50 protein-coding genes and 2 pseudogenes (1 of these 52 running past the window's edge) are annotated in these 55286 nt (G+C 69.0%); 23 read left to right on the plus strand and 29 right to left on the minus strand.

Features of this window, described 5'->3' with window-relative positions:
* The 6 genes and pseudogenes from BLP62_RS01720 to BLP62_RS01745 all read left to right on the plus strand — a co-directional run.
* Window positions 1-329, plus strand: a pseudogene (locus BLP62_RS01720) (IS982 family transposase); the annotation flags it as partial.
* Window positions 330-367: 38 nt separating this feature from the next.
* Window positions 368-1117 carry a response regulator gene (locus BLP62_RS01725; protein WP_093005244.1) on the plus strand — a complete coding sequence of 250 codons (750 nt, stop codon included), beginning with the start codon at window positions 368-370 and terminating at the stop codon, window positions 1115-1117.
* 3 nt (window positions 1118-1120) lie between these two features.
* Entirely contained in the window at window positions 1121-2143 is a 1023-nt protein-coding gene (locus BLP62_RS01730; protein ID WP_093005246.1) for a lipid II:glycine glycyltransferase FemX, read from the plus strand.
* Window positions 2144-2208: 65 nt separating this feature from the next.
* Window positions 2209-2760: a hypothetical protein gene (locus BLP62_RS01735; RefSeq protein ID WP_093005248.1), complete on the plus strand. Its 552-nt coding sequence runs from the start codon at window positions 2209-2211 to the stop codon at window positions 2758-2760.
* A complete protein-coding gene (locus BLP62_RS01740) occupies window positions 2757-3614 on the plus strand; it encodes an LptA/OstA family protein (RefSeq protein ID WP_093005250.1) in 858 nt (285 codons plus the stop codon). Before BLP62_RS01735 ends, BLP62_RS01740 begins: the two co-directional genes overlap by 4 nt.
* A complete protein-coding gene (locus tag BLP62_RS01745) occupies window positions 3615-4544 on the plus strand; it encodes a hypothetical protein (protein WP_093005252.1) in 930 nt (309 codons plus the stop codon).
* 24 nt (window positions 4545-4568) lie between these two features.
* Here the strand turns inward: BLP62_RS01745 and BLP62_RS01750 are convergent, their stop codons facing one another.
* Together BLP62_RS01750 and BLP62_RS01755 are read right to left on the minus strand one after the other, a co-directional pair.
* Entirely contained in the window at window positions 4569-6059 is a 1491-nt protein-coding gene (locus BLP62_RS01750) for an ABC transporter ATP-binding protein (RefSeq protein ID WP_093005254.1), read from the minus strand.
* A gap of 58 nt (window positions 6060-6117) precedes the next feature.
* A complete protein-coding gene (locus BLP62_RS01755; RefSeq protein WP_093005256.1) occupies window positions 6118-7242 on the minus strand; it encodes a BMP family lipoprotein in 1125 nt (374 codons plus the stop codon).
* 60 nt (window positions 7243-7302) lie between these two features.
* On the opposite strand from BLP62_RS01755, the gene ligA reads away from it, so the two are divergent.
* Complete coding sequence (gene ligA / locus BLP62_RS01760) at window positions 7303-9333, plus strand: NAD-dependent DNA ligase LigA (protein ID WP_093005258.1); 2031 nt, start codon at window positions 7303-7305, stop codon at window positions 9331-9333.
* On the opposite strand, the gene thyX is transcribed toward ligA, so the two are convergent.
* Window positions 9330-10139, minus strand: a complete 810-nt coding sequence (gene thyX / locus BLP62_RS01765) for an FAD-dependent thymidylate synthase (protein ID WP_093005260.1) — start codon at window positions 10137-10139, stop codon at window positions 9330-9332. The genes ligA and thyX overlap by 4 nt on opposite strands.
* A gap of 187 nt (window positions 10140-10326) precedes the next feature.
* Here thyX and trpB point away from each other — a divergent pair, with 187 nt between their 5' ends.
* A complete protein-coding gene (trpB, locus tag BLP62_RS01770) occupies window positions 10327-11544 on the plus strand; it encodes a tryptophan synthase subunit beta (protein WP_093005262.1) in 1218 nt (405 codons plus the stop codon).
* Entirely contained in the window at window positions 11541-12338 is a 798-nt protein-coding gene (gene trpA, locus BLP62_RS01775; protein ID WP_093005264.1) for a tryptophan synthase subunit alpha, read from the plus strand. The genes trpB and trpA overlap by 4 nt, the downstream gene beginning before the upstream one ends.
* Before the next feature lie 61 nt (window positions 12339-12399).
* On the opposite strand, the gene mqnC is transcribed toward trpA, so the two are convergent.
* On the minus strand, window positions 12400-13533 hold the full coding sequence (gene mqnC / locus BLP62_RS01780; protein WP_176758118.1) for a cyclic dehypoxanthinyl futalosine synthase: 1134 nt from the start codon (window positions 13531-13533) through the stop codon (window positions 12400-12402).
* Between the two features lie 57 nt (window positions 13534-13590).
* Here mqnC and BLP62_RS01785 point away from each other — a divergent pair, with 57 nt between their 5' ends.
* The 5 genes from BLP62_RS01785 (at window position 13591) to BLP62_RS01805 (ending at window position 18161) form a co-directional block, all read left to right on the plus strand.
* Entirely contained in the window at window positions 13591-14076 is a 486-nt protein-coding gene (locus tag BLP62_RS01785) for an adenosine diphosphatase (protein WP_093005266.1), read from the plus strand.
* A 21-nt stretch (window positions 14077-14097) separates the two neighbouring features.
* On the plus strand, window positions 14098-14562 hold the full coding sequence (gene bcp / locus BLP62_RS01790) for a thioredoxin-dependent thiol peroxidase (RefSeq protein ID WP_176758119.1): 465 nt from the start codon (window positions 14098-14100) through the stop codon (window positions 14560-14562).
* On the plus strand, window positions 14562-15245 hold the full coding sequence (rpiA, locus tag BLP62_RS01795; RefSeq protein WP_008632746.1) for a ribose-5-phosphate isomerase RpiA: 684 nt from the start codon (window positions 14562-14564) through the stop codon (window positions 15243-15245). Before bcp ends, rpiA begins: the two co-directional genes overlap by 1 nt.
* A gap of 90 nt (window positions 15246-15335) precedes the next feature.
* The gene (gene metG / locus BLP62_RS01800) at window positions 15336-17192 is read left to right on the plus strand and encodes a methionine--tRNA ligase (RefSeq protein ID WP_093005270.1); all 1857 of its coding nucleotides are present in this window, start codon (window positions 15336-15338) and stop codon (window positions 17190-17192) included.
* 195 nt (window positions 17193-17387) lie between these two features.
* Window positions 17388-18161, plus strand: a complete 774-nt coding sequence (locus BLP62_RS01805; RefSeq protein ID WP_241374118.1) for a hypothetical protein — start codon at window positions 17388-17390, stop codon at window positions 18159-18161.
* Window positions 18162-18214: 53 nt separating this feature from the next.
* On the opposite strand, the gene BLP62_RS01810 is transcribed toward BLP62_RS01805, so the two are convergent.
* Window positions 18215-19531: a S41 family peptidase gene (locus BLP62_RS01810; protein ID WP_093005460.1), complete on the minus strand. Its 1317-nt coding sequence runs from the start codon at window positions 19529-19531 to the stop codon at window positions 18215-18217.
* 76 nt (window positions 19532-19607) lie between these two features.
* Between BLP62_RS01810 and ftsE the strand changes: the two genes are divergently transcribed.
* The gene (ftsE, locus tag BLP62_RS01815) at window positions 19608-20336 is read left to right on the plus strand and encodes a cell division ATP-binding protein FtsE (RefSeq protein WP_093005274.1); all 729 of its coding nucleotides are present in this window, start codon (window positions 19608-19610) and stop codon (window positions 20334-20336) included.
* Window positions 20333-20893: a ribosome hibernation-promoting factor, HPF/YfiA family gene (gene hpf, locus BLP62_RS01820; RefSeq protein WP_093005276.1), complete on the plus strand. Its 561-nt coding sequence runs from the start codon at window positions 20333-20335 to the stop codon at window positions 20891-20893. The genes ftsE and hpf overlap by 4 nt, the downstream gene beginning before the upstream one ends.
* Before the next feature lie 51 nt (window positions 20894-20944).
* Here hpf and BLP62_RS01825 read toward each other — a convergent pair whose 3' ends face one another.
* From BLP62_RS01825 to BLP62_RS01835, 3 genes are read right to left on the minus strand one after another with little or no spacing between them, the layout of a single operon-like run.
* Entirely contained in the window at window positions 20945-22189 is a 1245-nt protein-coding gene (locus BLP62_RS01825) for a murein hydrolase activator EnvC family protein (RefSeq protein ID WP_093005278.1), read from the minus strand.
* Window positions 22190-22191: 2 nt separating this feature from the next.
* Entirely contained in the window at window positions 22192-23046 is an 855-nt protein-coding gene (locus BLP62_RS01830) for a cell division protein FtsX (protein WP_093005280.1), read from the minus strand.
* Between the two features lie 40 nt (window positions 23047-23086).
* Complete coding sequence (locus tag BLP62_RS01835; RefSeq protein ID WP_093005282.1) at window positions 23087-23575, minus strand: peroxiredoxin; 489 nt, start codon at window positions 23573-23575, stop codon at window positions 23087-23089.
* 201 nt (window positions 23576-23776) lie between these two features.
* On the opposite strand from BLP62_RS01835, the gene BLP62_RS01840 reads away from it, so the two are divergent.
* Complete coding sequence (locus BLP62_RS01840; RefSeq protein ID WP_093005284.1) at window positions 23777-24037, plus strand: hypothetical protein; 261 nt, start codon at window positions 23777-23779, stop codon at window positions 24035-24037.
* Here BLP62_RS01840 and BLP62_RS01845 read toward each other — a convergent pair.
* The 6 genes from BLP62_RS01845 to BLP62_RS01870 are packed head-to-tail and all read right to left on the minus strand — an operon-like array spanning window position 24034 to window position 29923.
* Window positions 24034-24957, minus strand: coding sequence for a vWA domain-containing protein (locus BLP62_RS01845; protein WP_241374124.1), 924 nt, complete (start codon window positions 24955-24957; stop codon window positions 24034-24036). The two genes, BLP62_RS01840 and BLP62_RS01845, sit on opposite strands and share 4 nt — an antisense overlap.
* A 5-nt stretch (window positions 24958-24962) precedes the next feature.
* Complete coding sequence (locus BLP62_RS01850) at window positions 24963-25883, minus strand: vWA domain-containing protein (protein ID WP_093005286.1); 921 nt, start codon at window positions 25881-25883, stop codon at window positions 24963-24965.
* Complete coding sequence (locus BLP62_RS01855) at window positions 25850-26716, minus strand: DUF58 domain-containing protein (protein ID WP_093005288.1); 867 nt, start codon at window positions 26714-26716, stop codon at window positions 25850-25852. The genes BLP62_RS01850 and BLP62_RS01855 overlap by 34 nt, the downstream gene beginning before the upstream one ends.
* The gene (locus BLP62_RS01860) at window positions 26676-27713 is read right to left on the minus strand and encodes an AAA family ATPase (RefSeq protein WP_093005290.1); all 1038 of its coding nucleotides are present in this window, start codon (window positions 27711-27713) and stop codon (window positions 26676-26678) included. The genes BLP62_RS01855 and BLP62_RS01860 overlap by 41 nt, the downstream gene beginning before the upstream one ends.
* 57 nt (window positions 27714-27770) lie before the next feature.
* On the minus strand, window positions 27771-28865 hold the full coding sequence (locus BLP62_RS01865) for a zinc-dependent alcohol dehydrogenase (protein WP_093005292.1): 1095 nt from the start codon (window positions 28863-28865) through the stop codon (window positions 27771-27773).
* Complete coding sequence (locus BLP62_RS01870) at window positions 28862-29923, minus strand: class II aldolase/adducin family protein (RefSeq protein WP_093005294.1); 1062 nt, start codon at window positions 29921-29923, stop codon at window positions 28862-28864. The genes BLP62_RS01865 and BLP62_RS01870 overlap by 4 nt, the downstream gene beginning before the upstream one ends.
* Window positions 29924-29967: 44 nt before the next feature.
* Between BLP62_RS01870 and BLP62_RS01875 the strand changes: the two genes are divergently transcribed.
* Window positions 29968-30954 carry a P1 family peptidase gene (locus BLP62_RS01875; RefSeq protein WP_093005296.1) on the plus strand — a complete coding sequence of 329 codons (987 nt, stop codon included), beginning with the start codon at window positions 29968-29970 and terminating at the stop codon, window positions 30952-30954.
* A gap of 72 nt (window positions 30955-31026) precedes the next feature.
* Complete coding sequence (locus BLP62_RS01880) at window positions 31027-32568, plus strand: S8 family peptidase (RefSeq protein WP_093005298.1); 1542 nt, start codon at window positions 31027-31029, stop codon at window positions 32566-32568.
* Window positions 32569-32617: 49 nt separating this feature from the next.
* Here the strand turns inward: BLP62_RS01880 and BLP62_RS01885 are convergent, their stop codons facing one another.
* From BLP62_RS01885 to hemE, 10 genes and pseudogenes are all read right to left on the minus strand, one after another.
* Complete coding sequence (locus BLP62_RS01885) at window positions 32618-33622, minus strand: S1C family serine protease (RefSeq protein ID WP_093005300.1); 1005 nt, start codon at window positions 33620-33622, stop codon at window positions 32618-32620.
* Window positions 33623-33672: 50 nt separating this feature from the next.
* Complete coding sequence (locus BLP62_RS01890; protein WP_241374117.1) at window positions 33673-33891, minus strand: LexA family transcriptional regulator; 219 nt, start codon at window positions 33889-33891, stop codon at window positions 33673-33675.
* The gene (feoB, locus tag BLP62_RS01895; RefSeq protein WP_093005302.1) at window positions 33888-35954 is read right to left on the minus strand and encodes a ferrous iron transport protein B; all 2067 of its coding nucleotides are present in this window, start codon (window positions 35952-35954) and stop codon (window positions 33888-33890) included. The genes BLP62_RS01890 and feoB overlap by 4 nt, the downstream gene beginning before the upstream one ends.
* Entirely contained in the window at window positions 35951-36178 is a 228-nt protein-coding gene (locus BLP62_RS01900; RefSeq protein ID WP_093005304.1) for a FeoA family protein, read from the minus strand. The genes feoB and BLP62_RS01900 overlap by 4 nt, the downstream gene beginning before the upstream one ends.
* A 112-nt stretch (window positions 36179-36290) precedes the next feature.
* A pseudogene (locus tag BLP62_RS14490) lies at window positions 36291-39245 on the minus strand (HD domain-containing phosphohydrolase).
* Window positions 39246-39259: 14 nt separating this feature from the next.
* Complete coding sequence (locus BLP62_RS01910) at window positions 39260-41815, minus strand: bifunctional diguanylate cyclase/phosphodiesterase (protein WP_093005306.1); 2556 nt, start codon at window positions 41813-41815, stop codon at window positions 39260-39262.
* 34 nt (window positions 41816-41849) lie between these two features.
* Window positions 41850-44048 (minus strand): diguanylate cyclase domain-containing protein, encoded by a 2199-nt coding sequence (locus BLP62_RS01915; protein ID WP_241374121.1) that lies wholly within the window; start codon window positions 44046-44048, stop codon window positions 41850-41852.
* A 229-nt stretch (window positions 44049-44277) separates the two neighbouring features.
* Window positions 44278-45633, minus strand: a complete 1356-nt coding sequence (gene hemG, locus BLP62_RS01920; RefSeq protein ID WP_093005310.1) for a protoporphyrinogen oxidase — start codon at window positions 45631-45633, stop codon at window positions 44278-44280.
* The gene (hemH, locus tag BLP62_RS01925) at window positions 45621-46574 is read right to left on the minus strand and encodes a ferrochelatase (RefSeq protein WP_093005312.1); all 954 of its coding nucleotides are present in this window, start codon (window positions 46572-46574) and stop codon (window positions 45621-45623) included. The genes hemG and hemH overlap by 13 nt, the downstream gene beginning before the upstream one ends.
* Entirely contained in the window at window positions 46571-47596 is a 1026-nt protein-coding gene (hemE, locus tag BLP62_RS01930; protein WP_093005314.1) for a uroporphyrinogen decarboxylase, read from the minus strand. Before hemE ends, hemH begins: the two co-directional genes overlap by 4 nt.
* A gap of 13 nt (window positions 47597-47609) precedes the next feature.
* Between hemE and BLP62_RS01935 the strand changes: the two genes are divergently transcribed.
* Window positions 47610-48527: a peptidylprolyl isomerase gene (locus tag BLP62_RS01935; protein WP_093005316.1), complete on the plus strand. Its 918-nt coding sequence runs from the start codon at window positions 47610-47612 to the stop codon at window positions 48525-48527.
* Here the strand turns inward: BLP62_RS01935 and BLP62_RS01940 are convergent.
* From BLP62_RS01940 to BLP62_RS01955, 4 genes are read right to left on the minus strand one after another with little or no spacing between them, the layout of a single operon-like run.
* Window positions 48522-49346, minus strand: a complete 825-nt coding sequence (locus BLP62_RS01940) for a nitrilase-related carbon-nitrogen hydrolase (protein WP_093005318.1) — start codon at window positions 49344-49346, stop codon at window positions 48522-48524. The genes BLP62_RS01935 and BLP62_RS01940 overlap by 6 nt on opposite strands.
* Window positions 49347-49355: 9 nt before the next feature.
* Window positions 49356-50102, minus strand: a complete 747-nt coding sequence (locus tag BLP62_RS01945; protein WP_093005320.1) for a sulfite exporter TauE/SafE family protein — start codon at window positions 50100-50102, stop codon at window positions 49356-49358.
* Window positions 50099-50758, minus strand: coding sequence for a rhodanese-like domain-containing protein (locus BLP62_RS01950; protein WP_093005322.1), 660 nt, complete (start codon window positions 50756-50758; stop codon window positions 50099-50101). The genes BLP62_RS01945 and BLP62_RS01950 overlap by 4 nt, the downstream gene beginning before the upstream one ends.
* Window positions 50759-50776: 18 nt before the next feature.
* The gene (locus tag BLP62_RS01955) at window positions 50777-52213 is read right to left on the minus strand and encodes an MBL fold metallo-hydrolase (RefSeq protein WP_093005324.1); all 1437 of its coding nucleotides are present in this window, start codon (window positions 52211-52213) and stop codon (window positions 50777-50779) included.
* Between the two features lie 166 nt (window positions 52214-52379).
* Between BLP62_RS01955 and pdo the strand changes: the two genes are divergently transcribed.
* From pdo to BLP62_RS01970, 3 genes are read left to right on the plus strand one after another with little or no spacing between them, the layout of a single operon-like run.
* Window positions 52380-53069 (plus strand): protein disulfide oxidoreductase, encoded by a 690-nt coding sequence (pdo, locus tag BLP62_RS01960; RefSeq protein WP_093005326.1) that lies wholly within the window; start codon window positions 52380-52382, stop codon window positions 53067-53069.
* 1 nt (window position 53070) lies between these two features.
* Window positions 53071-53448, plus strand: coding sequence for a rhodanese-like domain-containing protein (locus BLP62_RS01965; RefSeq protein WP_093005328.1), 378 nt, complete (start codon window positions 53071-53073; stop codon window positions 53446-53448).
* On the plus strand, window positions 53448-54239 hold the full coding sequence (locus BLP62_RS01970) for a TlpA family protein disulfide reductase (protein ID WP_093005330.1): 792 nt from the start codon (window positions 53448-53450) through the stop codon (window positions 54237-54239). The genes BLP62_RS01965 and BLP62_RS01970 overlap by 1 nt, the downstream gene beginning before the upstream one ends.
* Here the strand turns inward: BLP62_RS01970 and BLP62_RS01975 are convergent.
* A protein-coding gene (locus tag BLP62_RS01975) for a SpoVR family protein (protein WP_093005332.1) crosses the window boundary here: on the minus strand, window positions 54236-55286 show its 3' portion. 320 nt of this gene lie beyond the right edge of the window; 1051 of the gene's 1371 nt are visible here — the last part of the coding sequence; the start codon falls outside the window, past its right edge; it ends in the stop codon at window positions 54236-54238. The two genes, BLP62_RS01970 and BLP62_RS01975, sit on opposite strands and share 4 nt — an antisense overlap.

Below are 55286 nucleotides of genomic sequence, written 5' to 3' on the forward strand. Positions count from 1 at the left end.
CGCTTCTCCTCCTTCCCCTGGACCTTCCCGAGGGGGCGGAGCTCTACCTGGACCGGGGGTACGAGAGCCATCTGTACGAGGACCTCCTCCGGGAGGCCCAGGAGGTTGTTCCCATGGTCATCCGCAGGAGGAACAGCCGGCGGTATCTCCCTTGGATGCAGTACCTGGCCATCGTGGGGCGGAGGGTGGTGGAGACGGTGGGGAGCATGCTCCATCACCTCTTCCCCAGGCGCATCCACGCCGTGACCCAGGAGGGTTTCGTCATCAAAGTTCTCACCTTCGTCCTGGCCCATAACATCAGTCTCCTGACCCAGAAGATGGCTGGGTAGCAACTTGGGTTACCTTAGGCCTTGGCCCTTGCCGTAGCATGGGTTTCGTGGCGCGCCTTTTGGTGGTGGACGACGACCCCCAAATCCGCTACCTCCTGGAGGTGCTCCTTTCCGGCTCGGGCCACGAGGTGACCGTGGCGGACTCGGCCAGGGCCGCCCTGGAGCACCTGCGCAAGGAGACCCCTGACCTCATCCTTTTGGACATCATGATGCCCGATATGGACGGCCTCTCCCTCCTGGGGCGCATCCGCGCCGTTCGCCGCCTGAGCAAGGTCCCCGTCATCCTCTTCACCGGGGGAGGACGGGAGCTGGAAGGGGTGGGGAAGGCCTTGGGGGCGGACCTCTTCCTGGAAAAACCCGTGTCCGGGCGGCGGTTGAAGCAGGCGGTGGAAAGCCTTCTGGGCCGGGAGGGGTACCTTCTGCCCGGGGGGGAGCGGGTGGCCACCCTTCAGGAGGTGCGCTCCCGCCTCGCCCAGGCCCTCCCCAAGGAGGAGCGCTTCCGGGAGCTTTGGCGGAAGACGGCAGGCCGCCGGGCCCTTCTGCAAAACCTGGTGGCCAAGGGCTGGACCGAGGCGCTTTTGCGCCGCATCCTCCCCGGGCCGTACGACCTCTACGACCTTTTGGGCCACCTGGCCTACGGCTGGCCCCTGGTGCCCATCGCCGAGCGGGCGGCCCGGGCGAAGGACCCCCGCTTCGCCGGGTTCCTCGAGGCCTACCTGGAGCGCCAGGGCCTTCCCCTAGAAGGGGACGGCCTCCTGGAAGACCTCGCCCGGGCCCTGTACCCTTGAGGGGTGTGGGAGCTTCTGGAAGTCCACGAGTCCGAGGCCTGGAATGCCCTCGTGGCGGCCTTTCCCATCGCCAGCGCCCTGCAGTCCTGGGGCTGGGGAGAGGTGAAGCGCCTTTCCGGCTGGGTGCCCAAGCGCCTGGCCGTCTACCGGGAGGGCGAGCTCTTGGGGGCAGCCCAGGTTCTTCTCCGCCCCCTCCCCGGGGGGCTTGCCCTGGCCTACGCCCCTAGGGGGCCCGCCCTCCGCCACCTCCAAGACCTCCCCGCCGTGGCCCGGGCCCTGGCCCGGGGGCTAAAGGGCACCCACCTCCTTCTGGAACCCGAGGCAGGCCTTCCCGCCGAGCTGCCCCCTCCCACCTTCCCCGGCCTCTTTCCCGAAGAGCCGGTGCAGCCGGGCTTTTCCCTCTGGCTGGACCTCACCCAGGGGGAGGAGGCCCTCCTCAAGGGGATGAAGGAGATGCACCGCCGGAACGCCCGGCTCGCCCTCAAGCGGGTGGAGCTTTCCGTGGAGGGGGAGGAGGCTTTTCCCGAGTTCTTCCGCTTGTTTGAGGAGACCAACCGGCGGGCCAAGCTTCTGCAGCACTCCGAGGCCTACTACCGGGCGGTCCTCCGGGAGATGAACCAGCCCTTGGGGGAGGCCTTCCTCGCCCTGGCGCGGAAGGACGGGGAGGCCCTGGCGGCGGGCCTCTTCGTGGCCTTCGCCGGCAAGGTGGATTACCTCTACGGGGGAAGCAGCCGCAAGCACCCCGAGGCCAAGGCCCCCATGGGGATGCACCTGGCGGCCATCCGCCATGGCCTGGCCCGGGGGTACCGGGTCTATGACCTCTGGGGGGTGCCCCAGAACCCCGAGGGAAGCCACGCCGAGGGCATCTGGCGCTTTAAAGAGGGGTTTGGGGGGAGGAGGGTGCGTTTTCCCGCCTATGCCCTGCCCCTTTCGCCCCTTTACCGGCCCCTGAAGGCCCTCCTCCGGCTCAGGAAGACCTGGGTGAACCTGCGGGTGCGGGGAAACCCCAGGGACGTTCTGGGATGAGCGCTCGGGGGAAGGAGCTTAGGGGGGCATCATCTTTCTCAAGGCGGCTCGGATAAGGTGGGAACGTGGGGCGCTGGCTGATCTTCCTCCTCCTGGCCGTGGCCTTGGCCCTTTCCCTCCTCCGCCCTCCGGAAGCCCCCAGGCAAGAGGCCGGGGTGCGGCTTCAGGGGGTGTCCTTCGCCCTTTTCCCTGAGGAGGAGGGGGTGGAGTGGCGCTTCCTCGCGGAGGAGATGGTGGAGGAAGGGGGGGTCTTCCGCATCCGGGGGGGAATCTCCGGGGCCCGGTACGTGGGGGGCCGGCTGGACCTGCGCCTTTTCGCCCCGGAGGTGGTGGTGGAGCCCGGGGACAACCTCCGCCTCCCCTACGCCCGGGTGGAGATCCTCCAGGGCTGCTACCGCCTGGAGCTTTCCGCCCCGGGGAAGGGGGAGGTCCTCATCCGCCAGAAGGAGGGGTTCCAGGCCCCCTGGGTGCGGATAGAGGCTCCTAACCTTCGGGGGGAGGCCTTGGCCTTCCGCTCGGACTTCGCCCTGGAGAGGATGGAGGCGGAACAGCCCCGCTTTTCCTTCCCCGCTGGGGGAAGCTTTGGACCTTGCACCGTGGAAGGAGGACGCTCATGAGACGATGGGGATGGCTTGCGCTTTTAGGGCTGGCCTTGGCGGCGACCAACGTGCGGGTGATCCAGGTGGAGGGGGGGCGGCTTTCGGGGGATCTCCGCTACGGCCCCTGGACCTTTGAAGGGGGGGTCAAGGGCCGGGTCAAGGACCTCACCATTGAGGCCCCCCGGGCCACCCTCACCGCCCCCAAGGGCAAGACCATGCAGGAGGCGGAAGGGGAACGGGAGGCCCGGTTTGAGGGGGGCGTGGCGGTGCGGAGGGGTCGGGTGGAGGCCCGAGGGCCCACCCTGGTCTACCGGGAGAAAACGGGGGAGGGGGAGCTTTTGGGCCCCGCCCGCATGCGCCAGGAGCCCAAGCCCGGGGAGGACCCCGTGGAGGTGGAAGGGAGCCGCATGACCTTCCAGGTGGACACGGACACCTCCACCACGGAAAACGCCCTCCTCAAGAGCGGCAACCAGGAGGGGCGGGCGGGGTTCGTGTACTACGAGGAGGAGCGGGGCCTCGCCGTCTTCGCCGACCCCAAGGGGGTGGTCCTCACCCGGAAGCGCAAGGACGGGGACCTGAGGATCCTGGCCCCGGAGGTGCGGAGCCTCACCGGCCCCAAGAAGCTCATCGCCACCGGAGGGGTGCGCTTGGTGGACGGGGACCTGGTGACCACCGGGGAGAGCCTCTACTATGACGACACCACCGGGGAGGCCATCGTCTTGGGGAAGCCCGCGGTGAGCGAGAACAAGAAGGAGGGCTTCCGCCTTTCCGGGGCCACCCTCCTCCACAACGTGAACCGCCACCAGGTCCGGGTCTACGGAAAGGCCTTCCGCCTCCCCGTGGAGGACTTTAAGAAGCTCGGGGAGAAGTAGGTGCCCTGGCCTAGGCTCCCCCTCCTTTTCCTCCTCGGCCTGGCCCTCGCCCTGGCCCAGGAGGTCTACCGCCCGGAGGTGGAGCTCGTCCGCAAGGACAAGAAGGTGGTGGCCTGGGTCTCGGGGGAGGAGGGGAGCCTCTTCTACGCGGACTACGGGGACCTCCACGTGGGGGAGCTCGTGGCCCTCACCGGGGACCGGGCGGTGGTGGGGGAGCGGGCCTTTTTCCTGGACGCGGGGAGCGTCCTCGAGGAGGGCCTTTCCCCGGGGGACCGGGTGGAGGCCGCCTACAACAAGGACCTCCTCCGGGAGGGGCTTCCCTACCTGATGCGCCTTAGGCGGGCGGGGGAGGAAGGGGCGAAGACCTACCTCCGCCTCGTCCTCTACGACCCCAAGGGCGTGGAGGTGCGCCTGGGGGAGGAGGTGGAGGCCCGGGGGCCCTTGGCCCTGGTGGAGCGGGGGGGGAGGGAGGAGCTTCTCCTCTCCGGGGGCGAGGCCCGCTTTCTGGAGGAGGAAGGGCGTTTGGAGCTCCGCCCGGCTTTGGGGGAGGTCCTGTTGGTCCAGGGAGAGGTGGGGGTCAAGGGAAGCCGCCTCCGGTACCGCAACGACAGGGGGGAGGCCTTTTTGGAGGGGCCCCTCGAGGTGGAGCGCCGGGGGGAGAAGCCCCTTAGGGGCAAGGCGGGAGGCCTCCGCTACCTCCTGGACGAGGACGCCCTTTGGCTTATTGGGGGCGTGGAGCTCGTCCAGGGGGGGCGCACCACCCGGGCGGAGCGGGCGCTTCTTAGGGAAAAGGAGGGGTACGCTTACCTCTACGGGGGCGTGGAAAGCCGGGACGAAAAGGGTTTCGTCCGCGGGGAGCGGGTGCGCTACGCCTTGAAGACCGGGGAGGTCCTGGTCCTAGGCCAGGTGGCGGGGGAGTTTAAGGAGTAGCCCCCCATGCCGGCATGGGGGGCTTCAGGCGGTGACCCCGGCCATGAGGAGGCCGAGCCTTTCCTCCGTGGCCTCCTCCGGGGCGAGCTCCCCCACGATGCGCCCCCCGTGCATCACCAGGATGCGGTCGGAGAGGGCGAGGATCTCCGAGAGGTCGGCGGAGACGAGGAGGACAGCAAGCCCCTGGTCCCGGGCCTTGACGAGCTCCTTGTGGATGAACTCAATGGCCCCCACGTCCACGCCCCGGGTGGGCTGGGCGGCCACGAGAAGCCTTGGATTTCTCAGCACCTCCCTTCCCACCACGATCTTCTGCTGGTTCCCCCCGGAGAAGCGGCGGGCGGAGAGGGCGGTGGAGCGGGGGCGGACATCGTAAGCCTCCACGAGCCTTCTGGCGTGCTCCTCGGCCGCTTCGTCTTCCAGGAAGCCCAAAAACCCTCGGAAGGGAGGCCGGTGCTGGTCCCCGAGGACGGCGTTCTCCTTCACGGAGAAGTCCAGGACGAGGCCGCGGGCGAGCCGGTCCTCGGGCACGTGGCTTACCCCAAAGTCCCTGACCCCCCGGGCCGAGGGGGGAAGGGGCTTGCCCAGGAGGAGGGCCTTGCCCCTAAAGGGCCTAAGGCCGGTGAGGGCCTCCACGAGCTCGGTCTGGCCGTTTCCTTCCACCCCGGCGATGCCCACGATCTCCCCGGCCCGCACCTGGAAGCTCACCCCCTTGAGGCGGGGCGGGGCCTCGAGGCCCTCCACCTCCAAGACCGCCTCCCCTGGCCTCGCCGGCCCCTTCTCCACCCGCAAAACCACCTCCCGGCCCACCATCATCCGGGCGAGGGCTTCCAGGGAGGTTCCCTCGGCCCGCACTGTGCCCACCACCTTCCCGTCCCGGATCACCGTGATGCGGTCCGCCACCTGGAGGACCTCCTTCAGCTTGTGGCTGATGAAGATGGCGGCGTTCCCCCTCGCCACGTAGCCCCTCAGGAAGCGGAAAAGCTCCTCGGCCTCCTGGGGGGTGAGGACGGCGGTGGGCTCGTCCAGGATGAGGATTTTGGCCTCCCGGTAGAGGGCCTTGAGGATCTCCACCCGCTGCTGCAGGCCCACGGGGAGGTTCTCCACCTTCTCGTCCAGGGGCACTTCAAAGCCCAGCTCCTCCATGAGGCGGACCGCCCGCCTCCTGGCCGCCTCCAGGTCCAGGAAGAGGGGGCTTCCGGGCTCGAGGCCCAGGACCAGGTTCTCCAAGACGGTGAAGGGCTCCACCAGCATGAAGTGCTGGTGGACCATGCCGATGCCCGCCCTGATGGCGTCCTGGGGGCTTTTGGGCCGGTAGGGCTTCCCGTCCACCCACATCTCCCCGGCGTCCGGGGGCTGGAGGCCGTAGACGATCTTCATGAGGGTGGACTTGCCCGCGCCGTTTTCCCCCACCAGGGCCAAGACCTCGCCCCACTCCAGGTCCAGGCCGATGCGGTCGTTGGCCAGGACCAGGGGGAAGCGCTTGGTGATGTCCTTGAGGACCAGGGCCTTCGCCACGGGAGGAGTATACGAAAAAACCGGGGCCTTCTGGCCCCGGCCTTTAGGTCCCCGTCCCTTAGCGGGTTTCGGGCACCTTGATCTGGCCCTTGATGATCTGCTGCTTCAAGACCTCCAGCTTGCTCACCACGCCCGCGGGGATCAGGGCCTTGTTGTACTCGTCCAGGGCGTAGCCCACGCCGTTGTTGCTGAGGCCGAACTCCCGCACCCCGCCCTTGAAGGCCTTCTGCACCACGCTCTTGATCACCTCGTAGGTGGCCACGTCCACCCGCTTCATCATGGAGGTGAGGCCGTGGTTCAGGGTGCTGGGGTTGTTGTCGGTGTCGCCCAGGTAGTTCTGGTTGGCGTCCACGCCGATGAAGAAGAGGGGCGTAACCTTGGTGCCGTCGGTGCCGCAGGCCTTGGTGTAGTCGGCGTACTTGGGCACCTTGGCGTAGGGGTCGGCCTTGCGCACGAACTTGACGTTGCCCCCTTCCTTGAGGCACTTGGTCTGCTTCACGTAGTCAATGAGCCCCAGGCCCGAGCCGCCGGCGGCGGCGTAGATGATGTCCGCCCCCTGGCGCACCTGGGCCGCGGCGATCTCCTTGGCCTTGGCGGGATCGTTCCAGGCGGCGGGGGTGTTCCCCACGTAGCCCACCAGAACCTTGCCCTGGATCTTGTCCTCCTTGAAGGCGTACTCGGCCCCGGCGCGGAAGCCCGCCTCAAACTTGTGGATGAGGGGGATGTCCATGCCCCCGATGAAGCCCACCACGCCGGTCCGGCTCATCTTGCCGGCGATGTAGCCCACCAGGAAGCTCCCCTCCTGCTCGCGGAAGACGAGGCCCACGGCGTTGGGGAGCTTCCCTTCGCCGGGCACGGCGTCAATCACGGCGAACTTCACCTTGGGGAACTCCTTGGCCGTGGCGGTGATGGCGGGCTCGTTGGCGAAGCCCACCCCGATCACCAGGTCAAAGCCCTCCTCGGCGAAGGTGCGGATGCCCTGCCCCACCTGGGAGGGGTCTGCGGGCTCAAAGTCAAAGAGCTTCACCCCGAAGTCCTTGGCCGCCTTCTGGGCGCCTTCCCAGGCGGACTGGTTGAAGGAGCGGTCAAACTTGCCGCCAGCGTCAAAGGCGATCCCCACCCGCACCTGGGCCAGGCCGAGGCCCAGGGCCAACACCGCCATAAGCGCTACCGTTCGTTTCATGTTCACCTCCTGCGGCTACTCGCCGGGGCCTATTATACCGGGCTTGGGTAAACTCAAGGCATGACCCTCGAGGAAGCCCGCAAGCGGGTGAACGAGCTACGGGACCTCATCCGCTACCACAACTACCGCTACTACGTCCTGGCCGACCCGGAGATCTCCGACGCCGAGTACGACCGGCTTCTTAGGGAGCTCAAGGAGCTTGAGGAGCGCTTCCCCGAGCTCAAAAGCCCGGACTCCCCCACGGAGCAAGTGGGGGCGAGGCCCCTCGAGGCCACCTTCCGCCCCGTCCGCCACCCCACCCGCATGTACTCCCTGGACAACGCCTTCACCCTGGATGAGGTCAGGGCCTTTGAGGAGCGGATAGAGCGGGCCCTGGGCCGGAAGGGACCCTTCGCCTACACCGTGGAGCACAAGGTGGACGGCCTTTCCGTCAACCTCTACTACGAGGACGGGGTCCTGGTCTACGGGGCCACCCGGGGGGACGGGGAGGTGGGGGAGGAGGTGACCCAGAACCTCCTCACCATCCCCACCATCCCGAGGAGGCTCAAGGGGGTGCCGGAGCGCCTCGAGGTCCGGGGCGAGGTCTACATGCCCATAGCGGCCTTTCTCCGGCTCAACGAGGAGCTGGAGGAGCGGGGGGAGAAGATCTTCAAAAACCCCAGGAACGCCGCGGCGGGCTCCCTAAGGCAAAAAGACCCCCGCATCACCGCCAAGCGGGGCCTCAGGGCCACCTTCTACGCCCTGGGGCTCGGGCTGGAAGAGGTGGAGAGGGAGGGGGTGGCGACCCAGTTCGCCCTCCTCCACTGGCTCAAGGAGAAGGGCTTCCCCGTGGAGCACGGCTACGCGCGGGCCGTGGGGGCGGAAGGGGTGGAGGCGGTCTACCAGGACTGGCTGAAGAAGCGGCGGGAGCTTCCCTTTGAGGCGGACGGGGTGGTGGTGAAGCTGGACGATTTGCAACTTTGGCGGGAGCTCGGCTACACCGCCCGCGCCCCCCGCTTCGCCATCGCCTACAAGTTCCCCGCCGAGGAAAAGGAGACCCGGCTTTTGGACGTGGTCTTCCAGGTGGGGCGCACCGGGCGGGTGACCCCGGTGGGGGTCCTCGAGCCCGTCTTCCTAGAGGGCAGCGAGGTTTCCCGGGTCACCCTGCACAACGAAAGCTACATAGAGGAGCTGGACATCCGCATCGGGGACTGGGTTTTGGTGCACAAGGCGGGCGGGGTCATCCCCGAGGTCCTCCGGGTCCTCAAGGAGCGGCGTACGGGAAAGGAGCGGCCCGTGCGCTGGCCCGAGGCCTGCCCCGAGTGCGGCCACCGCCTCATCCAGGAGGGGAAGGTCCACCGCTGCCCCAACCCCTTGTGCCCCGCCAAGCGCTTTGAGGCCATCCGCCACTTCGCCTCCCGCAAGGCCATGGACATCCAGGGCCTGGGGGAGAAGCTCATTGAGAAGCTTTTGGAGAAGGGCCTGGTCAAGGACGTGGCCGACCTTTACCGCCTGAGGAAGGAAGACCTGGTGGGCCTGGAGCGCATGGGGGAAAAGAGCGCCCAAAACCTCCTCCGCCAGATAGAGGAGAGCAAGCACCGGGGTCTGGAGCGCCTCCTTTACGCCTTGGGTTTGCCTGGGGTGGGGGAGGTCTTGGCCCGGAACCTGGCGGCCAAGTTCCAGACCATGGACCGCCTCCTCGAGGCCAGCCTGGAGGAGCTCTTGGAGGTGGAGGAGGTGGGGGAGCTCACGGCGAGGGCCATCCTGGAAACCCTGAGGGACCCCGCCTTCCGCCACCTGGTGCGAAGGCTCAAGGAGGCGGGGGTGGAGATGGAGGCCAAGGAGAAGGGCGGGGAGGCCCTTAAAGGGCTCACCTTCGTGATCACCGGGGAGCTTTCCCGCCCCCGGGAGGAGGTGAAGGCCCTCCTCCGGCGCCTTGGGGCCAAGGTGACGGACTCCGTGAGCCGGAAGACGAGCTACCTCGTGGTGGGGGAGAACCCGGGAAGCAAGCTGGAAAAAGCCAAGGCCTTAGGGGTCCCCACCCTCACGGAGGAGGAGCTTTACCGGCTCATGGAGGCCCGCACGGGGAAGAAGGCGGAAGAACTCGTCTAAGGGACCTCCCCGGGCCCGAAGAGCTTCTCCAGGGCCTCCCTAAGGCGGCTTCCCTCGAGGCCCAAAGAGGCCAGGGCCTTCTCGTAGACCTCGGGGGTGAGGAGGCCCCTTAGGGCCCGAAGCTCCGTGCGGGAGAGAAGAGCCCCTCCTAAAAGGTGCTCCTCAAAGGCGGCCCAGGCCAAGGGGACCCTCTCCTTGACGATTTCGGCGATGGCCTGGGCGTACTGGCGGATCTCCCACTGGGCCTCGGGGGCGAGGCGGAGCTTGAGAAAGTGGAAGAGGTTGTGCAGGTCCTGCTTCCAGTAGAACTCGGTGTAGAGGTTGAGGGGAAGGACCATCCGGGCCATCTCCCGGGCCACGCCCTTCTCCAGAAGGGCCCGGTAGGCCCCGTAGGCCTCCTGCTCCACCCTCCTTAGGAGGGCCAAGGCCTCCTCGTCCAGGAGGGCCCCTTCCGAGGCCTGCTTGTTTCTTTTCGCCTGCTTGCGGAAGGCCTCGGGCTCGTAGAACTCCTCCTTAAGGATGGAGTAGCGTCCCGAGATCTCGTTGACGCTCGCCGTGCGGTGGCGGAACCACTGCCTGACCACGAAGATGGGGGCCTTGACGTGGAACTTGAAGACCACCATCTCAAAGGGGCTCGTGTGGCGGTGGCGCATGAGGTAGTCAATGAGGGCGGCGTCCTCCCGCACCGTCTTCGTCCCTTCCCCGTAGGACACCCGGGCCGCCTGCACGATGGCCCGGTCGTCCCCCATGGCGTCCACCAGGCGCACGAAGCCCTTGTCCAGAACGGGTATGGCCCTTGGCTCCATGTCCCCCAGTCTACTTGCCAGGGCCTCCTTCCCCGATTACCCTTAGGGCATGCGGGCCAGAACCCCCTTCGCCTGCAAGCAGCGCCACGGGCGCTACCGAGCCCGGCCCTAGGGGCTTGGCCTTAGCGGCTTCCGAGGCTTAGGATAGAAAGGCTTGCGGGCGCTTGGCGCCTTTTTTTGGAGGAGTATGCTCACCTTGCCCGACTTTCCCTTACCCAACGAGCGGGGCCGCTTTGGGCCCTACGGGGGGCGGTACGTGCCGGAGACCCTGATCCCGGCCTTGGAGGAGGTGGAGGCCGCCTACCGGGAGGCCAAGAAGGACCCCGCCTTTTTGGCGGAGCTGGAGCACTACCTGAGGAACTTCGCGGGGAGGCCCACCCCCCTTTACCACGCCAAGCGGCTTTCCGAGCACTGGGGCGGGGCCCAGGTCTACCTCAAGCGGGAGGACCTCCTCCACACCGGGGCCCACAAGATCAACAACACCCTGGGCCAGGCCCTCCTGGCGAGGCGCATGGGCAAAAGGCGGGTCGTCGCCGAGACGGGGGCGGGGCAGCACGGGGTGAGCGTGGCCACGGTGGCGGCCCTCTTCGGCATGGAGTGCGTGGTCTACATGGGGGAGGAGGACGTCAGGCGCCAGGCCTTAAACGTCTTCCGCATGAAGCTCCTCGGGGCCGAGGTGCGTCCCGTGGCCGCGGGGAGCCGCACCCTCAAGGACGCCACCAACGAGGCCATCCGCGACTGGATCACGAACGTGCGCACCACCTTCTACATCCTGGGCTCCGTGGTGGGCCCCCACCCCTACCCCATGATGGTCCGGGACTTCCAGAGCGTCATCGGGGAGGAGGTGAAGCGGCAAAGCCAGGAGCTTTTCGGCCGCTACCCCGACGCCCTCATCGCCGCGGTGGGGGGCGGGTCCAACGCCATCGGCCTCTTCGCCCCCTTCGCCTACCTTCCCGAGGAAAAGCGCCCCCGCCTCATCGGGGTGGAGGCCGCCGGGGAGGGGCTTTCCACGGGCAGGCACGCCGCGAGCATCGGGGCGGGGAAGCGGGGGGTGCTGCACGGGAGCTACATGTACCTCCTCTACGACCACGACGGCCAGATCACCCCGGCCCACTCCGTCTCCGCGGGGCTGGACTACCCCGGGGTGGGGCCGGAGCACAGCTACTACGCCGACACCGGCCTCGCCGAGTACGCCGGCGTCACGGACGAGGAGGCCCTCGAGGGCTTCAAGCTCCTGGCGCGGCTTGAGGGCATCATCCCCGCCTTGGAGTCCGCCCACGCCATCGCCCACGCCGCCAAGGTGGTGCCGGAGATGGACAAGGACCAGGTGGTGGTCATCAACCTCTCCGGCCGGGGGGACAAGGACGTGACCGAGGCCATGCGCCTTCTGGGGGGGGAGCTGTGACCACCCAGGAGGCCTTCGCCAAGGCCCGGTCCGAGGGAAGGGCTGCCCTCATCCCCTACCTCACCGCGGGCTTTCCCAGCCGGGAAGGCTTCTTGGAGGCGGTGAGGGAGGTCCTCCCCTACGCCGACCTTCTGGAGATCGGCCTGCCCTACTCCGACCCCCTGGGGGACGGCCCCGTGATCCAGCGGGCGAGCGAGGTGGCCCTGAGGAAGGGGATGAGCGTCCAGGGGACCCTGGAGCTCGTGCGGGAGGTGCGGGCCATGACAGAAAAGCCCCTCTTCCTCATGACCTACCTGAACCCCGTCCTGGCCTGGGGGCCGGAGCGCTTCTTCAGCTTCTTCAAGCAGGCGGGGGCCACGGGGGTGATCCTCCCCGACCTCCCCCCGGACGAGGACCCAGGCCTCGTGCGCCTCGCCCAAGAGATCGGCCTGGAGACGGTCTTCCTCCTCGCCCCCACCTCCACGGAGGCCCGCATCGCCACCGTGGTCCGCCACGCCACGGGCTTCGTCTACGCCGTCTCCGTCACCGGGGTCACGGGGGTGCGGGAAAGGCTTCCCGAGGAGGTGAAGGACCTGGTGCGGCGCATCAAGGCCAAGACCCCCCTCCCCGTGGCCGTGGGCTTCGGGGTTTCCAGCCGGGAGACGGCGGCCCAGGCGGCGGTGGCGGACGGGGTGGTGGTGGGAAGCGCCCTGATCCGGGCCCTGGAGGAGGGGAGGCCCCTTGCGCCCCTTCTCCAGGAGATCCGCCAGGGCCTCCAGCGCCTCGAGGCCAACCCCGGCCTGAGGGAAGGCTAATCTCGCTCTGAGAAAAACCGGGGCCCCCATGCTGGCTTGGGCCAGCATGGGGGAACCGCCCTTAGGCGAGGGGGAGTTCCAGGGGCTCGGGCTCCTTCAGGATGGCCTCGGGGTCTGGGTAGCGGAGGATGCGGTAAAGGGGGTCCCGCTCCGCCGGTTTAAACCCCGCGTCCACGATGTGGCGCACGATCTGGCGCACCGTGGCGTGGGTGCGCCCGTGCCCCCCCGCCGCCGAGACCACGTTCTCTTCCAGCATGGTGCTCCCGAAGTCGTCGGCCCCGTAGTAGAGGGCGGCTTGGGCCACCTTGAAGCCCAGGGTGGGCCAGGAGGCCTGGAAGTGGGCGAAGTTGTCCAGGGCGAGCCGGGCCACGCTCAAGGTCTTCAGGTACTCGTGGGCGGTGGCCCCCGGGGCTTTGCCCTTTAGCCGGGTGTGCTCCACCTGAAGGGTCCAAAGGGCGAAGGCGGCGAAGCCGTTCCCATAGCGCTCCAGGGCCTTGTCCTGCTGGGCCCTTAGGCCCAGGAGGTGGGCGGCGCGCTCCTTGGGGCCCTCCCCAAACCCGATGACCATGCTGGCCAGGGTGTAAAGCCCCAGAGCCTGGGCGGCGTCCACGATGCGGTACCAGTCGGCGGTCTTGATGCGGGCGGGGGCCGCCTTCAGGCGCACCTCGTCCACCAGGATCTCCGCCCCCGCCCCCGGCATCCCGTCCAGGCCCGCCTCCTTGAGCTTTTCCAGGATGGCCTCCGCCTTAAGCCCGGTGAGGCGTTCCAGGCCTAGGATCTCCTCGGGGCTGAAGGCGTCTATGCGGAGGTCGGGGAAGCGGTCCTTGAGGTAGCGGAGGAGGTCCAGGTACCAATCTAGGGGAAGCTCGGGGTTCACCCCGCCCTGCATGAGGATCCGCTTTCCCCCCACCTGGTAGAGCTCCTCCACTTTCCTCGCGATCTCCTCGTAGCTCAGGGTGTAGGCGTCCTTCTGCCTCTTGGTGCGGTAAAAGGCGCAGAAGGCGCAGGCCACGGTGCAGACGTTGGTGTAGTTGATGTTCCGGTCAATGAGGAAGGTCACCACCTCGGGGTCGGTCTTCTTAAGCCGCACCTCGTGAGCGGCGGCGGCGAGCTCGGGCAAGGGGAGGCTGAAGAGGCTTAGAACCTCCGCTTCGGAAAGCCGCTCCCCGGCCACGGCCTTCTCCAGGACGTCCATGGCCTTTATCCTACACCCGTTTTCCCGTGTTAAGGTGGCCTTCGGTAAAATCGGGGCATGGAACTCAAGCTTATTCCCATTGAGAAGCCCGAGAACCTCAACGTCATCCTGGGCCAGGCCCACTTCATCAAGACGGTGGAGGACCTGCACGAGGCCCTGGTGACCGCCGTGCCCGGGATCCGGTTCGGCCTCGCCTTCTCCGAGGCGAGCGGCAAGCGCCTCATCCGCCGCTCGGGGACGGACGAGGCCCTGGTGGAGCTCGCCGTGAAGAACCTCTTGAACCTGGCCTCGGGCCACGCCTTCCTCATCGTCTTGGGGGAGGGCTTTTACCCCATCAACGTCCTCCACGCCGTGAAGGCCTGCCCCGAGGTGGTCCGGATCTTCGCCGCCACCGCCAACCCCCTCAAGGTGGTGGTGGCCGAGGAGGGGGAGCAGAGGGCCATCCTCGGGGTCATGGACGGCTTCACGCCCCTCGGCGTGGAGGACGAGGCCGAGGTGGCCTGGCGCAAGGACCTGCTTCGCCGCTTCGGCTACAAGCTATAGCCAAGGGGTATAATCCCCTCCATGGAAGGCACCCTGGCCCCGGATTTCGCCCTCCCCGACCAGGAGGGCAAGGTCCACCGCCTCTCCGACTACCGGGGGCGGTGGGTGGTCCTCTACTTCTACCCCAAGGACGACACCCCGGGTTGCACCAAGGAGGCCTGCGGCTTCCGGGACCACATGGGAAGCCTCGAGGCCCTGGACGCGGCGGTCCTCGGGGTCTCGGCGGACGACGTGGAAAGCCACAGGCGCTTCGCCGAGAAGTACGGCCTGAACTTCCCCCTCCTCGCCGACCCCGAGCGGAAGGCCATCCTGGCCTACGGGGCCTGGGGGAAGAAGAACCTCTACGGCAAAGAGGTGGAGGGGGTGCTCCGCCAGACCTTCCTCATAGACCCCGAGGGGCGCATCGCCAAGGTCTGGCGCAAGGTCTCCCCCGAGGGGCACGCCCTCGAGGTGGCCGAGGCCCTGAAGGCGCTCAGGGGGGCCTGATGGAGCGCCCCTTGGAGAGCTACAAGAAGGAGGCGGCCCACGCCGCCATCGCCTACGTGCAGGACGGGATGGTGGTGGGCCTGGGCACGGGCTCCACGGCCCGCTACGCCGTCCTCGAGCTCGCCCGGCGCCTTAGGGAGGGGGAGCTGAAGGGCGTGGTGGGGGTGCCCACCTCGAGGGCCACCGAGGAGCTCGCCAAGCGGGAGGGGATCCCCCTCGTGGACCTTCCCCCTGAGGGGGTGGACCTGGCCATAGACGGGGCGGACGAGATCGCCCCGGGCCTTGCCCTCATCAAGGGCATGGGCGGGGCCCTCCTCCGGGAGAAGATCGTGGAGCGCGTGGCCAAGGAGTTCATCGTCATCGCCGACCACACCAAGAAGGTGCCCGTCCTCGGCCGGGGCCCGGTGCCGGTGGAGATCGTCCCCTTCGGCTACCGGGCGACCCTCAAGGCCATCGCCGACCTCGGGGGGGAGCCCGAGCTCCGCATGGACGGGGACGAGTTCTACTTCACCGACGGCGGCCACCTCATCGCCGACTGCCGCTTCGGCCCCATCGGGGACCCCTTGGGCTTGCACCGGGCCCTCTTGGAGATCCCCGGGGTGGTGGAGACGGGGCTCTTCGTGGGGATGGCCACCCGGGCCCTGGTGGCGGGGCCTTTTGGGGTGGAGGAGCTTCTGCCGTAGAATGGAGGCCGTGAAGGGCATGCCCCGGTCCTAGGGCGGGGAGGCTTCCCCGCCCGGGGCGCGTGCCCCGGTTTTTTTTAGGGAGGGCGCATGGAAAAGGTCTTCTACGTGACCACCCCCATCTACTACGTGAACGCCGAGCCGCACCTGGGCCACGCCTACACCACGGTGGTGGCGGACTTTCTGGCCCGGTGGCACCGCCTGGACGGCTACCGCACCTTCTTCCTCACCGGAACCGACGAGCACGGGGAAACCGTGTACCGGGCGGCCCAGGCGGCGGGAGAGGACCCCAAGGCCTTCGTGGACCGGGTCTCCGAGCGCTTCAAGAGGGCCTGGGACCTCCTCGGTGTCGCCTACGACGACTTCATCCGCACCACGGAGGAAAGGCACAAGAAGGTGGTGCAGCTCGTCCTAAAGAAGGTCTACGAGGCCGGGGACATCTACTACGGGGAGTACGAGGGGCTTTACTGCGTAAGTTGCGAGCGCTTCTACACGGAAAAGGAGCTCGTGGAAGGGCTTTGCCCCATCCACGGGCGTCCCGTGGAAAGGCGTCGGGAGGGGAACTACTTCTTCCGCATGGAGAAGTACCGAGCATGGCTTGTGGATTACCTCCGGGAAAATCCCGACCTCATCCGCCCCGAGGGCTACCGGAACGAGGTTCTGGCCATGCTCGCCGAGCCCATCGGGGACCTCTCCATCTCCAGGCCCAAGTCCCGCGTCCCCTGGGGCATCCCCCTCCCTTGGGACCAGGACCACGTGACCTACGTCTGGTTTGACGCCCTCCTCAACTATGTCTCCGCCCTGGGCTACCCCGAGGGGGAGGCCTACCGGACCTTCTGGCCCCACGCCTGGCACCTCATCGGCAAGGACATCCTGAAGCCCCACGCGGTCTTCTGGCCCACCATGCTGAAGGCGGCGGGGATCCCCATGTACCGCCACCTGAACGTGGGGGGGTTTTTGCTGGGGCCGGACGGGCGGAAGATGTCCAAGACCCTGGGGAACGTGGTGGACCCCTTCGCCCTCCTGGAAAAGTACGGCCGGGACGCGGTGCGCTACTACCTCCTCCGGGAGATCCCCTACGGCCAGGACACCCCGGTGAGCGAGGAGGCCCTAAGGACCCGGTACGAGGCCGACCTCGCCGATGACCTGGGCAACCTGGTGCAAAGGACCCGGGCCATGCTCTTCCGCTTCGCCGAGGGGCGCATCCCCGAGCCCGTGGCGGGGGAGGAGCTTGCGGAGGGCACGGGGCTTGCCGAACGGCTTAGGCCCCTGGTGCGGGAGCTGAAGTTTCACATGGCCCTCGAGGAAGCCATGGCCTACGTCAAGGCCCTAAACCGCTACATCAACGAGAAAAAGCCCTGGGAGCTTTACCGGAAGGACCCCGAGGCCGCCCGGGCTGCCCTCTACCGGGTGGTGGAGGGGCTTAGGATCGCCTCCACCCTCCTCACCCCGGCCATGCCCGACAAGATGGCCGAACTCCGGCGGGCCCTGGGGCTTAAGGAGGAGGTGAGCCTGGAGGAGGCGGAGCGCTGGGGCCTGGCCGAGCCCCGCCCCATCCCCGAGGAGGCCCCCGTCCTCTTCCCCAAAAAGGAGGCCAAGGTGGAGGCCAAGCCCAAGGAAGAGGCCTGGATCGGCATAGAGGACTTCGCCAAGGTGGAGCTTCGCGTGGCGGAGGTTTTGGCGGCGGAGAAGCATCCGAACGCCGACCGGCTTTTGGTCCTCAGGCTCTCCCTGGGGGGCGAGGAGCGCACCGTGGTCTCGGGGATCGCCAAGTGGTACCGGCCCGAGGAGCTCGTGGGCAAGAAGGTGGTCCTGGTGGCGAACCTCAAGCCCACCAAGCTCCGGGGCATTGAGAGCCAGGGGATGATCCTCGCCGCCCAGGAGGGGGAGGCCCTGGCCCTGGTGACCGTGGAGGGGGAGGTGTCGCCCGGGGCGGTGGTCCGGTAGTCCTTCTTTAAGGAGGGGTTAATCTAACCCTCATCTTTCTGCTTGCGGCCTGCTGGTATATTTGGGATGGATGGGAACTAGATTCCCTTCCCATCCTAGGAAGGAGGCTATATGCGTGGTTTAAGCGGCTTTCTCGCTCTGCTTTCCCTTGCACTGGCCCAGACGGTAAGCTTGCCTAAGCCGGAAGGTCCCGTGGTGGAGGTGGTCGCGTCCAATGTGAACGCCACCTTTAAGATCCAGGGCTGCGCTCGGGACCAGGAAGGGAAGGTGGTCTGCGCTGTTCAGATTCAGAGCAATGCCCGCACCAACCAGCAGTTGACCGTGCTCCACCAATCTGTTCGGGCCATCTCCGCCCGTGGGTTCAGCTACCCGGGCTACCTGAGCGTGGAGGGGGGCCAGGTGGAGGCTTCCCGGAGCGTGTTCGCCCTGCCCGCGGGGAACCAGGCTAGTGGCAAGCTGATTTTCCCTCAGGTGCCTCGAGAAGAGACCTTCTTCGCCGCCATCTACATGGGCGGCTTGGAGTTCCGGGGCATCCCCGTGGGCCAGGCGGCGGTCCCCTCCCCGGCCCCTGCGCAAGCTCCTTCCCAGGCCCAGGCCGCTCAGGAGGCGGAGCCCTGGAAGCGGTTCGCGGTAGGCCCTTTCACGTTTGAGCTGGTTGGCGAGCCTTACTTCGAATGTTGCTATAAGGTCACTTTGATTTACAACGTGGTTTCCAGCCAGGACGCGAGGCTCCAGATGCGCTTCAATAACACCCGCACCATCCTGGAAGGGGGGTTCCAAAGAACCGGAGGTGAATTTGCAGTTAGCGGCGGCCTGTCGGACTTCCTCGCGGGTATTCCCCTAAGGGTATATGTCCATCTTTACGTTCCCGACGTGAATGCCAGCAAGGTCCTCTACACGGAGTTTGAGGTCTTTGACGGCAAGGGCTGGCAGAAGATCGTCTTCCGCAACATGCCCTTCAAGAGGTAGCCGTTAAGCCAAGAGGGGGCCAGGCAGGTGCCTGGCCCCCTTCGCCTTTGGGCTTACCGAAGCTCCTCCAGGGCCCGCTTCAGGATGGCGTCGTTCTCCAGGTCCAGGAGCGCCTGGCCCCGCTCCTCGGGCAGGGGGCGCTGGCGCTGGGGTTCGGCGTAGCTGAACTTGCCCTCGGCGTCCGCCTTCACCTTGACGGTCTTGCCGTTCAGGGTCAGGGTGACCTCCGCCCCCGGCGGGGCCCCCGCTCCTTGCAGGGAGAAGGGGGTGGGGAAGCGGGTGTCCTTGACCTCTATGTCGGGCTTCAGGCCTTCCTTGTTGATGGCCCGGCGTTTGGGGGTGAGCCACTCAAAGGTGACCAGGGTGAGCTCGCCGCCGTTCGCCAGGGTGTAAGGGGTCTGGCCCACGCCCTTGCCGAAGGTCTTCTCCCCGATGATCTTGGCCCGGCCGTAGTCCTGAAGGGCCCCGGCCACGATCTCGCTGGCCGAGGCGGAGTTGCCGTTCACCAGGACCACCATAGGCCCGTCCCAGAGGGGCCGGCCCGAGGCCTCGCACCAGACCCGGGTGAGGTTCTTGGTGCGGGTGTAGACGATGGGGCCCTCCTTGAGGAAGGCGCTGGCCACGGCGCACCCCTGGTCCAGGAGGCCCCCGCCGTTGTCCCTGAGGTCAAAGATGAGCTTCTTCACCCCCTGGGCCTTGAGGTTCTCTATGGCCTTTTTCAGCTGGTCCTCCACCTTGAAGTTGGCGAAGGTCTCTAGGGCCACGTAGCCCACGTCCCCGATCCTGCCCGTGGAGACGGAGATGATCTCCACCTTCTCCCGCACGAGTTCAAAGACCAGGGGGGCGGGCACGCCTTCCCGGCGGACCTTGAGGGTGACCTTGGTCCCCTCCCGTCCCCGGATCCGGGCCACCACTTCCTGGAGGGGGAGCTTGGTCACGTCCTCCCCGTCCACCTCGAGGATCACGTCCCCGGCCCTAAGGCCCGCCCGCTGGGCGGGAAGCCCCTTCATGACCCCCTCAATCCTGGCCCCCGTGCCGTCGGGGTTGGCGGGGGTTAAGGTGGCCCCGATGCCGAAGAACTCGCCCCGGAGGTCCTCCTGGCGCAGGCTCGCCCGCTGGGGCGGGGAGTAGCTGGTGAAGGGGTCCTCGAGGGCCTGGACCATCCCCCCGATGGCCCCTTCCAGGAGCTTGTTCAGTTTTTCCCGGGGAAGGGACTCCAGGTAGTCCTGCTGGATCCTCTGGTAGACCTCCAGGAGGGCCTGGCCGTTCGGGTTTTGCAGGAAGCTTTCCGCCTGAGGGCGGGGGAGCTGGGCGTAGACCAAGGCCAGAAGCACCCCAAGCCCCGCGATGACCCATGCGCTTCGCTTCATCTTCTCCCTCACTCGCCTTCACTATAGCGCCTCTCCATGAGAAGAAAGGGTGGCCCACTCCCCATATAGTGGGGGCATGATCGCCTTTCACCGGGTGAGCCTGGAGTACCCCCGCACCGGGACCAAGGCGCTTTACAACGTGAGCCTCGAGGTCAAAAAAGGAGAGTTTGTCTTCGTGGTGGGCCACTCGGGGGCGGGGAAGTCCACCCTCCTCGCCCTGGTCCACAGGCGGCTTATTCCCACCCAGGGAGCGGTCTACTTCGCCGGGCAGAACCTGAAGGCCCTCCGGGGCGACCAGGTGGCCTACCACCGCCGCCGCATCGGCATGGTCTTCCAGGACCACCGGCTCCTTGCCGACATGACCGTGGAGGAGAACCTGGCCTTCGTCCTCCAGGTGCAGGGAGTGCCGCGGAAGGAGTGGCCCGAGCGCATCGCTACCGCTCTCCGCCGGGTGGGGCTTGCCCACAAGAAGCGGGCCTTCCCCGAGGAGCTTTCCGTGGGGGAGGCCCAGCGGGTGGCCCTGGCCCGCGCCCTCCTTCTGGACCCCCCCGTGATCCTCGCCGACGAGCCCACGGGCAACCTGGACCCGGAAAACGCCCTCCAGGTCCTGGACATCCTCAAGGCGGCCCACCAGCGGGGGGCCACGGTGGTGGTGGCCACCCACAGCCGCGAGCTCCTGGAGGCCTACCCCGCCCGGGTCGTGGCCCTGAAGGCGGGCCAGGTGGTGCGGGACGAGCGTCCCGGGGAGGGTGGTAGCATAAGGGTAAGGGAAGGCCCTGACCGGGGCGGAAAGGAGGGCGCATGAACATCTACAAGCTCATCGGCCGCAACCTGGAGATCACCGACGCCATCCGGGAGTACGTGGAGAAGAAGCTCTCCCGCCTGGACCGCTACCAGAACGGCGAACTCATGGCCAAGGTGGTCCTCTCCCTGGCGGGGAGCCCTCACGTGGAGAGGAAGGCCAAGGCCGAGGTGCAGGTGGACCTCCCCGGGGGGCTCGTGCGGGTGGAGGAGGAGGACCAGGACCTCTACGCCGCCATTGACCGGATGGTGGACCGCCTCGAGGCCCAGCTCAAGCGCTTCAAGGAGCGCCGCTACGTGGGCAAGCGCCACACCTACCAGGGCCCCCCGCCCCCCGAGGTGCGGGACCTCGAGGCCCTGCGCAAGCCCGAGGAGGAGGAAGGCCCCAGGATCGTGCGGGTGAAGCGCTTTGAGATGAAGCCCATGGACCCCGAGGAGGCCGCCTTCCAGATGGAGGCCTTGGGGCACGACTTCTTCGTCTTCAGGAACGCCCAGACCGACGAGATCAACGTCATCTACCGCCGCAAAGACGGCAACTACGGCCTCATTGAGCCCGCTTAGCCCCGCCTTCTGCCGGGGCCCCCATGCTGGCTTGGGCCAGCATGGGGCGGGTCAGTAGTAGGCCGCGGGGTCCACGAAGCGGGTCTCCTCGCCCACCCGCACGGCCACCCGGAACTCCAGCTCGTCCGGGGGGATGAGGAGGCCCCCGCCGGTGTAGCCCAGCACCTGGCCCTGGCGCACCCTTTGGCCCTCCTGCACCAGGGGCTCCTGGAGGTTGGTGTAGACGGTGGAGAGGGCTTCCGTGTGCACCAGCATCACCGTGTAGCCCAGGTTGGGCAGGTAGAGGATGCCCGCCACGTACCCGTCCGCCGCCGCCTGCACCGGGCTTCCGGGCGCGGGGCCCTGGAGGACCTGGAAAGGCCCCTCCTGCCCGTAGGGGACTAGGACCCGCCCCCCGGGCACGGGGAAGGCCAGGCGGCCCACGGCGGCGGGGAGGGGGGGCGGGGGCACCACCACCTGGGGGGGCGGAGCCTGGGCGCTTTGGCGGCGCCTCTGCTCCTCCTGGCGCCTCCTTTCCTCCTCCTGGAGGGCCAAAAGCCGCCTCCGCTCCTCCAGGACCTTGGCCTGGAGCTCGGCCAGGGCCCTCTGCAGGCGCCCCCGCTCGGCGAGGGCGTCCCGGAGGAGGGCCTTTTTCCCTTCCTCCTCCTGGCGGAGGCTCTTCAGGGTGGCCTCGAGGCTTTTCCGCTCGGATTCCAGCTGCCTTTGGTTCTCCGCCAGGGCGGCTTCCTTGGCGGTGAGGTCGGCGAGGAGGAGGGCGAGGCGCTCCCGCTCTTCCTTGAGGGCCTTGAGGGTGGCCTGGAAGCGGCGCACCAGCTCGGCGTCCTGCCGGGAGATGTAGCCCACCCAGCGGGCCCGCACCCCCAAATCCGTGAAGGACTGGGCGCGAAGCAGGGGCAGGTAGCGGCCGGAGCGCTCCCGGTACAGGCTTCGCATGAGGGCCTTGAGCCTCCCCTTCAGGGCGGCCAGGTCGTCCTCCAGCTTGGCGATGCGGGCTTCCGTTTCCCGGATGGACTCCTTGAGCCCGGCGATCTCCCGGCGCAGGGCCTGCCTTTCCCCTTCCAGGCGGCGGATCGCCGCCTCGAGGCGGGCCTTTTCCGCGAGGAGGTTTTGCACCCTTTGGGAGAGGCGGGCAAGCTCCTGGTTAAGCCGCCGGATCTGGGCCTGGGCCTTCTCCTCCAGGGCGCGGGCCCGGGCGGCCTCGGCCTCCAGGGACCGCACCTTCTCCTTCTGGGTGGCCACGTCCTGCCCCAAGGCGAGGAGGGCGAGGAGGAGGCCAAGCCAAACCCCAAGCCGCACCGTCAGACCTCCTTGAGGTAGGCCCGGCTGGCCATGTAGGCCCCTCCGGCCCCCAGCACCAAGGCCAGGAGGAGGACCCCAAGGGCGGTGCGCAGGAGGTCCTCCTGGGCCAGGACCGGGAGGAAGGGGAGGAGGCCCTGGGCCGCCCGGGAAAGCCCCAGGTAGAGGCTTCCCCCCGCGAGCACCGCCAAAAGCCCGGCCGCCAGGGTGAGGAGGAGGCCTTCCGCGATGAAGGGCCCCTGGATGAAGCGCCGCGTGGCCCCCACCAGGAGCATGACCGAAAGGGCCTCCTTGCGGCTTTCCACCGAGAGGCGGATGGACCCCATCACGCTGAAGAAGGTGTTGAGGAGGAGGAGCCCCACCAGCACCCCCATGGCCAGGCGGCTTCCCGAAAGCACCCCCAAAAGGCGCTCCGTGAGCTCTCCCCCGTACTCCACCCCTTCCACCCCGGGAAGCCTCCGCAGGCGCTCGGCCACCTGGCGCACCGCCTCGGGGGTTCGGAGCTTTAGGCGCAGGGTGTCGGGGAGGGGGTTTTCCACCAGGTCCTTGGCCTCGGCCAGGTAGGGGTAGTCCAGGACCAGCTGGGCCAGGGCCTCTTCCTTGGGGATGAGGCGCACCTCCCCCACCTCCGGCCAGGCCTGGATCTCCGTGAGCAGGGCCTCCACGTCGGCCTTGTCCTGGAGGAAGGCGGCCACCTCCAGCTCCTTCTCCAGGCTTTGCACCACCTTTTCCAGGTTCCAGAGGAGGAGGCCCAGGAAGTAGAGGAGGGCGAAGGACACGAGGGCGGTGAAGAAGGTGGCGAGGCTGGCCGTGGGGTGCCTGAGGATCTGGCGGAGGGCCTCGCGGAGGACGTACACGCCCTACATCTTACGGCCCTTCTTGGGAGGGGAAAGGGGCTCATCGGCCCTTTTCCCTGAGCTCCTTGAGGTAGGCGAGGACCGTGTCGGCGTCCTTGAAGGGGTTCACCCCTCGCCAGATGCGCTCAATCCTCCCCTCGGGGCTGAGGAGGAAGGTGTCCCGGCTGTAGAAGCCGAAGAAGCTTCGCACCCCGTAGGCCCGGGCGAGGCGGCCCTGGGGATCGGGAATCATGCCGCCCCTTAGGGCAAGCTTCTCCACGAAGTCGCACTGCTCCCGGGCGGGGTCGTGGCTCACCCCGTAGACCCGGGCCCCGAGCCTTTGGAACTCGGGGTAGAGCTCGGAGTACCGCTTGGCCTGGGCGGTACACCCGGGGCTTTTGGCCTTGGGGTAGAACCAGAGGACCACGTAGCTTCCCCTCAGGTTCACGGGGCGGCCGTAGCTGTCCTGGGCCTCGAGGAGGGGGGCCTTGTCCCCGGGGGCGAGGGCCTGGGCCCGGAAGAGGCCTAGGAGAAGGGGGAGGGCGCGCATACCCTTAGCCTAAGTGCCCGCACCTTGATTTCGCCACATGGGACGCCGGGGGTAGGGCTTTGCGAAGGCTCTTTTGGGGCCCCCGCTCTGGCGCAAGCCAGAGCGGGGTACTCAGGAGGGCGGGGGTGGTCCGGGTGTGGCCGGGGCTCCAAAGGTGGCCTGGCCCCTTCTTCCCGAGGGGCCGCCTGCTACCCTGAGGGCATGAAACCCTTCCTCTTGGGCCTGGCCCTGGGGGGGCTTCTGGGAATGGGGGTGGCCTGGGTGGCCCAGGGCCCTGGGGGCGGGGAGGTGGCCGCCTTGGCGGTGCCCGCCCAGCTCCCGCCCCAAGGGGGCGAGGCTTGCGAGCCCCAGGTCTACCTCTTCCTGAACGGGCAGTTCTTCCGCATGCTCCCCGTGCCCGGCGGGGAGCCCCAGGAGCTTTTCCCGGTGGAGCCCGCGCCCAACCCCTTTGGAGGCTCCTAGAGGGGGCTCAGGTAGCGCCTTAAGGCGACCCCCAATAGGGCCAAAGCCCCGCCCAGGGCCCCCAGAAGCCCCGTGGCCTCCTGGGGGCGGACCTCGAGGCCCATCCCCTCGGCGAGCTCCAGGTAGACCCGGGAAAGCTCCTCCTCGGAGCGCACCAGGAAACTCTTCCCCCCGGTGAGCTCGGCGATGGCCCAAAGGAGCTCCTCGTCCACCTCGTAGGCCCCGGCGAAGAACCCAAAGGCGCTCAAGGGGTCCTCGGGGCCGGGGGTCCAGCCCGGCACCCCCACCCCCACGGTGTGCACCCGCACCCCCATCCTTTGGGCCTCCCCCGCGGCCTCCAGGGGGTCGGCGCCGGTGCGGTTGCGGCCGTCGGTGAGGAGGAGGATTTCCCCCTTGCCCCCGGCCTCCCGGATGTGGCGCAAGGCCTCGAAGATCCCCTCCCCGATGGCCGTGGAGCGGCCGAACTCCAGGCTCTCCAGGCTCTCCAGAAGCCGCTTGCGGTCGGTGGTGGGAGGGTGGACGGTTTGGGCGTGGCCGCTGAAGGCCACGAGGCCCACCCTTAGGCCCCTCGGGGCCCTTCGGAGGAAGGCGCGGGCGGCCTCCTTGGCGGCCTCGAGGCGGTTGGGCTTGAGGTCCGTGGCCATCATGCTCCGGCTCACGTCCAGGACCAGCACGGCCACGTTTTCGCTGGTCCGCCCGGGGAGGGGGAGGAGGGGACGGGTGGCGGCCAGGGCCAGGAGGAGAAGCCCCAGGGCGAAGAGGGCCGTGGGAAGCCAGGGGAGGGGCCCCCGGGCCTCCCTGGCCGCCTCCTTCAGGAGGGCGAGGAGGGGGTGGGGCAGGCGGGCCTTGGGGCGCCTCCGGTAGAGGCCAAGGAGCAGGAAGGCCAGGAGAAGGAGGAGGCTTAGGGCTTCGGGGGCCATTAGGCTCACGGCCACCTCCCTTCCCGGGCGAGGTTGAGGTAGGCCCCGAAGGCGAGGAGGAGGAAGCCCCCCACCACCAGGCCTTGGGCGAGGTCCCTGGGGCTTTGCCGCCAGACGTAGTGGGGCCTAAGGGCCCGGTACAGGGGGCGGAAGTCCTCCTGTAACACCTCCCCTCCCGTGGCCTGGGCCAGGCGCAGGAGGCGCAAGGGGTCCGTGGGCACGAAGAAGAGGCCTTCCCCGATGCGGCTCACCGCCCCCCTTGGGTCCCCCAGGGGGCGGACGAAGACGGGAAGCCCCGCCCGGGCGAGCTCGGCGGCCGCCTCCAGGGGGTCTTGCCCGGCGTTGGCGGCCCCGTCGGAGAGGAGGAGGAGGAGGGCGGGGGGAGGGCTTTCGGGGAGGTCGCGCTCCGCGCCCTCGGGCCTCAGGAGGCGCTTGGCCTGGAGGAGGCCGTTCCCCAAGGGGGAGACGCCCCCGGGCCTCAGGCCTTCCAGGGCCTCGAGGAGGGCCTTCCGGTCCGTGGTGGGGGCGAGGACCAGCACCGCCTGGGGCCCGAAGCTCACGAGCCCCACCCCCACCGAGGGGTCCAGGCCCTTCAGGAAGGCTTGGGCCAGGGCCTTGGCCTTCTCCAGGCGGCTTGGGGCCTCGTCGTCTGCGGCCATGGAGTGGCTGGTGTCCACCACCAGCACCGCCCGGGTCAGGTTCTCCCGCCAGGGGAGGCTCGCCTCGGGTTGGCCCGCCGCCAGGAGGAGGAGGGGGAGGGCCAGGAGGTAGGGGAGGGGAAGGGGGCCCTTCTTGGGGAGGAAGGCCCGGTCCAGGGCCCCTTGGAGCCTCCTTTGCCCCCGCCTCTCCCCGAGGAGAAGGGCGAGGAGGCCAAGCCCCAAGAGGGCGGCCCCTAGGAGAAGGCCTTCCGGGCTCTTGAAGGCCACCTTCGCCTCCTTACAAGCTCCAAGAGCAGGGGCACGAGGTCCATCTCCGTGGAGGCCAGGAGGGGGTCGGCCCCCGCCCGGCGGATTTCCCCCATCCGGGCCCGCCTCAGGGCCTCGGCCCGCCTGGCGTAGGCCTCCCGCACCCTCCCGTCCAGGGCGTTCACCTCCAGGGCCTCGCCCGTTTCCGGGTCAAAGAAGGCCATCACCCCCACCTCGGGCAGGGCCCGCTCCCAGGGGTCTTCCACCAGCACCGCCACCACGTCGTGGCGGGCGGCGAGGCGGGAAAGGGGGGCGTAAAAGGGGTCCAGGAAGTCCGAGAGGACCAGGACCAGGCTCCGCTTCCGGGCCAGGCGCCCGAGGAGGCCAAGCCCCTCCCCCAAGGGGAGGCCCGTCCCCGGCCTCAGCCCCTCCCGGGCGAGGAGCAGGGCCTGGGCCTTCCCGCCCCGGGGGGGGAGGAGGCCCGTGGGGAGGAGGGCCCCCACCCGGTTCCCGTGCCTTAGGGCGATGTAGGCCGCAGAGAGGGCGAGCTCCAGGGCCAGGGCGTACTTCTCCCGCCGCCTGCTGCCAAAGCGCATGGAGGGGCTTCCGTCAAGGTAGAGCCACAGGGTGAGCTCCCGCTCCTCCCGGAAGCGGCGCACGTGGAGCTCCCCCGTGCGGGCGGTGGCGGGCCAGTCTATGCGCTCCGCCTCGTCCCCGGGGGCGTAGGGGGAAATCTCCGCCAGCTCCAGGCTCTTGCCGTAGAACACCCCCCGGTAGTCCCCGAAGAGGAACCCGTCCAGGGGACGCACCACCTCAAGCTCCAGGCGGGCCAAGAGGGCTTCGGGCGTCTCCATAGGGGTCATGCAGGGGCACGAAGGGCGGGGGGAAGCGGTCCAGGACGGCCTTGAGGATGGCCTCCTGGTCCACGCCCTCCGCCAGGGCTTGGTAGGAGAGGACGAGGCGGTGGCGGAGGGCGTCCAAAAAGAGGTCCCGCACGTCCTCGGGGAGGGCGTGGGCCCGTCCCCGCACCAGGGCCAAGGCCTTGGCCCCCTGGACCAGGGCTAAGGAGGCCCTAGGGCTTGCCCCGAAGGCCACGTAGGGCCTGAGCTCCTTCAGGCCTACCTTTTCCAGGTCCCGGGTGGCCTGCACCAGGGCCACGGCGTGCTCCGCCACCTTGGGGTGGACGTAGACCCGGTCGGCGAGGCGGGAAAGCTCCAGAAGCTCCTCCAGGGAGAGGGCCTTTGCTACCCGGATCTCCTCCCCCGTGGTCATGCGGCGCACGATCTCCAGCTCCTCGTGAAAGGCGGGGTAGTCCACCACCACCTTGAGGAGGAAGCGGTCCAGCTGGGCCTCGGGAAGGGGGTAGGTGCCCTCGCTCTCAATGGGGTTCTGCGTGGCGAGGACGAGGAAGGGCCGGGGCAGGGGGTAGGTCTCCTTGCCCAGGGTCACCTGCCGCTCCTGCATGGCCTCGAGGAGGGCCGACTGCACCTTGGCGGGGGCGCGGTTGATCTCGTCCGCCAGGAGGAGGTGGGCGAAGATGGGGCCGAGCTCGGTGCGGAACTCCCCGTCCTTGGGGTTGTAGACCCGGGTGCCGAGGAGGTCTGCGGGCACCAGGTCGGGGGTGAACTGGATGCGCTTGAAGCTTCCCCCCAGGGCCTCGGCCAGGGTCTTCACCGCCAGGGTCTTGGCGAGGCCCGGAACCCCCTCAATGAGGAGGTGGCCCCGGGCCAGGAGGGCCACCAGCATCCGCTCCAGAAGCTGGTCCTGGCCCACGATGACCCGCTTGACCTCCTTGAGGAGCCCCCTGAGCTTCTCCCCCGCCTCCAAAAAGGGTGCCTCGTCCCAAGCCATGCCGCCTCCCGGGGTTTCCCGGGAGTATACCCCCCCTGGCCCGGGGGGCACACCCTCCTAGGGCACATTTGGCCGGAAGAGGGCCTTGCCCTTCGCCCCCAGGGCCTCGGGCCAGGCCTCCAGGGGGAAGACGCCCCCCACCAGGCTTTCCAGGCCCTCGAGCTCCGGGAGAAGCCCCACCGCCTCCCGGAACTCCTCCCGGGTGTAGGTGTAGCTTCCCCAAAGGGCCACCTCCTTGAACCAGAAGGGGGAGAGGTCCACCAGCTCAAGCCCCGGCGCCCCCAGGAGGAGCACCTTCCCCCCTTCCCGGGCGAGGGCGAGGGCCTCCCGGAAGCCCCGGCCGCTTCCCGAGGCCTCCACCACCGCCTCGTACCCGCCCCTATGGCCCTCAAAGAGGAGGTAGCGGTAGCGCCGGGCCCGCGCCCAAAGGGCCTCCTTCGCGCTCCCGTAGACCCCGTCCGCCCCGAAGGCCTTGGCCCTTTCCGCCTGGTGGGGGTACTTGGCCACGGCGAGAAGCCTTCCCCCGTAGCCCAAGGCCCTGAGGAGCCTCACCGCGAGGAGGCCGATGGTGCCCATCCCCAGGACCAGGACCTCCTCGGGCCAGGGCCTGAGCTTCTTCAGGCCCCTTAGGACCACCGCCAGGGGCTCGGCGAAGACGGCCCTTTCCTCGGGGACGCCTGGGGGGATGGGGTAGAGCCTTTCGGGCCGGGCCAGGACCCACTCCCCCCATCCCCCGGGGAGGTCCCGGTTGTAGCCCAGCATCCCGGGGGCCAAGGGGCCCTCGGCCACGTTCTGGCAAAGCCCCTCCTCCCCCTCCTGGCACCTGGGGCAGGGGGGAAGCCCCCGGTCGGCGCAGGCGAGGAGGGGGTTCACCGCCACCAGCGCCCCCTCCACCTCCCCCAGGATCTCGTGGCCCAGCACCGCGGGGAAGGAGAAGAAGGGGCTTAGGGAGGGGGGGCTTTTCCCGTAGAGGAGGGCGAGGTCCGAGCCGCAGACGCCGCTTAGGCGCACCCGGACCCGCAGGAAGCCTTCCCGTTCGGGGAGGTGGACCTCGGCGAGCCTGAGGGGGAGGAGCCCCTTGGGAAAGCGTTTGCCGAGAAGCCTTGCCCCGAAGAAGCGGGGGAGGGAGGGGGTGTAGAGGAGGGCCTTCATGCCATGGGCACGGTGCGGATGAGCTTGCCCTCTATGCGCTCCAGGATCTCGTCCAGGCTTCTTCCGGTGATGGTGAGGCCGTGGTTCTTAAGGCCCACCACGGCCCGGGCGGGGTCGGGGGCTTGGCGCACCTTCTCCGCCACCGCCTGGGCGAGTTCATACGTGCCGCAGGGGTAGTTGAAGGCGGTGGCGGGCACGCCCTCCATCCAGGCGTGCACGTGGAGGATGGCCCCCACCTCGGGGTGCTCCCGGTAGATCATCCAGTGCTCAATGGCGTCCACGCTCACCCGCCTCGGCTCCACGTGGGGGGGGACGGAGAGGAGGATGGCGTTCCTCTTGGGGTCGTAGTCTTTGACCATGAGGATGTCCCGGCCGATCTCCCGGAGGTTCGCCTTGTCCACCCCGCTTGCCGACATCCAGAAGCGCTTCTCGTCCTTGCGCACGGAGAGGTTGCCGTAGGAGAGCCCCCCGATGCCATAAAGCCTCTTCACGTGCCTCAGGTCCTCGGGGGAGAGGATCTCCTCAATGGGGAAGGGGGCGGGGAGGAGGTCCCACTCCTTCAGCTTCTTCCCCGCCCGGTACATGCTCTCCGTGAGCTCGTCCCCCTGCCAGAGCTCGGGCTCGAGGTCCGGCTCAAAGACGTTGTTGATGACGAGTCGGCTGCAGGCGATGGGCCTTAGGCGGGCCGCCACCCGCTCGTAGAACCCCTCCCCCTCGGGCTCCCCGTAGTGGCCGAGCTCCAGGGTGAGGAACTTGACGCCCTGGCCCGGCACGTAGGCCAAAAGGACGTTGGAAAGCGCCCGGACGAGGTAGGGGTAAAGCTCCCGCAAGGGGTCTTGGGGGAACTCGGGAAGCTCCAGGACCGAGGCCACGAAGGTGGCCTGGGCCCTGCGGCGGTAGGGTTTGGGGTTTTCCGGGGTGATGGCGTTGAGGACGAGGTTCGGGGCTTCGGACTCGGGGTTATGGCGGAAGCCCTGGGCCTCGAGGGCCTTGCCGACGCCCTCCAAAAAAGGCCTGAGCCTGGGCGTGGGTTCGCCGTGGATGAGGTATTCCCACATGGCGCCTCCTTGCTCTGGCCCTTAGCCTACCCCATACTGGGCGCATGGCGGAAGCGCTTTGGGGGGAAAGGGCCCTCCTTCCCGGGCTTCGGGTGGGCCACTTCACGGACCGGGAGGCCCGCACCGGGTGCACCGTGGTCCTGGTGGAAGAGGGGGCGGTGGCGGCGGTGGACGTGCGGGGGGCGGCCCCGGGGACCCGGGAGACGGACCTCCTCGCCCCCGAGAACACCGTGGAGCGGGTCCAGGCGGTCCTCCTCACCGGGGGAAGCGCCTTGGGCCTCGCCGCCGCGGACGGGGTGGTGCGCTACCTCCGGGAGCGGGGAAAGGGCTTCCCCACGCCCGCAGGTCTGGTGCCCATCGTGCCCGCCGCGGTGCTTTACGACCTGGGGCGGGGGGAGGTCTTCCGCCCCCCGGGGGCGGAGGCGGGGTATGGGGCCTGCTTGGCCGCAGGGGGCGGGGTGGCCGAGGGGAGCGTGGGGGCGGGCACGGGGGCCGTGGCGGGCGGGGTGAAGGGGGGGTTTGGCCTTGCGGGCTACCTCCTGGAGGAGGGGTTTAGGGTGGTGGCCCTCGCCGCGGTGAACAGCCTCGGCCGCCCCTTTGACCCCCTCACGGGGAGGCTCTACGCCGAGGGCCTCCTCGCCCCGGAGGAGCGGGCGCTTCTTCCCGACCTCTCCCGCTACCGGGGAAGCCTCGAGGACTACCGCTATCCCTTCCTCCTCGGCCAGCACACCACCCTGGCGGTGGTGGCCACGGACGCCCCCCTCACCAAGGCCCAGGCCAAGAGGCTCGCCGTCATGGCCCAAGACGGCCTCGCCCGGGCCCTCCGCCCCGCCCACACCCCTTTGGACGGGGACCTGGTCTTCGCCCTGGCCCTGGGCGAGGGAGGGGGGGTGGGGTTTCCCCTCCTCCTCCGCCTCGGGGCCTACGCCGCCGATGCGCTTTCCCGGGCCATCGCCCGGGGGGTGCTCCTGGCGGAGGGGATGCCTGGGGTGCCCGCCTACCGGGAGCTTGTGCATAAGAATGGAGGATGACCGAATAAAAGTTTCCTTGACGCCTGGGCATTCTTGGGATAGATTGCCCTCGTTAAAACCGCGGAGGAGCGTATGAGGAAGACTTACTGGCTGGTAGGGCTTTTCGCGGCCTTCCTTTTGGGCGGTTGCCAGATGGCTTCCAAGCCCGATCCAACCCCTACCTTAGCTGAGGCCTTCTGGCCCAAGGAGGCCCCCGTCTATGGCCTGGATGACCCTGAGGCTATCCCAGGCCAGTACATTGTCGTCTTTAAGAAGGGAAAGGGTCAGTCTCTGCTCCAAGGTGGATTGACAACCCTGCAGGCACGGCTGGCTCCTCAGGGGGTGGCGGTGACCCAGGCCTACACGGGCGCTCTCCGGGGATTTGCGGCGGTGATGGCGCCCCAGGCCTTAGAGACCTTAAGGCAGAATCCCGACGTGGAGTTCATAGAGGCGGACAAGGTGGTGCGGGCTTGGTCTACCCAGAGCCCTGCTCCTTGGGGCCTGGACCGGATTGACCAACGGGACCTCCCCCTTTCCAACAGCTACACCTACACCGCTACGGGAAGGGGGGTTAACGTCTATGTGATTGACACCGGAATTCGCACGGCCCACCAGGAGTTCGGCGGCCGAGCCCGGGTGGGCTATGACGCCCTAGGGGGAAACGGCCAGGACTGTAACGGCCACGGCACCCACGTGGCGGGGACGATCGGTGGGGTGACCTATGGAGTAGCCAAGGCGGCCAACCTCTATGCTGTGCGCGTCCTGGACTGCAACGGTTCCGGTTCCACTTCTGGGGTCATCGCCGGGGTGGACTGGGTTACCCAGAACCACCGCAAGCCGGCCGTCGCCAACATGAGCCTGGGAGGCGGAGCCTCCACGGCCTTAGACAACGCCGTGAAGAACTCCATCGCCGCGGGGGTGGTCTACGCTGTGGCCGCGGGGAACGACAATGCCAACGCCTGCAACTACTCCCCAGCCCGGGTGGCCGAGGCCCTTACCGTGGGCGCCACCACATCTTCCGATGCCCGTGCCAGCTTCTCCAACTACGGTAGTTGCGTGGACCTCTTCGCCCCTGGAGCTTCCATCCCCTCGGCCTGGTACACCTCGGACACGGCCACCCAGACCCTCAGCGGCACCTCCATGGCCACCCCCCATGTGGCCGGGGTGGCTGCCTTGTATCTAGAACAAAACCCTTCGGCCACGCCGGCCGCCGTTGCTGGCGCTATCCTCAACGGGGCCACTACGGGGCGGCTTTCGGGGATCGGTTCGGGGTCCCCTAACCGCCTCCTTTACTCCCTGCTCTCCTCGGGGGGTGGTTCCACAGCCCCATGTACCGACTGCAGCTACTACACGGGCAGCCTTTCCGGTCCTGGCGACTATGACTTCCAACCCAACGGTACCTCCTACTACAGCCCTGCAGGTACCCATAGGGCCTGGCTTAGGGGCCCCGCCGGAGCGGACTTTGACCTCTACCTCTGGCGTTGGAACGGCTCCCGTTGGGTGACCGTGGCCAGCTCTACGGGACCTACTTCGGAGGAAAGCATCAGCTATAGCGGAACCGCTGGCTACTACGTCTGGCGCATCTACGCCTATAGCGGCTCGGGGATGTACGAGTTCTGGCTCCAGCGTCCCTAGGTCAGGGGTTTCTGCCTCCCCTGGGAAGCGCCTGGGGGAGGTTTTTCCTTTAGCGTCCTGGGAAGGGGGCGAGGACCGCTTCCACCTGGAAGACCCGGCTTTCCCGGCGCACCGTGAGACGGATTCTTTCTCCCACCTGGTGCCTGCGCACTTCGCGGAGGAGGTCCTCAAAGCTGTTCACCGGCACCCCGTCCACCTCGAGGATCACGTCCGGCACCCCGCCCGACTCCACTCCCCTAAGCCCCGCCCGGTGGGCGCTTCCCCCCGGCACCACCTCCCCCACCACCACCCCGCCCGGGGGCAGGCCCAGCTCCCGGGCGAGCTCCGCCGTGAGGGCCCTTGGGCCCCGGAGGCCCAGGTAGGGCCAGTAGCGCCTTTCCCCCCTCTCCAAGGCGGCGAGGGCCTCCCCCCGGCCGAAGAGGGGGGTGAAGAAGCTGCGGAAGCCCTCCTCCGTCTGGCCGATGGCCACCGCCACCCCCAGCACCCGCCCTTCCGCGTCCAGCACCGGCCCCCCCGAGTCCCCGGGGGCGAGGGGTAGGGAGGTCTCCACCAGGCCTTGGGGCAGGAAGGCCGAGGGGTTCGCCTCGAGGCCGGTGACCCGCCCGTACCGGGGGGCGAGGAACTGGCCCCGGCCGTTCCCGATGTGGAGGACGGGCTCCCCAGTTTTGGGCCTCCTCGCCGTCTCCAGGGGCAAGAGGGCGGGGGCCTTGGCCGGGGTGGCGAGCACGGCCAGGTCCAGAGGCTCGGCGAACCCCACCACCCGGGCCTCGGCCTGGGTGCGGTCCGCCAGGACCAACCGGAAGGGCCCCCCCTCCGCCACCACGTGGTAGGCGGTGAGGACGAGGCCTTCCCGGTAGAAGAACCCGGTGCCCCGGGTCCCCTCCCCGTCCGCGACGCCCAAGACCGCGGGATGGGCCCGGGTGTAGGCCTCCTGCAGGGCCCCGGGCCCCGCCTGGACGGGCTCGGCCCAGAGGACGGGGGAGCCCCGGGTGAGGAGGGCGTAAAGGGCGAGGCCCAGGGGCAAAAGGGGGAACAAGGCCTTCAGGGGGCGCATAGGCCCATTCTCCCCGGTCCGCCTCCCGGCCAGGGTGGCCAAGGCCACCCTCAGGGGGCCCGCACCCAGTGGACTTTGGCTGGGTCCCCGCAGAGCTCCTTGAAGGCGCAGCGGCCGCAAGCGGTCCCGCAGTTTAGGGGGCGGGCGTAGCCCTTGGCCTCGAGGTGGCGCAGGAGGAGCTCGGCGGTCTCCGGCCGAAGGCCCAAGGCCCGGGCCAGCTCGGAGGGGGTCTTGGGGGTGGCGAGGAGGGCGAGGGCTTCCTGGATCACGGCAGAACCCTGGATGCGGCCAAGGCCAGGAGGTAGGCCAGGAGGAGCTGGTACCCCACGGAAAGGGCGGCCACCCGCCCCCCCACCACCTGCCGGAGGGCGGCGAGGGTGGCCACGCAAGGGGTATAGAGGAGGACGAAGACCAGGTAGGCCAAGGCCCCGGCGGGGGTCACGGCCTTGGTCAGGGCCGCCTGCAGGGGGGTGGGCTCGTGGGCCAGGGGGAGGCTAAAGGGGGCAAAGAGGGCGGCGAGGCCCTGCAGCGTGCCCCACACCGCCTGCAAAAGCCCTTCCCCGAGGTGCCTAAGCCCTTCCAGAAGCCCCAGGGGGCTTAGGGCCTCGGCCCCGAGGAAGCTCACCCCCAAAGCCCCCACCACCACCTCCTTGGCCACGAAGCCCGGGATGAGGGCCCCTACCAGGCGCCAGTCCTCCAGCCCGAGGGGCCGGAAGAGGGGGGTGAGGGCCTGGGCCAGGAGGGCGTAGGGGGTGGACCCGGCCAGGGGCACGTGGAGCAGGGCCCAGATGAGGAGGACCGCCAGGAGGATGGGCCCCCCGGCCCCCCGCACGAAGCTCCCGGTGCGGGCTAGGGAGAGGCGGAGGAGGAGCCTTAGGGGAGGGAAGCGGTATGGGGGAAGTTCCATGGCGCCCTCCCCCGTCCCGGCCCTAAGGGCCTTCCCCAGGAGGAAAGCGGTGAGGAAGCCCATCCCTAGCCCCAGAAGGTAGAGGCCGAAGACCACCAAGGGGGCCTGCTTGGGGAAGAAGGCGAAGGCGAAGAGGGTGAAGACGGGAAGCCTGGCCCCGCAGGCCAGGAAGGGGATGGCCAGGGCCACCCGCAGGCGGTCCAGGGGGTGGGAGAGGGCGCGGGTGGCGTAGATGGCGGGCACGTTGCAGCCAAAGCCCAAGACGAGGGGGATGAAGGCCTTGCCGGGAAGCCCCGCCCACTGCATGAGGCGGTCGGCCACGAAGGCCATGCGGGCCAGGAAGCCGGAGGTCTCCAGAAAGGCCAGGGCCAGGTAGAGGAGGAAGAGGACCGGGGTGAAGGAGAGGACCGTGCCCACCCCCGCTACCACCCCTTCCGCCAGAAAGGAGCGGAGGAGGGCGGGGAGGGGAAGGGCCAGGCTCCAGCCCGCAAGCACCTCCTGGGCCCGGCCGATGAGGTCCACCCAGGGGGCGGAGAGGGCGAAGGTGAAGCGGAAGGCCAGGAACATGGCCAAGAGGAAGAGGGGAAGGCCCAAAAGGGGGTGCAGGACCAGGCGGTCCAGCCTTTCCGTGAGGGGGGGCGGGGCCTCTTTGCGGCGCACGGCCTTCCGGTAGACCTCCTGGGCCTTTTGGTAGCGGGCCTCGAGGGCCAGGAGGTAGGGGTCAGGCCCCTCCGCCAAAAGCCTTTCCCGCTCCTCGGCGGCCCGCTTTTGCGCCTCGGGCGGCAGGGGCACCCCTTCCCCCAGGAGGGCCAAAAGGCCCAGGGCCCGGGGAATGAGGGGCTCGAGGCGGCCCAGGGCCTCCTCCAGGGGAGGGGGGTAGCGCACCGGGGCTTCGGGCACGCGGGCCTGAAGGGCCTTTTCCAGGACGCCTTCCACCCGGCCCCGGCTGGCCACGGCGCCCGCCACGGGGAGGCCCAGGGCCTCTTCCAAGGCCTTCAGGTCCACCTCCAGGCCCTTGGCTTCAGCCTCGTCCAGGAGGTTCACCACCAAGGCCATGGGGAGACCGAGCTCCATGGCCTCCAGGGCCAGGACCAGGCTCCGCTCCAGGTTGCTCCCGTCCAGGACCAAAAGGAGCCGGTCCGGCGGGTGCTGAAGGAGCTCTTTCAGCACCACGCCCTCCTCGGGGGAGGTGGGAAGGAGGCTGTAGGTGCCGGGGAGGTCCACCAGCTCCACCCGCGCCTCGCCCAGGCGGAGGTGGGCCGAGAGCCTTTCCAGGGTGGTGCCGGGCCAGTTGCCCACCTCCAGGCTTGCCCCCGCCAGGGCGTTGACGAGGGAGCTTTTTCCCGTGTTGGGGTTGCCCACCAAGGCCCAGCGCTCCTCGGCCTTAAGGACCGCTGCGGGAGGGTCGCAACGGGGGCAGCTCACGCCTCCTCCAGGGCCTCCACCAGAACCTGGCTGGCCTCGCTCCGCCGCAGGAGCAAGAAGGTGTCCCCGGCCCGCACCTCCAGGGGGTCCCCCAGGGGGGCCTGGAGGAGGACCTCCACCAGGACCCCGGGCCTAAGGCCCAGGGCCAGAAGCCGCCTGCGCTCGGGGGGAACCCGCAGGACGCGGGCGCGGGCGCCAGGGGGAAGATGGGCCAGGGAAGGCATAGGCATCACCTAAAGGGAGGGTAACCCCCCGGGGAGATAAAGTCAAGTATTCCGGTCGGATTTTGCGATTTGATAATGAGAAGCGTTTGCGTTGGCTCAGGTCCTGGGAGGCCTAGGCCTTCTCCTCTTCTTCCATGAGCCTGAGAAACGCCGCCACCACCTCGGGGTCAAACTGCCTGCCCGCCTGCTCCTGGAGGTAGGCTAGGGCCTTCGCCTTGGGCCAGGCCTTGCGGTAGGGCCGGTCCGAGGTGAGGGCGTCGTACACGTCCACCACGGCGAAGATGCGGGCGGAGAGGGGGATCTCCAGGCCCCTTAGCCCCCTCGGGTAGCCGGAGCCGTCCCAGCGTTCGTGGTGGGCGTAGGGGATCTCCAGGGCCTTCTTGAGGAAGGGGATCCCGGAGAGCCACTCGTAGGCGTAGACGGGATGCTTTTTCATCACCGCCCACTCCTCCTCCGTGAGGGGCCCGGGCTTTAAGAGGATGCTGTCGGGGATGGCGATCTTGCCCACGTCGTGGAGGATGGCCCCGCGCCTCAGGTCGTCCAGGTCCTCTTCGGGCACCCCCAGGACCTCAGCCAGGCGCAAGGAGAGGGCGGTGACCCGCTCCGTGTGCCCCGCCGTCTCCTGGTCGCGGAGCTCCACCGCCTTGGCCCAGCCCCAGAGGGTGAGCTCGTAGGCGGCCTCCAGTTCCCGCTGGCTCTTCTGGAGGTCTTGAAGGACCTTCAGGCTGTCCAGGGCCAGGGTGCTCTGCCCCACCAGGGTCTCCAGGAAGGCCTCGTCTTCCTCCGTGAGGTCCCAGGGCCTGCGGGTGAAAGCGGCGAGCACCCCGAGAAGCCTTCCTCGGGCAAGCAGGGGATAAGCCCTTTCCGCTAGCAGGCCCTCCTCGCGGGTGAACTCCGGGTGGCTTCCCGGCTCCCGGCTAAGGTCGTCCACCGCCACTTTTTCCCCGGTGAGGGCGGCTTGGCCCACATGCCCTTGCCCGAGGAGGAGGCTTCGGGGGAGGCTTGGGCTTGGGGTGTGGAAGCCCCGGTGGGCGGCGAGGCGGAGCGCCTTCTCCCGGGGCTCGTAGAGGAAGAAGGCGGCGGTGTCCAGGGGAAGGAGGAAGAGCTTGTCCAGGAGGACTTCCAGGCTCGGGCCCAGGTCCAAGGAGGCGAGGATGGCCTGGTCCACCTGCCGCAAGGCCTCCAGGTGCTCCACCCGGCGGGCGAGCTTGTGCCGGAGGCTTGCCCGGCGCACGGCGTTGCCCAGGGCCTCGGCCACGACCTGGGCCCGCTCCACCTCCTTTGGGGTGGGGAGGCGGGGGTGGGGCCAGGCCAGGAGGAGGGCTCCTACGGTTTACCGTCCGGCGAGGACGGGAAGGGCAAGGCCGCTATACCCCTCAGGGATATAGGGCCTGGCCGCTTCCCGGACCCGGGGGTCCCCTTTGAGGTCTGGGCTCACCACCACCTCTCCCTTCAGGGCCAGGGCCACCAGGCTGGGCTCCTTAAGGGTGGGGGCGTGGGGGATATTCCGGATCCAGCCCCGCTCCGCGCGGGCCACCAGCCGGGGAGGGGTGCCCTCGTAGAGGAGGATGGCTCCGGCCTCCGCCTCCAGGGCGGCGAGGGTAGCCTGAAGGCCGTGCTCCATCATCTCCTGGAGGTCCTCGCTTTGCCGCAGGGCCACGGAAACCCGGGCGAAGGCCTCGAGGGTCCTCTCCCGCTCCTTGGCCTCGGTGACGTCCAGCCCCACGCCGAGGACGGCGGGCCTTCCTCCAAGCTCCACCCGGGCGGCGGAGTAGTCCAGCCAGCGCACCTCCCCCTCCTTGGTGAGGATGCGGAAGGGGTAGCGGGTGGGAGGGGTTTCCCCCCTTAGGCGGGCGAGGCCCCGGGCGCGCACCGCCTCGCGGTCCGCCGGGTGGACGAACTCCCATATGGGCCTCGCCTGAAGCTCCTCCAGGCTGTAGCCCGTGAGGCGCAGGGCTTCCTGGTTGGCGAAGGTGAGGCGGGCGCTTGCGGGGTCCTCGGGGTCTTCCAGCTGCCAGAGCAGGATGAGGGCGGGGGCGGTCTCCGCCAGGGTGCGGAAGAGGGCCTCAGACTCCCTTAGGGTCCGTTCCCAGGCTACCTCCTGGTTCACATCGTAGGTGTAGCCCGTGAGGAGCCGGGTTTCGGGGTCGTAGATCAGGGTGTCCCGGAGCCAGACGTAGGTTCCCTTCTGCCCGTGGAGGAAGCGGTAGGTGGCGATCTGGACCTCTCCCGGGTGGGCCACGGCCCGGCGCACAGCCTCCTCCACCTTGGCCCGGTCCTCCGGGTGGACCTTGGCGAAGAAAAAGGCGGGGTCTTCTAGGAGGGCTTCCGCCGGGTGGCCCAAAACCTCCCATGCCTGCCTGGGGGTGGCGTAGACCAAGGGGGCGTAAGCGGGGTCCTGGCCTTCCTCCACCCGGACCTGGTAGACTGCCCCCGGAAGGGCTTCCAGCACACCTTTTAGCCGGGCGCGCTCTTCTTCCAGCTCGGTTTCGTCGTGAACATTGATGACGATCCCTCTGACCGCAGGGTCTTCCAGGAGGTTCTTCCCCCAGACCCGCACCGCCCGCACCCGTCCCCAGGCGTCCAGGAGGCGCAGGCGGTACTCCCGGGTTTCCCCGGGGTGGCGGAGGAGGCCCTCCAGGGCGGCCTCGGCGTAGGGGCGGTCCTCGGGGTGGACGAAGTCCAGGATGAACAAGGTTTCGCGGGTGTAGCCCAGGGGGTCGTACCCCAGCACCTGGGCCACGTTGGGGGAGGCGTAAAGGATCTGGCCCTGGGGGCTGATCAGGTAGATGAGCTCGCGGCCGTTTTCCACCAGAGCGTGGAGGCGCCTTTGCGAGGCCTCCAAGGCCTTTCTTCGCGCGCTTTCGGCCAGCGCTTCCCTCCGGCTGAGGAGGTAGATCAGGAGGCTGGAGAGGAAGACGAAGGTAAGCCCCTTCCCCGTCTGCCAGCGGGTGAGCTCCTGGGGTTCGGGGAAGAGGAGGAGGAAGAGCCGGTCGCTTCCCAGGATCCAGGCGAGGGAGAAGAGGGCGTAGACGAGGGCGATTTTCCAGGCGCCGTTTAGCCCCATGGGCCTCCCTCATTCTAGGGGACGGGGCGGCCCAGGAGGTACCCTTGGCCTAGGCGGAAGCCCAGATCCCTCAGGTAGGCCAAGGTGGCCTCGTCCTCAATGCCCTCCGCGATGGCCTCCAGGCCCAGGGTCTGGGCCAAGGCCAAGAGGGCCGCCACCAGCCGGGCAGGAGGGGTGTCGGGTCTGGGGGGGTTCCCCAGGGCCCGGGTGAAGCCCTGGCCCAGCTTGAGCCCGTTCACGGGGAGGGAGGCCAGGCGTTCCAGGCTGGAGTAGCCCGTGCCGAAGTCGTCCAGGTAGATGCGCACCCCCAGGCCTCGGAGGATGCGGAGGCTTTCGCTGGCCTCCCGCCCCCGTTCGTCGGGGATGAGGGCACTTTCCGTGACCTCCAGGACCAGGCCCTCCGGGGGGCAGCCCGTCTCCTCCAGGATGGCCGCCACCCGGGCGGGGTAGCCCGGGTCCAGGAGTTCCTGGGGGCTCACGTTCACGTGCACGGGTAGGCCGTGGCGGCTTCGTGCGAGGCAGGCTTGGCGGAGGACAAAGGCCCCAAGGGCGGGCATCAGGCGGTGGCGCTCCGCCAGGGGGATGAAGGTGGATGGGGGGGCCAGGGGCCAGCGGAGGAGGGCTTCTTTGGCCACTTCCTCTCCCGTCTTCAGGTCCACGATGGGCTGGTAGGCTAGGTAGAGGTTTTCCCCCCGCTCCAGGTCTTGCTGGAGGGCCTCTAGGAGGGCCATCTCCTGGCGCAGGCCCTCCTGAAGGTGGGCCTCGTAGAAGGCCAGGCGGTTCTTCCCCTCGGCCTTGGCCCGGTAGAGGGCGAGGTCGGCCCGCTTCAGGAGTTCCCCCGGGGGAAGCCCTTCTTCCCCCAGGGCCAGGCCGATGGAGGTGGTGAGGTGGTAGACCCGCTCCCCCACGGGAAGGGGGAGGCGCATCACCTCCAGGAGCCGCTCCGCCACGGCGGTGGCCTCCTCGGGGCCTTTGAGGTGGGTGAGGAGCACCAAAAACTCGTCCCCTCCTTGACGGGCCACCAGGTCCCGGGGGCGGAGGGCGGCTTGGAGCCGCGCGGCCACCACCCGGATGGCCTCGTCCCCAACGGCGTGGCCGTCTAGGTCGTTCACCAGCTTGAGGCCGTCCAGGTCCAGGTAGAGGACGGCCAGCTGGGAGGCCTTCTCCTTCAGGGCCTGGGCCAGCCTCTCCAGGAAGAAGACGCGGTTGGGCAGGCCCGTGAGGGGGTCGTGGTAGGCCAAGTGGTGGAGCCTGCCCTCCAGCTCAAGCCGCCTTAAGAGAAGGCCGAGCTGGCTGGCGAAGGCCTGGGCCAGCTCCAGGTCCAGGGGGGCGAAGGCGTCTTCCCGTTCAAAGTTGTCCAGGTACAAGAAGGCCTTCCGCTCCCCGGCGAGGTAGACGGGCACGGAGAGGATGGCCCGGATCTCCCGCGTCCTGCCTGCCCTTTCCATCACCTCCCGGCGCTTGGGGTCTAGCCTCTGGTTGAAGCGCTCCAGCTCCTTCCAGGTGAAGACCTGGGCCTCCTTGTGGCCGGTGAGGGAGAGGGGTTCTAGGGGGTGGAGGCGCACCTGGCGCAGGGCCTCCAGGTCGTACCCTTTGGCGGCCACGAAGTGGTAGTAGCCGTCCTCCATGAGCACGGTGACGCTCCCCGCCTGGGCGCTTGGGATGGTGTCCAGGGCGGCCTCGAGGATGAGCCCAAAGATGGAGTCGGAAAGCCCCTCGGCCATGAGGGTCTCGTAGATCCGCAGGAGGTTTTTGCGGAAGGCGTTCCAGCGGGCCTCCCTCGCCTGGGCCTCGAGGCGCTCCCGCACGTCCACGCCGAGGGCGAAGACCTCGAGGACCTCCCCCCCGGGCCCGGGGATGGCCAGGAGGGTCCATTCCCACCCCTGGAGGGTGGCCGACTGGGGCTGGCCGGGGTGGGCCAGGGCCTGGGCCAGGGGGAGGGGTGGGGGTTGGGAGAAGGCTTCCCGAAAGGGGGCGTTGGCCCAGAGGAGCCTGCCCCTGGGGTCAAAGCGGGCCAGGTGGAAGGACGTCTGGGCGAGGAGCCTTTCCAGGGAGTGGTGGCGGGCGAAGAGGTCCAGGACCCGGGCCAGGGCCTCGGCCACCGTCCTCAAGAAGGCCTCCTCTTCCGGGCCGAAACTCCGCTCCCTCTGGCAGTCGTCCACCCCCAGGAAGCCCCAAAGGGCCCCGTCCACCCGCACGGGCACCACCAGGAGGCTTTGGATCTCCTGGGCCTCGAGGAGGGGCCGCTCGGACTCGGGGAAGGCGCGTACGGGGCCGGCCACCGCCCGGTCCTCTCGGAAAAGCCGAAGCCAACGGCCATACCCCGCCTCTTCCATGGGCAGGTCCTGCAGGGCGGGGTTTTGGATCTGTGGTGTGGCCCCCACCCCCGCCCACTCGGCGAGCTGGGAGGCGTACCATCGGCCCTCCCGCTCCTCCAGGCGGAAGAGGTAGGCCCGGTGGGCCCGAAGCCCTTCCCCAAGGGCCCTTAGCGCCTCGGGAAGCCCGGAAAGCCCTTCTCGGAGGAGGGGAAGGAGGGCTTCCGCTAAGCGGTGGGCTTGTAACCCGTCCATAACCGGACCGCCTATAGTCTACACCGGGCCTGGGTCAGGCGAGGACGGAAAGCCCCTGGGCCTTGGCCTGGTACATGCGGGTGTCGGCGGCGGAGAGGAGCTCGTCGGGGGTCCTGCCGTCCTCGGGGAAGGCGGCGAGGCCGATGTTGACCCCGAGGCAAAGCCCGTTAAAGCAGAGGGCTTCTATGGCCCGGGCGTAGCGGAAGGCGGCCCTTAGGGCCCCTTCCTTCCCGGTGTGGGGGAAGAGGGCCGCGAACTCGTCCCCGCCCCAGCGGAAGATCCGGTCCCCGTTCCGCCTTTGCCCCTCCAGGGCCTCCGCCACCTTCGTGAGGGCGAGGTCGCCCACCGCGTGGCCCAGGCGATCGTTCACCTGCTTGAAGCCCCTCAGGTCCATGACCGCGAGGGCGAGGGGGTAGCCGTAGCGCTCCGCCCGCTTGAGCTCTTCCAGCAGGAAGCGGTCAAAGGCCCGGCGGTTGGGCAGGCCCGTGAGGGGGTCGGTGAGGGCGGCCTCCTCCAGGAGCTTCCGGGTGCGGCTTTCGTGGAGCAGGGTGGCGAGGGGGGCGGCGAAGAAGCGGGCCACGCCCAAGGAGTCCTCCCCGAAGGCCAGGGGGTCGTGGAGGTTGTCCAGGTTTAGGTAGGCCAGGACCTCGCCCTTGTAAGGGACGGGGAGGCAGAGGTTGGCCTGGATCTCCTGGGCCTTCCCCGCCCGGTCTATGACCTCGGGGGGAGCGGTTTCATGGCTGATCTTGGCGATGGGGCGCTCCGCCAGGCTCATGAGGCGGGGCTCCCCCCGCTTGGCCCCCTCCTCGGGGCGGCCGTACCAGAGGAGCATGCCCTCGGGGGTGAAGGAGATGGCCCTAAGCCCCTCCAGGTCGTACCCCACCGCCGCCCGGTAGCGGTAGGCCCCCTCCTCCAGCACCAGGAGGCTTCCCGCCTCGGACCCGGGCACCTGGCGGATGGCCTCTTCAAGGACCTCCTGGTAAAGCTCCTCCAGGGGTTTTTCCAGAAGTTCCAGGAAGAGGCGGTTCACCCCCTGGTGCCGCTCCGTTTCCTGGAGACGCTCCAGGCCCAGGCCCAGGGTGCGGGCGGCCAGGAGGAGGAGCTCCACCTCGCTCCTTCGCCAAAGCTTCTCCCCCCTCTGGCCCACCACTAAGACCCGCCTCGCCCGGGGTGCCCCCGGGGTGGGGACGGGAAGGGCGGCGAAGGTGCGCCAGCCCAGGGCCTTGAGGGCGGGCACCACCCGGGCCTCCTCGGCGTAGCGGGCGGTGAAGACCGGGCTTAGGGTCTCGTAAACCTGCCAGGCGAGGCCCACGCCGTAAGGGAGGCCTTCCTCCAGAACCTTTAGGAGGAAGGGCTCCTTCACCCCGTAGGCCGCGAGGCTCACCATGCGGGCGCCCCGGACCTCCCAGAAGGCGCCGGCCTCGAGGCCTAGCCCCTCCACCAGGAGGGCCAGGGCCTTCTCCGCCGCTTGGGCCAGGGTGGGGGCGCTTTGCAGCCTCTCCGCCAGCTCGGCCTGCAGCCTCCTTTCCCGCAGGTCGGCCAGGCGGTCCAGGTGGAGGCTCACCGCCTGGGCGAAGCGCTCCAGGCCCTCCCGGAGTTCCTCGGGGAAGGGCCGGTCCCGCTCCAGGTTGAGGACGGCCACCACCTCCCCCCGCTCCAGGAGGGGCAGGGCGAGCTCGGCGAGGGCCTTGTGGTCCGGGGGGGCGATGTAGTCTGGGTCCCGGCGCACGTCAGGCCCGTGCACGGGCCTCCCCTCCCGGAAGGCCCGGCCCACCACGCCTCCGTAGGGGATGACCTCCACGGAGAGGGGCGGCCGGGAGGCGAGGAGGCGGAGGCCCTTTCCCTCGGGCACCCAGACCCCCACGTGCCCCCCCTCCCCCAAGGCGGCGAGGCGATCGGGGAGGCCTTTCAGGAGCGCCTCGGGGGTTTCCTCCTGGGGGATGACCTCCAGGGCCTGGGCGAGGAGCCTTTGCGCCCGGGCCAGGGCCTTGGCCCGTCGGTGGGCCTGCCGGAGGCTTTCCCCAAGCCGGTGGGCGAGGAAGGCCGAGAGGAGGAGAATCCCCACGGCCATGAGCTGGAAGCCGGGGAAGAGGAGCAGGCCCAAGGCGGCGAGGCCCGCGGCCAGGAGGCCCCAGGGGAGGCCGTAGGCGCTCGCCACCACGGCCACGGCGATCATGAACCAGGGGAGGACGTAAGGATTGCTGTACCCCAGAAGCCCCGCGAGGAGGCCCATCAGGAAGGAGCCCAGGGCGATCCACGTCCAAAGGGAAAGCGGGGGCATGCTTGGCTTCTGTTATACCACCCCGTGCCGGGTTGCGCCCGGGTGGGGATGGGGGAGTTTGTGCCGGCGGGCCAGTATGGAGGCCCCAAAAGGCCTTAAAGCCAGGGGCCGCTTGAGGCAAAATCCGTGCGCGGGCTCTTGGAGAGCTCCAGTCAGGCGGAGGAAGCCGGAAAAAAGGGCCTCAAGGGGTGGGGGCCAGGGCCAGGTAGGCCAGGGCCCGCCCCGCCGCCTTCCTCCCGGAGCGCACCACCTCGGGAAGCCCCACCCCTTCCAGGTAGTTCCCCGCCAGGAAGAGGCCGGGGGCCTTGAGGAGGGCCATCTCCAGGCGCTCCACCCGCTCCAGGTGGCCCACCCGGTAGGCGGGCATCCCCTCGGGGAAACGGAAGGCGAAGGTGTGGCTTGGGCGCACCTCCCGGCCCAGGAAGCGCCTCAGGTCCTCCAGGGCCAGGCGGGCCAGGTCCATCTCCGAGCGCCGGGCCACCTCCCCCGAGAAGTAGGCCCGGACCAGGCTCCACCCCTCGGGGGCCCGGCCCGGCCACTTGTTGTGGACCCAGGTGAAGCCCCGCACCCGGTACCCTTCCCCCTGGGCCGGGAGGAGGCCGTGGCCCGAGACGGGAAGCGCCTCGGGGAAGGCCAGGCTCACCGTGGCCGCGGGGCTGTGGGGGATGCCCTTGAGGAGGGCCGTGGCCTCGGGGAGGAAGGGTCTGAGGAGGGCGGCCGCCTGGGGGGCGGGGGTGGCCAGGATGAGGGCCTCGGCCTCGAGGCTTCCCCTTGGGGTGTGGAGGCGGAAGCGGCTTCCCGCAGGCTCCAGCCCCAGGACCGGGGTGGCCAGCAAGACCCTTTCCCCCAAGGCCTCGGCCAATCTCTTGGTGAGGCTTCCCAGGCCCTCCGGGAAGGAGAAGAAGAGGCTTCCCCCCTCCCGGCTTCCCCGCCCCTTGCGGGCCTTGAGGGCCCCCAAAAGGAGGCTTCGGTGCTTCTTTTCCAGCTCCAAGAGCTGGGGGAAGGCGGCTTTCATGGAAAGCTCGTCGGGCTCCCCCCCGTAGATCCCCCCGGCCAGGGGGGCCACCAGGGCCTGGTAGACCTCGAGGCCAAGCCGCCGCTCCACGAAGGCCTTCAGGCCCTCGTCCTCCGTGGCCCCCCGGGGGAGGAAGAGGTCCCAAAGGGCGCGGAGCTTCCCGGGAAAGGAGAGGAGGGGGGTCTTGGCCAGGGCGCGGAGGTCCCCCGGGACCACCTGGAAAAGCCCCTCGGGCAAGGGGTGGGCCTTCCCCCGGCGGAGGATGTAGGCGGAAGGCTTGGCGGGGAGCGTCCCCACGGGCTCTAGGCCCAGGGCCTGGGCGAGCTCCAGCACCTCCTTTTTGTAGCGCACGCTGGCGTCGGGGCCTCCTTCCACCAGGAAGCCTTCTTGCTTCAGGGTCCGCACCTTGCCCCCGAGGCGGGGGCTTCCCTCCAGGAGGAGGAAGTCCACCCCCGCTTCCTTCAGGGCCAAGGCGGCGGCCAGCCCCGCCCACCCCCCGCCCACCACCGCTACCTCTGCCACGCCGCCTCCACCAGGTCCTTTAGGACCTGGATGTAGTCCAGATCGGCGTTCAGGCTCCGGGCCCGAAGGAGCCTCAGGCCCACTTCCTGGGCGGTGGCCTGGGCCTCGAGGTCCAGGTCGTAGAAGACCTCCAGGTGGTCCGCGGGGAAGCCCACCGCCTGGACCACCGCCTCCTCGTGGCCCTCTTCCTTAAGCCTGCGCAGGAGCTCGTTGATGTCGGGGCCGAGCCAGGGCTCGGGGGTGCGCCCGGCCGACTGGTAGGCCACGTGGTAGCGGGGGAGGGCGAGCCTTTTGGCGATGAGCTCCGCCGTCTTCTCCACCTGCCTCGGGTAGGGGTCTCCCCGCTCCACCGCGGAGAGGGGGATGGAGTGGGCGGTGAAGACGTAGGCCGCCCGCTTGGGGTCCCTAAGGCGCCAGATGGCCTCCTCCAGCCTCCTGGCGTAGGCGGCGATGAGGCCGGGGTGGGCCTCGTAGCTTTCCACCCAGACGAAGGTTATGGGCTCGGGGAGGGCCTTTAGGGCCGCTTCCACCTTCTCTTGGTACTCGGCCACGCTCCTTAAGGAGTAGTGGGGGGCGGCCACCAGGGCCACCGCCCGCCTGACCCCGTCCTCGTGCATGGCGGCCACGGCCTCCCCGATGGTGGGGTGCCAGTGCTTGGTGCCCACGTAGACCCGGGCCGGGCCCTGGGGGGTGCGGGGCGGGAAGGGGCCCTGGAGGCGCTTGGGGTAGACGGGGGCCTCGAGGTTCAGGAGGGCCTGGAGCCGGATGGCCTGGGCCAGGGTGATCTCGTTGAGGGGGCTTTTGCCGATGGCCTCGTAGCGGCCGGAAAGCTCGTGAAGGAGCTCCTCAGGGGGCTTCTTGCCCCGGCGGATGTCCGTGTAGTAGGGCTCTATCTCCTCTGGGGCGTAGGGGGTGCCGTAGGCCATCAAGAGGACGTTCATGCGCTCGCCTCCCTCACGAGTTCTACCACATACCGCACGTTTTCCACCGGGGTCTTGGGCAGGATCCCGTGGCCCAGGTTGAAGATGTGCCCGGGCCTCCCGGCGTTTTCCTCCAGGATGCGCCGCACCTCCCGCCGGATCACCTCCTTGGGGGCGAAGAGGACCACGGGGTCCAGGTTCCCCTGGACGGGGGTCTTCCCCAGGAGTTCCCGGGCCCAGGGGAGGGGGGTGTGGTGGTCCAGGCCCAGGACGTCCCCCCCGGCCTCCCGCATGTCCGAAAGAAGCCCCATGGTCCCCACGCCGAAGTGGATCACCGGGACGCCCAGGGGCTTGAGGGCCCGGAAGAGCCTTTCCATGTGGGGCTTCACGTAGCGGCGGTAGTCGGCGGGGGAGAGGGCCCCCACCCAGGAGTCAAAGACCTGGAGGAGGTCGGCCCCCGCCTCCGCCTGGGCCTTCAGGTAGCGGGCCATGGCCTCGGTGAGCTTCTCCATGAGGCGGTGCCAGAGGGCTTCCTCCCGGTACATGAAGGCCTTCACCTCCAGGAAGTGGCGGCTCGGCCCCCCCTCCACGAGGTAGCTCGCCAGGGTGAAGGGGGCCCCGGCGAAGCCGATGAGGGGGACCTCAAGCTCCCGTTTCAGGAGGCGGATGGTCTCCAGCACGAAGGGCACCGCCTCCTCGGGCTTTAGGGGCCTTAAGGCCTCCACGCCCCTTGCGTCCCGGATGGGGCGGTGGATCACGGGCCCCTTGCCCTCCACCAGGTCCAGGTCCACCCCCATGCCGTAGAGGGGGGTGGTGATGTCGGCGAAGAGGATGGCGGCGTCCACCCCCAGCTGCCGCACGGGCAGAAGGGTGACTTCGGCGCAGACCTCGGGGGTGCGCACGATCTCGGGAAGGGTGTAGCGTTCGCGGATCTCCCGGTACTCCCTCTGGTAGCGCCCCGCCTGGCGCATGAACCAGACGGGGGGCCTGGGGGTGGGCTCTCCCCGGGCCGCCTTCAGGATGAGGTCGTTCACGCCCTTCATGCTAGCATGGGGCATGCGCGCCTTTTTTCTCGCCCTGGCCCTAGGCCTTCTCCCCTTGGCCCTGGCCCAGGAAGACCCCGTGGTGGCCCAGGTGGGGGAGGAGGCCCTCACCAAGGGCCAGTTTGAGCTCCGCTTCGGCCTCTTCGCCAAAAGCGCCCTGAGGCAGCTCGGCCTCCCCGACACGGAGGAGACCCGGGCCCTCCTCGCCACCTACCGCGCCCCCTACCTCGAGGCCCTGGCGGAGGAGCGGGCGCTTTTGCAGGTGGCTCGGGCTAAAGGCTTCTTTCCCCTGCCGGACAGCGTGGAGGCCCGGGTGGAGGGCCTAAAAGGGGCCTTCCCCGAGGAGAAGGCCCTGGAAGAGGCCCTGCGGGAGGCCGGGGTGCCGGACCTTGCGGCCTACCGCGTCCTCCTCGCCGAGGCCATGGCCCTGGAGGCCCTCGAGGCCCACTACCGGGAGCGGCTTGCCGTCTCCCCGGCAGCCCTAAAGGCCCTCTGGCTCCTCTCCCCGGAGTACCGCCACCCTACCCTCTATTGCGCCCGGCACATCCTCCTGCCCACCCTGGAGGCGGCCAAGGAGGCCCTGGCCCGCCTGGAGCGGGGGGAGGCCTTCTCCGAGGTGGCCCAGGCCCTCTCCCAGGACCCGGGCTCCAAGGAGGCCGGGGGGGATCTGGGGTGCGCCCCCGAGGGCACCTACATTCCCGCCTTTGAGCGGGCCCTCCTCGCCCTGAGGCCCGGGGAGGTCTCTTCCCCGGTGGGCACGGAGTACGGCTTCCACCTCATCCTCCTGGAGAGGGTGGTCCCCCCGGGCCGCTACCCCCTGGAGGAGGTGCGCCAGGACCTGGAGGACCAGGTGAAGGGGCGGGCCTGGGAGAAGCTCGCCAGGGCCCTGATCCGCGGGGTGCCCATCCGGCTTTTCCCCGAAAGGCTATAGCCCAAGGAGCAGGGCCTCGTCCCCCGTGGGCCTCTGGGCCAGGAGGAGGGCCTTTCCCGGGGCGTAGATCCCGCTCCGCCCCTCAAAGGCGAGGCCCAGGACCCTCCCATTGAGCATGGGGTTCAGGAGGAGCCTTAGGTGCTCCCGGCCCAGAAGCCTTTCCTTCGCCGAGGCGAGCCACACCTCCCCCTCCTTCCTCGTCCGGTCCCAGGGCCAGGGCCTCTCCCAGGGGGCGGGGTTGGCCGAGGGCTGGAGGAGGACCTCGGCCCCCAGGGCGTCCAGCCGGGCCAGGTGCCCCTCAAAGAACCCGTCCAGGCAGATGAGGACCCCCACCCGTCCGGCCCGGGTCTCCACCAGGTGGGGCCCGAAGGCCCCCCGCTTGAGCCAGCGCTCGGGCGGGGTGAGCTCCATCTTGGGCACCTGGGCCAGGAGGCGGCCCTCTGGGTTGAAGAAGAGGGCCAGGTTCTGGAAGAGGAAGGTGCGGGCGAAGCGCCCCCGGGCGAGCTCCTCCTCGTAGGGGGGGGAGAGGATGGACCCCGCGAGGAGGTAGGCGCCAAAGGCCCGGGCCGCCTCGGCCATGACCCGGTGGAAGACCCCGTAGGCCCGCCGCGCCCGCCGCCAGGGAAGGAGGGAGTTCCCCCCCTCCAGGTGGAGGAGGAGGGGGAGGCCGAAGAGCTCGGGGAAGGCGGCGAGCCTCGGGGCGGGGGTGCCCGCCAAGGGCTCCAGGAGGGCGAAGACCCGCTCCCGGAAGGCCTCCTCCGTGCGGTAGGCCTCGGGCCGGACCTCCGCCTGGACCGCCAAAAGGGTGCGGAAGGGCACCCCTTCAGTCTAGAGGCTTTGGGCCACGATGTAGGCCCCCATGACCACCAGGAAGAGGGCGAAGCCCCGCCTGAGGCTCTCCTGGGGCAGGCGCACCGCCACCCTTCCCCCGAGGAGGCTCCCGAGGAAGCCCACGAGGACGAAGAGCCCCACCACCCGGTAGTCCACCGAGAGGCCTAAGGCGGGGAGGAGGTGGAGGTACTTGTAGAACCCAACGAAGGACTTCAGGGCGATGATGAGGAGGCTCGTGCCCACGGCGAGGTGCATGGGAAGCCCTCCCAGGAGGACCAAGGCGGGGACGATCAAAAACCCGCCCCCCACCCCCACGAATCCCGTGAGGGCCCCCACGGCGAGGCCGTCCAGGACGATCTTCCAGGGCTTGCGCCCGCCCTCATGGCGCTTCAAGGAGGGGGGCCTCGCCATGAAGTAGGCGGCGAGGAGCATCACCAGGGCGAAGGTGAGGAGCTGCACCTGCCCGGAGACGAACTGGGAAAGCCAGGCCCCAAGATAGGTCCCCGCCATGCCCGGCAGGCCGAAGAAGAGGACGTTGCGGAAGTCCACGAGGTCCCTTAAGGCGTAGGGGATCGCCCCCAGGAGGGCGATCCCCCCCACGATGAGGAGGCTTTCGGCGATGGCCTGCTTGGGGGCCTCCCCCAGGAGGTAGACCAAAACGGGCACGGTGAGGATGGACCCCCCTGAGCCCAAAAGGCCCAGGGAGAGCCCGATGAGGAGGGCGCCGAGGAGGGCTAGGGTCATCGCTCCACCGGGAGCCCCGCCCCCATCCAGGCGTAGGTGCCGCCTTCCAGGTTGTAGACCTTATCCCCGGGGAAGCCCTGCTGCACCAGGAAGTCCGCCGCTACCCCTGAGCGGTTCCCCGAGTTGCACACGAGGAGGATGGGCCGGTCCTTGGGGAGCTCGCCAAGCCTTTGGGGCAGGGTGGAGAGGGGGATGTTCACCGCCCCCGGCACGTGGCCTTCCCGGTACTCCCACGCCTCCCGCACGTCCACCACCAAGGCCTCCTCCAGGAGCCTGGCCGCCTCGTGGGGGCCCACCTCCTGGAAGGGGGTGGCGGCGTAGCCCACCTCCACCGGGGTGGTGTCCACGGGAAGCCCCGCGCGGTACCAGCGGACGATGCCGCCCTCGAGGTTGTAGACGTTCGTCCACCCCTGGGCGCCAAGCCAAGCCGCCGCCTGCCAGGAGCGGTTGCCCGTGCGGCAGTAGAGGACCACCGGGGTGTCCTTGGGGATCTCCCCGTAGCGGGCCATGAACTCGGAAAGGGGGAGGAGCCCGGCCCCGGGGATCCGGGCCTGGGCGTACTCCTCCACCTCCCGCACGTCAATGAAGGGCACGCCCTCTTCGTGGAGCTTCTTGGCCTCTTCTGGGGTGAGGTCCTTGACCTGGGTCTCGTACATGGCTGCTCCCTTTTGGCCTTAGGCCTCCACCAGCTCCTCGCCCTTCCCCACCGGGTAGCCCGCCTCCTGCCAGGCCCTGATCCCCCCGGTGAGGTTCAGGGCGTTCCTGAAGCCGTGGGCCAGGAGGGCGCTGATGGCGGTGCTGGAGCGGTCCCCGCCTACGCAGTGGACGATGAGGGGCTTGTCCTTGGGAAGCCGGTCCAGGTGGGCGAGGATGCGGCCCGCGTGGATGTTCAGGGCCCCGGGGATGTGCCCGGCGAGGTACTCGTCCCGGCCCCGGACATCCAGGATGACCGCGCCCCCCTTCTCCCAAAGCGCCTTGGCCTCCTTGACGGAGATCTGGGGAACGGTTTCCAGCTCCCCTTGGGCGTAGCCTTCCAGGCCGGGGATGTACCCCACCACCTCGTCCAGGCCGATGCGGATGAGGGCCCGGGTGAGGGCTTCCACCTCCGCGGGGTGGGCGAGGAGGACGAGGGGGCGGTCGTAGGGGAGGAGCCAGCCCGCCCAGGTGGAGAAGTTCTTCCCCGCGGGGATGTTGATGCTCCCCGGGAGGTGCCCCCCGGCGAAGGCGAACTTGTCCCGGGTGTCCACGAGGATGGCCCCCTCCCTCAGCCAGCGCCCAAACTGGGCCGGGGTGAGGCGGCCCGGGTGGGGGATGCCGCCCAGGATGGCCATCCCGTCCCGGTTCAGCCGCTTCATCTCCTTGAAGTAGGTGGGGGCCTCGGGCTGGCCTTGGAGGAGGGCCCGCACGAAGCCCTCCTCGTCGTCCCGCTCCAGGTACTCTGCCCACCAGGCGTGGCGGCGCTCGTACCCCACGGTGGTGGCGGGGAGGGCCCCAAGGGCCTTGCCGCAGGCCGAGCCCGCCCCGTGGCCGGGCCAGACCTGGACGTGGTCGGGGAGGGTGAGGAACTTCTCCTTGAGGCTACGGAACATCCGCCTGGCCCCGGGGATGGCCGTGCCCTTGATCCCCGCCGCCTCTTCCAAAAGGTCCGGCCGGCCCACGTCCCCCACGAAGACGAAGTCCCCGGTGAGGAAGAGGAGGGGCTCGTCCGTCACCGCCCCGTCCGCCACCAGGAAGGAGAGGTGCTCGGGGGTGTGGCCCGGGGTGTGCACCGCCCGGACGCGGATGTTCCCCACCCTAAACTCGTCCCCGTCCTTCAGGAGGACGTGGGGAAAGCCCTCCAGGCCCCCATACTTCCAGTTCTCGTCCCCCTCGTCGGAGAGGTACAGGGTGGCCCCCGTGGCCTGGGCGAGCTCCCTGGCCCCCGAGAGGTAGTCGGCGTGGATGTGGGTCTCGGCGATGGCCGTGATGCGAAGGCCCAGGGACTGGGCGAGCTCCAGGTAGACGTCCACGTCCCGCCTGGGGTCCACCACCAAGGCCTCCCCGGTGGCGGCGCAGCCCAGGAGGTAGCTCATCTGGGCGAGCCCTTCTTCGTAAATCTGGCGAAAGACCATAGCTTCACCTCCGGGATGGGACCTTTGTCCCGTACGGCGGCAATATACCCCATGGGGGTAGTGGGTGTCAATCCCCGGGGCCACGGCCTGGGCCTCTATACATTCTCAGCTTCATCCGGTATAGTGGACCATGGAATTACCCCTACGGGGGTATCTAGGAGGAACCATGGCGCTTTTGGGACCCAAGGAACAGGAGATCGTGCGCGAGAGGCTTGCCAACCTCACCCGGGACGTGGAGATGGTGCTTTTCACCGACTCCTCCACCCTGATCGCCCCGGGCAAGGAGCCCTGCCTCTACTGCAAGGAGACCAAGCAGCTTCTGGAGGAGCTTTCCGCCCTCTCCGACAAGCTTCACCTCGTGGTCTACGACCTGGCCACTCCCGAGGGGAAGGAGAAGGCCAAGGTCTACAACGTGGAGGCCGCCCCCACCCTCATCCTGCGGGAGAAGGGCTCGGAGGCCATCAACCTCCGCTACCGGGGTATCCCCGCGGGCTACGAGTTCGCAAGCCTCCTGGAGGACATTGAGATGCTGGGCCGGGACGGGCACGGCCTCCCCGAGAACGTGGTCCAGGAGCTCAACAACCTCCCCGAGGAGGTGGTGCTCCAGGTCTTCGTCACCCCCACCTGCCCCTACTGCCCGCAGGCGGTGCGCACCGCCCACCGCATGGCCTACGCCTCCCCCAAGGTGTGGGGCGAGATGATTGAGGCCAACGAGTTCCCCGAGCTTTCCAACCGCTACCACATCCACGGGGTACCGGACACCATCATCAACCACGGCAAGGAGCGCGTCCTCGGGGCCCAGCCCCTCTCCCAGTTCCTCCAGGCCATCCGCAAGGCCGTGGGGGTGAAGGCCTAGCATGACCCGCCGCGCCTTCCTCGGCCTCCTCGCCCTGCCTTTGCTCCTCGCCGCCTGCGGCCCCAAGGGGAGCTACCAGAACGTGGGCCCGGAGGAGCTTTACCGGGCCCTCGAGTCCGGGGCGGTGGTGGTGGACGTGAGGACCCCGGGGGAGTTCGCCCAAGGGCACGTGCCCGGGGCCATCAACCTCCCCGTGGAGGAGGTGGCCCGGTGGGCGGACCAGATCCCCAAGGACCGGCCCGTCTACCTCTACTGCCGTAGCGGCAACCGGAGCCGAAAGGCGGCGGAGTACCTGGCGAAGAAGGGCTACACGAACCTCTACAACGTGGAGGGCGGGGTTCTGGCCATAGCGCGGGTGGGGTTTTCCTTGGTCCGGTGATGGACGCCCTTCAGGTGGGGCCCTTCGCCCTGCCTTGGGCCAGGGTGCAGGTGGCCCTGGCCCTTCTGGCCCTGCTGGGGGTGGCGGAGGTCCTGGCCCGTAAGGTGGACCGGAGGCTTTCCCCCTGGGCCCAGGGGGCCATCCTGGTGGGGCTTTTGGGGGCCAGGCTCGGCTTTGTGCTGGAGAACGCTTCCGTCTACGCCAGGGACCCCCTTTCGGTCCTTTACGTCTGGCAAGGGGGGTTTGATCCCTGGTGGGGTATTCTGGCCGGAGGAGGGTACACGCTCATGACCTTACCCAAGCACCTTTGGCGCTACGCCTTGGGGGCGGCCCTGGTGGCGGGGCTTGTGGCGGGGGTCCTCTTCACCCGTCAGGGAAGGGCGGGGGAGGTCCGGCTTCCCGCCATCACCCTCACCACCCTGGGCGGGACGCAGGTGAACCTGGAAAGCTTCCGCGGGAAGCCGGTGGTCCTCAACGCCTGGGCCACCTGGTGCCCCCCCTGCCGCAGGGAGCTTCCCATGATGGTGCGCCTCGCCCAGGAGAACCCGGAGGTGCGCTTCGCCTTTGTAAGCCAGGGGGAAGGCCCCCTGGTGGTGAAGAACTTTTTGGAGGAAAGGGGCCTTTCTCCCGAGTGGGTTCTTCTGGACCCCGAGACCCAGCTTGCCCAGGCCTTGGGCGTCCAGGGCCTTCCCACCACCTTCTTCTTTGACCGGGAGGGGCGGCTCGTGGCCCGGCACCTGGGGGAGCTCTCCGAGGCCCTCCTTCTTGGCTACCTCCGGGCCCTCCGCTAGGGGGCGGAAAGGAGGGTTTCCTTCCCCCCCACCACCGTCTTCAGGTGGACGGGCCTTCCCCAGAGGCGGTGGAGGTTTTCCAGCACCGCCTTGGTCTTCCTCAGGTCCAGCTCCACCCCCTCGTAGGCGTGGGCGAGGAGGAGCTCCCCGCGGTTTTGGTGGTTGGCGTCCAGAAGCTCCACGATGGGGTAGCCCAGGTTGGTGAGGCGGAAGAGGAGGGCCTTCTTGGCCTCCGCGAAGCGGGGGAGGTCTTCCGGGGAGACGAGGCCGCGCCTTAAGGCGAACTCCGGGGTCAGGAACTCTTCCAGGAAGTTCAGGTCGGTGTAGACGGTGCGCACCTGGAAGAGCTTCTTCCGCCCTTCCCCCGTGGGCCGCTCGTAGCGGAGCCTCTCCCCCAGGGGAAGGGCCTCGTACTCGGGGCCGAAGCGCCCCTTGTCCCAGCGCTCCTCCACCTCCTTAAGGAGGTGGTAGCCCAGGCGGTAGGGGTTCAGGCCGTGGGGGGCGAGGAGGTTCGCCTGCATTTCGGCGAACTCCACCGCCTCCTCCGGGGCGAGGAGGGGGAGGAGGAGCTTGGTGTGCCAGTAGGTGGCCCAACCCTCGTTCAGGATCTTGGTGGCCGCCTGGGGGGCGAAGTAGAGGCTTTCCTCCCGGAGGATCTCCAGGATCCCCTTCTGCCAGGGGGCGAGGGGGGCGTGCTGGGCCAGAAAGCCCAGGATGTCCCGGGTGGGCCTCGGGGGGAGGGGCTTGGGGCTTGCCCCCTCCTCCGCCTCTTTTGGGGGCTCGGGGGGCGGGTTCACGTAGGGGTCCAGGTAGGGGCGCACGGGGAGGCGCTTGGGGGCCTCTTTCTCCTCTTCCCCCAGGGGCCTTTGGACATAGGGGGCGTGGGGGTCAATGAGGTTTTCCAGGGAGAGGGCCATGTCCAGAAACTCCTCCACGCTCCTCGCCCCGTGGCGTTCCATGGCCCTTTCCACGTAGGCGGCGTGGTGGGCCATCTCCGAGAGCATGTCCTTGGGGATGGGCTTGAAGGCCAAGTTGTTCTGGAAGAAG

The sequence above is a fragment of the Thermus arciformis genome, assembly GCF_900102145.1.
Taxonomy (GTDB): Bacteria; Deinococcota; Deinococci; order Deinococcales; family Thermaceae; genus Thermus; species Thermus arciformis.

Bases quoted from the DNA above. Each gene is read 5' to 3' on its own strand.
- BLP62_RS01725 (WP_093005244.1), top strand. From the start codon at position 368: ATGGGTTTCGTGGCGCGCCTTTTGGTGGTGGACGACGACCCCCAAATC.
- BLP62_RS01740 (WP_093005250.1), top strand. From the start codon at position 2,757: ATGAGACGATGGGGATGGCTTGCGCTTTTAGGGCTGGCCTTGGCGGCG.
- BLP62_RS01755 (WP_093005256.1), bottom strand. From the start codon at position 7,242: ATGAAACGAACGGTAGCGCTTATGGCGGTGTTGGCCCTGGGCCTCGGC.
- ligA (WP_093005258.1), top strand. From the start codon at position 7,303: ATGACCCTCGAGGAAGCCCGCAAGCGGGTGAACGAGCTACGGGACCTC.
- thyX (WP_093005260.1), bottom strand. From the start codon at position 10,139: ATGGAGCCAAGGGCCATACCCGTTCTGGACAAGGGCTTCGTGCGCCTG.
- trpB (WP_093005262.1), top strand. From the start codon at position 10,327: ATGCTCACCTTGCCCGACTTTCCCTTACCCAACGAGCGGGGCCGCTTT.
- mqnC (WP_176758118.1), bottom strand. From the start codon at position 13,533: ATGGACGTCCTGGAGAAGGCCGTGGCCGGGGAGCGGCTTTCCGAAGCG.
- BLP62_RS01785 (WP_093005266.1), top strand. From the start codon at position 13,591: ATGGAACTCAAGCTTATTCCCATTGAGAAGCCCGAGAACCTCAACGTC.
- bcp (WP_176758119.1), top strand. From the start codon at position 14,098: ATGGAAGGCACCCTGGCCCCGGATTTCGCCCTCCCCGACCAGGAGGGC.
- rpiA (WP_008632746.1), top strand. From the start codon at position 14,562: ATGGAGCGCCCCTTGGAGAGCTACAAGAAGGAGGCGGCCCACGCCGCC.
- metG (WP_093005270.1), top strand. From the start codon at position 15,336: ATGGAAAAGGTCTTCTACGTGACCACCCCCATCTACTACGTGAACGCC.
- BLP62_RS01810 (WP_093005460.1), bottom strand. From the start codon at position 19,531: ATGAAGCGAAGCGCATGGGTCATCGCGGGGCTTGGGGTGCTTCTGGCC.
- ftsE (WP_093005274.1), top strand. From the start codon at position 19,608: ATGATCGCCTTTCACCGGGTGAGCCTGGAGTACCCCCGCACCGGGACC.
- hpf (WP_093005276.1), top strand. From the start codon at position 20,333: ATGAACATCTACAAGCTCATCGGCCGCAACCTGGAGATCACCGACGCC.
- BLP62_RS01835 (WP_093005282.1), bottom strand. From the start codon at position 23,575: ATGCGCGCCCTCCCCCTTCTCCTAGGCCTCTTCCGGGCCCAGGCCCTC.
- BLP62_RS01840 (WP_093005284.1), top strand. From the start codon at position 23,777: ATGAAACCCTTCCTCTTGGGCCTGGCCCTGGGGGGGCTTCTGGGAATG.
- BLP62_RS01845 (WP_241374124.1), bottom strand. From the start codon at position 24,957: ATGGCCCCCGAAGCCCTAAGCCTCCTCCTTCTCCTGGCCTTCCTGCTC.
- BLP62_RS01855 (WP_093005288.1), bottom strand. From the start codon at position 26,716: ATGGAGACGCCCGAAGCCCTCTTGGCCCGCCTGGAGCTTGAGGTGGTG.
- BLP62_RS01860 (WP_093005290.1), bottom strand. From the start codon at position 27,713: ATGGCTTGGGACGAGGCACCCTTTTTGGAGGCGGGGGAGAAGCTCAGG.
- BLP62_RS01865 (WP_093005292.1), bottom strand. From the start codon at position 28,865: ATGAAGGCCCTCCTCTACACCCCCTCCCTCCCCCGCTTCTTCGGGGCA.
- BLP62_RS01870 (WP_093005294.1), bottom strand. From the start codon at position 29,923: ATGTGGGAATACCTCATCCACGGCGAACCCACGCCCAGGCTCAGGCCT.
- BLP62_RS01875 (WP_093005296.1), top strand. From the start codon at position 29,968: ATGGCGGAAGCGCTTTGGGGGGAAAGGGCCCTCCTTCCCGGGCTTCGG.
- BLP62_RS01880 (WP_093005298.1), top strand. From the start codon at position 31,027: ATGAGGAAGACTTACTGGCTGGTAGGGCTTTTCGCGGCCTTCCTTTTG.
- BLP62_RS01885 (WP_093005300.1), bottom strand. From the start codon at position 33,622: ATGCGCCCCCTGAAGGCCTTGTTCCCCCTTTTGCCCCTGGGCCTCGCC.
- BLP62_RS01900 (WP_093005304.1), bottom strand. From the start codon at position 36,178: ATGCCTTCCCTGGCCCATCTTCCCCCTGGCGCCCGCGCCCGCGTCCTG.
- BLP62_RS01910 (WP_093005306.1), bottom strand. From the start codon at position 41,815: ATGGACGGGTTACAAGCCCACCGCTTAGCGGAAGCCCTCCTTCCCCTC.
- BLP62_RS01915 (WP_241374121.1), bottom strand. From the start codon at position 44,048: ATGGGCCTCCTCGCGGGGCTTCTGGGGTACAGCAATCCTTACGTCCTC.
- hemH (WP_093005312.1), bottom strand. From the start codon at position 46,574: ATGAACGTCCTCTTGATGGCCTACGGCACCCCCTACGCCCCAGAGGAG.
- hemE (WP_093005314.1), bottom strand. From the start codon at position 47,596: ATGAAGGGCGTGAACGACCTCATCCTGAAGGCGGCCCGGGGAGAGCCC.
- BLP62_RS01935 (WP_093005316.1), top strand. From the start codon at position 47,610: ATGCGCGCCTTTTTTCTCGCCCTGGCCCTAGGCCTTCTCCCCTTGGCC.
- BLP62_RS01945 (WP_093005320.1), bottom strand. From the start codon at position 50,102: ATGACCCTAGCCCTCCTCGGCGCCCTCCTCATCGGGCTCTCCCTGGGC.
- BLP62_RS01950 (WP_093005322.1), bottom strand. From the start codon at position 50,758: ATGTACGAGACCCAGGTCAAGGACCTCACCCCAGAAGAGGCCAAGAAG.
- BLP62_RS01955 (WP_093005324.1), bottom strand. From the start codon at position 52,213: ATGGTCTTTCGCCAGATTTACGAAGAAGGGCTCGCCCAGATGAGCTAC.
- pdo (WP_093005326.1), top strand. From the start codon at position 52,380: ATGGCGCTTTTGGGACCCAAGGAACAGGAGATCGTGCGCGAGAGGCTT.
- BLP62_RS01965 (WP_093005328.1), top strand. From the start codon at position 53,071: ATGACCCGCCGCGCCTTCCTCGGCCTCCTCGCCCTGCCTTTGCTCCTC.
- BLP62_RS01970 (WP_093005330.1), top strand. From the start codon at position 53,448: ATGGACGCCCTTCAGGTGGGGCCCTTCGCCCTGCCTTGGGCCAGGGTG.